At 68.8% G+C, this 57,671-nt stretch carries 51 protein-coding genes and 1 riboswitch (1 of these 52 running past the window's edge); of the genes, 34 read left to right on the forward strand and 17 right to left on the reverse strand.

Annotated elements, in window-relative coordinates; all coding sequences use genetic code 11:
- Positions 1 to 270: 270 nt before the first annotated feature.
- Positions 271 to 2,196, reverse strand: a complete 1,926-nt coding sequence (gene asnB / locus LQD00_RS15970) for an asparagine synthase (glutamine-hydrolyzing) (protein WP_232718150.1) — start codon at positions 2,194 to 2,196, stop codon at positions 271 to 273.
- A gap of 332 nt (positions 2,197 to 2,528) precedes the next feature.
- Between asnB and ctaC the strand changes: the two genes are divergently transcribed.
- Complete coding sequence (ctaC, locus tag LQD00_RS15975) at positions 2,529 to 3,617, forward strand: aa3-type cytochrome oxidase subunit II (RefSeq protein WP_119032663.1); 1,089 nt, start codon at positions 2,529 to 2,531, stop codon at positions 3,615 to 3,617.
- Between the two features lie 2 nt (positions 3,618 to 3,619).
- Positions 3,620 to 4,036, forward strand: a complete 417-nt coding sequence (locus LQD00_RS15980; RefSeq protein ID WP_119032662.1) for a cytochrome c oxidase subunit 4 — start codon at positions 3,620 to 3,622, stop codon at positions 4,034 to 4,036.
- A gap of 92 nt (positions 4,037 to 4,128) precedes the next feature.
- Here LQD00_RS15980 and LQD00_RS15985 read toward each other — a convergent pair whose 3' ends face one another.
- The 5 genes from LQD00_RS15985 to ctaE form a co-directional block, all read right to left on the reverse strand.
- A complete protein-coding gene (locus LQD00_RS15985) occupies positions 4,129 to 5,568 on the reverse strand; it encodes a bifunctional phosphatase PAP2/diacylglycerol kinase family protein (RefSeq protein WP_174718339.1) in 1,440 nt (479 codons plus the stop codon).
- 168 nt (positions 5,569 to 5,736) lie between these two features.
- Positions 5,737 to 7,359 carry a cytochrome bc1 complex cytochrome b subunit gene (gene qcrB / locus LQD00_RS15990; protein ID WP_119032661.1) on the reverse strand — a complete coding sequence of 541 codons (1,623 nt, stop codon included), beginning with the start codon at positions 7,357 to 7,359 and terminating at the stop codon, positions 5,737 to 5,739.
- Positions 7,356 to 8,513 (reverse strand): cytochrome bc1 complex Rieske iron-sulfur subunit, encoded by a 1,158-nt coding sequence (gene qcrA, locus LQD00_RS15995; protein ID WP_119032660.1) that lies wholly within the window; start codon positions 8,511 to 8,513, stop codon positions 7,356 to 7,358. Before qcrA ends, qcrB begins: the two co-directional genes overlap by 4 nt.
- Positions 8,510 to 9,361: a cytochrome bc1 complex diheme cytochrome c subunit gene (gene qcrC / locus LQD00_RS16000; protein ID WP_119032659.1), complete on the reverse strand. Its 852-nt coding sequence runs from the start codon at positions 9,359 to 9,361 to the stop codon at positions 8,510 to 8,512. Before qcrC ends, qcrA begins: the two co-directional genes overlap by 4 nt.
- A 111-nt stretch (positions 9,362 to 9,472) precedes the next feature.
- The gene (gene ctaE / locus LQD00_RS16005; RefSeq protein WP_119032658.1) at positions 9,473 to 10,084 is read right to left on the reverse strand and encodes an aa3-type cytochrome oxidase subunit III; all 612 of its coding nucleotides are present in this window, start codon (positions 10,082 to 10,084) and stop codon (positions 9,473 to 9,475) included.
- A 169-nt stretch (positions 10,085 to 10,253) separates the two neighbouring features.
- On the opposite strand from ctaE, the gene LQD00_RS16010 reads away from it, so the two are divergent.
- Together LQD00_RS16010 and trpD are read left to right on the forward strand one after the other, a co-directional pair.
- Entirely contained in the window at positions 10,254 to 10,751 is a 498-nt protein-coding gene (locus LQD00_RS16010; RefSeq protein ID WP_119032657.1) for a hypothetical protein, read from the forward strand.
- A gap of 11 nt (positions 10,752 to 10,762) precedes the next feature.
- Positions 10,763 to 11,839, forward strand: a complete 1,077-nt coding sequence (gene trpD / locus LQD00_RS16015) for an anthranilate phosphoribosyltransferase (protein WP_232718151.1) — start codon at positions 10,763 to 10,765, stop codon at positions 11,837 to 11,839.
- Here the strand turns inward: trpD and LQD00_RS16020 are convergent.
- Positions 11,836 to 12,114 (reverse strand): Lrp/AsnC family transcriptional regulator, encoded by a 279-nt coding sequence (locus LQD00_RS16020; protein ID WP_005200119.1) that lies wholly within the window; start codon positions 12,112 to 12,114, stop codon positions 11,836 to 11,838. The two genes, trpD and LQD00_RS16020, sit on opposite strands and share 4 nt — an antisense overlap.
- Positions 12,111 to 13,976, reverse strand: coding sequence for a DEDD exonuclease domain-containing protein (locus LQD00_RS16025; protein ID WP_232718152.1), 1,866 nt, complete (start codon positions 13,974 to 13,976; stop codon positions 12,111 to 12,113). Before LQD00_RS16025 ends, LQD00_RS16020 begins: the two co-directional genes overlap by 4 nt.
- A gap of 333 nt (positions 13,977 to 14,309) precedes the next feature.
- Here LQD00_RS16025 and LQD00_RS16030 point away from each other — a divergent pair, with 333 nt between their 5' ends.
- From LQD00_RS16030 to LQD00_RS16050, 5 genes are all read left to right on the forward strand, one after another.
- Complete coding sequence (locus LQD00_RS16030; protein WP_232718153.1) at positions 14,310 to 14,540, forward strand: hypothetical protein; 231 nt, start codon at positions 14,310 to 14,312, stop codon at positions 14,538 to 14,540.
- A 107-nt stretch (positions 14,541 to 14,647) separates the two neighbouring features.
- Positions 14,648 to 14,878, forward strand: a riboswitch (cyclic di-AMP (ydaO/yuaA leader).
- A 17-nt stretch (positions 14,879 to 14,895) separates the two neighbouring features.
- The gene (locus tag LQD00_RS16035; RefSeq protein ID WP_006867824.1) at positions 14,896 to 15,579 is read left to right on the forward strand and encodes a C40 family peptidase; all 684 of its coding nucleotides are present in this window, start codon (positions 14,896 to 14,898) and stop codon (positions 15,577 to 15,579) included.
- A gap of 197 nt (positions 15,580 to 15,776) precedes the next feature.
- Positions 15,777 to 16,796 (forward strand): C40 family peptidase, encoded by a 1,020-nt coding sequence (locus tag LQD00_RS16040; RefSeq protein ID WP_232718198.1) that lies wholly within the window; start codon positions 15,777 to 15,779, stop codon positions 16,794 to 16,796.
- A 9-nt stretch (positions 16,797 to 16,805) separates the two neighbouring features.
- Positions 16,806 to 18,209 carry a gluzincin family metallopeptidase gene (locus LQD00_RS16045; protein WP_232718154.1) on the forward strand — a complete coding sequence of 468 codons (1,404 nt, stop codon included), beginning with the start codon at positions 16,806 to 16,808 and terminating at the stop codon, positions 18,207 to 18,209.
- Positions 18,209 to 19,333 (forward strand): glycosyltransferase family 4 protein, encoded by a 1,125-nt coding sequence (locus tag LQD00_RS16050; RefSeq protein WP_232718155.1) that lies wholly within the window; start codon positions 18,209 to 18,211, stop codon positions 19,331 to 19,333. Before LQD00_RS16045 ends, LQD00_RS16050 begins: the two co-directional genes overlap by 1 nt.
- Before the next feature lie 299 nt (positions 19,334 to 19,632).
- Here LQD00_RS16050 and LQD00_RS16055 read toward each other — a convergent pair whose 3' ends face one another.
- Both LQD00_RS16055 and LQD00_RS16060 read right to left on the reverse strand, forming a co-directional pair.
- Positions 19,633 to 20,580: an NADP-dependent oxidoreductase gene (locus LQD00_RS16055; protein WP_232718156.1), complete on the reverse strand. Its 948-nt coding sequence runs from the start codon at positions 20,578 to 20,580 to the stop codon at positions 19,633 to 19,635.
- 115 nt (positions 20,581 to 20,695) lie between these two features.
- The gene (locus tag LQD00_RS16060) at positions 20,696 to 22,504 is read right to left on the reverse strand and encodes an AMP-dependent synthetase/ligase (protein ID WP_232718157.1); all 1,809 of its coding nucleotides are present in this window, start codon (positions 22,502 to 22,504) and stop codon (positions 20,696 to 20,698) included.
- 107 nt (positions 22,505 to 22,611) lie between these two features.
- Between LQD00_RS16060 and LQD00_RS16065 the strand changes: the two genes are divergently transcribed.
- From LQD00_RS16065 to LQD00_RS16090, 6 genes are all read left to right on the forward strand, one after another.
- Complete coding sequence (locus tag LQD00_RS16065; RefSeq protein ID WP_232718158.1) at positions 22,612 to 23,055, forward strand: hypothetical protein; 444 nt, start codon at positions 22,612 to 22,614, stop codon at positions 23,053 to 23,055.
- On the forward strand, positions 23,055 to 23,492 hold the full coding sequence (locus LQD00_RS16070; protein ID WP_232718159.1) for an SRPBCC family protein: 438 nt from the start codon (positions 23,055 to 23,057) through the stop codon (positions 23,490 to 23,492). The genes LQD00_RS16065 and LQD00_RS16070 overlap by 1 nt, the downstream gene beginning before the upstream one ends.
- 20 nt (positions 23,493 to 23,512) lie before the next feature.
- Positions 23,513 to 24,706, forward strand: a complete 1,194-nt coding sequence (locus LQD00_RS16075) for an ArsA family ATPase (RefSeq protein ID WP_232718160.1) — start codon at positions 23,513 to 23,515, stop codon at positions 24,704 to 24,706.
- A 178-nt stretch (positions 24,707 to 24,884) separates the two neighbouring features.
- Entirely contained in the window at positions 24,885 to 25,319 is a 435-nt protein-coding gene (locus LQD00_RS16080; protein ID WP_232718161.1) for a hypothetical protein, read from the forward strand.
- Positions 25,319 to 26,323: an ROK family protein gene (locus LQD00_RS16085; protein WP_232718162.1), complete on the forward strand. Its 1,005-nt coding sequence runs from the start codon at positions 25,319 to 25,321 to the stop codon at positions 26,321 to 26,323. The genes LQD00_RS16080 and LQD00_RS16085 overlap by 1 nt, the downstream gene beginning before the upstream one ends.
- Positions 26,324 to 26,460: 137 nt before the next feature.
- Positions 26,461 to 27,171: a lysophospholipid acyltransferase family protein gene (locus tag LQD00_RS16090; RefSeq protein ID WP_232718199.1), complete on the forward strand. Its 711-nt coding sequence runs from the start codon at positions 26,461 to 26,463 to the stop codon at positions 27,169 to 27,171.
- Between the two features lie 334 nt (positions 27,172 to 27,505).
- On the opposite strand, the gene LQD00_RS16095 is transcribed toward LQD00_RS16090, so the two are convergent.
- The gene (locus LQD00_RS16095; RefSeq protein ID WP_308195990.1) at positions 27,506 to 29,098 is read right to left on the reverse strand and encodes a glycosyltransferase 87 family protein; all 1,593 of its coding nucleotides are present in this window, start codon (positions 29,096 to 29,098) and stop codon (positions 27,506 to 27,508) included.
- A gap of 136 nt (positions 29,099 to 29,234) precedes the next feature.
- Between LQD00_RS16095 and LQD00_RS16100 the strand changes: the two genes are divergently transcribed.
- Together LQD00_RS16100 and LQD00_RS16105 are read left to right on the forward strand one after the other, a co-directional pair.
- The gene (locus LQD00_RS16100) at positions 29,235 to 29,729 is read left to right on the forward strand and encodes a polyadenylate-specific 3'-exoribonuclease AS (protein ID WP_232718164.1); all 495 of its coding nucleotides are present in this window, start codon (positions 29,235 to 29,237) and stop codon (positions 29,727 to 29,729) included.
- 41 nt (positions 29,730 to 29,770) lie between these two features.
- On the forward strand, positions 29,771 to 31,168 hold the full coding sequence (locus LQD00_RS16105) for a class II 3-deoxy-7-phosphoheptulonate synthase (RefSeq protein ID WP_232718165.1): 1,398 nt from the start codon (positions 29,771 to 29,773) through the stop codon (positions 31,166 to 31,168).
- Positions 31,169 to 31,435: 267 nt separating this feature from the next.
- Here LQD00_RS16105 and LQD00_RS16110 read toward each other — a convergent pair whose 3' ends face one another.
- The gene (locus LQD00_RS16110) at positions 31,436 to 32,680 is read right to left on the reverse strand and encodes a protein kinase domain-containing protein (protein WP_232718166.1); all 1,245 of its coding nucleotides are present in this window, start codon (positions 32,678 to 32,680) and stop codon (positions 31,436 to 31,438) included.
- Positions 32,681 to 32,804: 124 nt separating this feature from the next.
- Here LQD00_RS16110 and LQD00_RS16115 point away from each other — a divergent pair, with 124 nt between their 5' ends.
- The gene (locus tag LQD00_RS16115) at positions 32,805 to 33,170 is read left to right on the forward strand and encodes an Rv2175c family DNA-binding protein (RefSeq protein WP_232718167.1); all 366 of its coding nucleotides are present in this window, start codon (positions 32,805 to 32,807) and stop codon (positions 33,168 to 33,170) included.
- Here LQD00_RS16115 and LQD00_RS16120 read toward each other — a convergent pair.
- Both LQD00_RS16120 and LQD00_RS16125 read right to left on the reverse strand, forming a co-directional pair.
- Positions 33,139 to 34,731 carry an alpha-(1->6)-mannopyranosyltransferase A gene (locus tag LQD00_RS16120; RefSeq protein WP_232718168.1) on the reverse strand — a complete coding sequence of 531 codons (1,593 nt, stop codon included), beginning with the start codon at positions 34,729 to 34,731 and terminating at the stop codon, positions 33,139 to 33,141. The genes LQD00_RS16115 and LQD00_RS16120 overlap by 32 nt on opposite strands.
- Positions 34,728 to 35,879 carry a polyprenyl synthetase family protein gene (locus LQD00_RS16125; RefSeq protein ID WP_232718169.1) on the reverse strand — a complete coding sequence of 384 codons (1,152 nt, stop codon included), beginning with the start codon at positions 35,877 to 35,879 and terminating at the stop codon, positions 34,728 to 34,730. The genes LQD00_RS16120 and LQD00_RS16125 overlap by 4 nt, the downstream gene beginning before the upstream one ends.
- An 11-nt stretch (positions 35,880 to 35,890) precedes the next feature.
- On the opposite strand from LQD00_RS16125, the gene LQD00_RS16130 reads away from it, so the two are divergent.
- A complete protein-coding gene (locus tag LQD00_RS16130; protein ID WP_232718170.1) occupies positions 35,891 to 36,868 on the forward strand; it encodes a methylenetetrahydrofolate reductase in 978 nt (325 codons plus the stop codon).
- 22 nt (positions 36,869 to 36,890) lie between these two features.
- Here the strand turns inward: LQD00_RS16130 and LQD00_RS16135 are convergent, their stop codons facing one another.
- The 3 genes from LQD00_RS16135 to LQD00_RS16145 form a co-directional block, all read right to left on the reverse strand.
- Positions 36,891 to 37,778, reverse strand: coding sequence for an LppM family (lipo)protein (locus tag LQD00_RS16135; RefSeq protein ID WP_232718171.1), 888 nt, complete (start codon positions 37,776 to 37,778; stop codon positions 36,891 to 36,893).
- Between the two features lie 61 nt (positions 37,779 to 37,839).
- The gene (locus LQD00_RS16140; protein WP_232718172.1) at positions 37,840 to 39,462 is read right to left on the reverse strand and encodes a phytoene desaturase family protein; all 1,623 of its coding nucleotides are present in this window, start codon (positions 39,460 to 39,462) and stop codon (positions 37,840 to 37,842) included.
- Positions 39,463 to 39,511: 49 nt separating this feature from the next.
- Positions 39,512 to 40,180, reverse strand: a complete 669-nt coding sequence (locus LQD00_RS16145) for a GNAT family N-acetyltransferase (protein WP_232718173.1) — start codon at positions 40,178 to 40,180, stop codon at positions 39,512 to 39,514.
- A gap of 320 nt (positions 40,181 to 40,500) precedes the next feature.
- Here LQD00_RS16145 and LQD00_RS16150 point away from each other — a divergent pair, with 320 nt between their 5' ends.
- The 15 genes from LQD00_RS16150 to ftsZ form a co-directional block, all read left to right on the forward strand.
- Complete coding sequence (locus LQD00_RS16150) at positions 40,501 to 40,965, forward strand: SAV_6107 family HEPN domain-containing protein (RefSeq protein WP_232718174.1); 465 nt, start codon at positions 40,501 to 40,503, stop codon at positions 40,963 to 40,965.
- 177 nt (positions 40,966 to 41,142) lie between these two features.
- A complete protein-coding gene (locus LQD00_RS16155) occupies positions 41,143 to 41,544 on the forward strand; it encodes a DUF3040 domain-containing protein (RefSeq protein ID WP_232718175.1) in 402 nt (133 codons plus the stop codon).
- Between the two features lie 462 nt (positions 41,545 to 42,006).
- Positions 42,007 to 42,447: a division/cell wall cluster transcriptional repressor MraZ gene (mraZ, locus tag LQD00_RS16160; RefSeq protein ID WP_006434990.1), complete on the forward strand. Its 441-nt coding sequence runs from the start codon at positions 42,007 to 42,009 to the stop codon at positions 42,445 to 42,447.
- Positions 42,448 to 42,690: 243 nt separating this feature from the next.
- A complete protein-coding gene (gene rsmH, locus LQD00_RS16165; RefSeq protein ID WP_232718176.1) occupies positions 42,691 to 43,677 on the forward strand; it encodes a 16S rRNA (cytosine(1402)-N(4))-methyltransferase RsmH in 987 nt (328 codons plus the stop codon).
- 2 nt (positions 43,678 to 43,679) lie between these two features.
- Positions 43,680 to 44,555 (forward strand): hypothetical protein, encoded by an 876-nt coding sequence (locus LQD00_RS16170; protein WP_232718177.1) that lies wholly within the window; start codon positions 43,680 to 43,682, stop codon positions 44,553 to 44,555.
- 103 nt (positions 44,556 to 44,658) lie between these two features.
- Positions 44,659 to 46,593, forward strand: a complete 1,935-nt coding sequence (locus LQD00_RS16175) for a peptidoglycan D,D-transpeptidase FtsI family protein (protein ID WP_232718178.1) — start codon at positions 44,659 to 44,661, stop codon at positions 46,591 to 46,593.
- Positions 46,594 to 46,768: 175 nt separating this feature from the next.
- A complete protein-coding gene (locus LQD00_RS16180) occupies positions 46,769 to 48,451 on the forward strand; it encodes a UDP-N-acetylmuramoyl-L-alanyl-D-glutamate--2,6-diaminopimelate ligase (RefSeq protein WP_232718179.1) in 1,683 nt (560 codons plus the stop codon).
- Positions 48,448 to 48,972: a UDP-N-acetylmuramoyl-tripeptide--D-alanyl-D-alanine ligase gene (locus LQD00_RS16185; protein WP_232718180.1), complete on the forward strand. Its 525-nt coding sequence runs from the start codon at positions 48,448 to 48,450 to the stop codon at positions 48,970 to 48,972. The genes LQD00_RS16180 and LQD00_RS16185 overlap by 4 nt, the downstream gene beginning before the upstream one ends.
- A gap of 94 nt (positions 48,973 to 49,066) precedes the next feature.
- Positions 49,067 to 50,164: a phospho-N-acetylmuramoyl-pentapeptide-transferase gene (gene mraY / locus LQD00_RS16190; protein WP_232718181.1), complete on the forward strand. Its 1,098-nt coding sequence runs from the start codon at positions 49,067 to 49,069 to the stop codon at positions 50,162 to 50,164.
- Positions 50,157 to 51,728, forward strand: a complete 1,572-nt coding sequence (murD, locus tag LQD00_RS16195; protein ID WP_232718182.1) for a UDP-N-acetylmuramoyl-L-alanine--D-glutamate ligase — start codon at positions 50,157 to 50,159, stop codon at positions 51,726 to 51,728. Before mraY ends, murD begins: the two co-directional genes overlap by 8 nt.
- Positions 51,729 to 51,733: 5 nt before the next feature.
- Positions 51,734 to 53,572 carry a putative lipid II flippase FtsW gene (ftsW, locus tag LQD00_RS16200; RefSeq protein WP_406567043.1) on the forward strand — a complete coding sequence of 613 codons (1,839 nt, stop codon included), beginning with the start codon at positions 51,734 to 51,736 and terminating at the stop codon, positions 53,570 to 53,572.
- A gap of 73 nt (positions 53,573 to 53,645) precedes the next feature.
- Positions 53,646 to 54,854: an undecaprenyldiphospho-muramoylpentapeptide beta-N-acetylglucosaminyltransferase gene (gene murG / locus LQD00_RS16205; RefSeq protein ID WP_232718184.1), complete on the forward strand. Its 1,209-nt coding sequence runs from the start codon at positions 53,646 to 53,648 to the stop codon at positions 54,852 to 54,854.
- 71 nt (positions 54,855 to 54,925) lie between these two features.
- On the forward strand, positions 54,926 to 56,530 hold the full coding sequence (murC, locus tag LQD00_RS16210; protein ID WP_232718185.1) for a UDP-N-acetylmuramate--L-alanine ligase: 1,605 nt from the start codon (positions 54,926 to 54,928) through the stop codon (positions 56,528 to 56,530).
- Positions 56,527 to 57,228, forward strand: a complete 702-nt coding sequence (locus tag LQD00_RS16215) for a cell division protein FtsQ/DivIB (RefSeq protein ID WP_232718186.1) — start codon at positions 56,527 to 56,529, stop codon at positions 57,226 to 57,228. Before murC ends, LQD00_RS16215 begins: the two co-directional genes overlap by 4 nt.
- A 294-nt stretch (positions 57,229 to 57,522) precedes the next feature.
- Positions 57,523 to 57,671 carry the start of a cell division protein FtsZ gene (ftsZ, locus tag LQD00_RS16220; protein WP_005198817.1) on the forward strand. 1,027 nt of this gene lie beyond the right edge of the window, so 149 of the gene's 1,176 nt are visible here — the first part of the coding sequence; the start codon lies at positions 57,523 to 57,525; its stop codon lies off the right edge, out of view.

Below are 57,671 nucleotides of genomic sequence, written 5' to 3' on the forward strand. Positions count from 1 at the left end.
CCTGAGCCTGAGCAGTCCCACCCGGCGCGACCCGAGCTCGGATGAAGGCTGTTGGGTACCAACCCGTTTGACCGCTAGGTAGAGCCCGCGCCAGGCACGACCCCGGCCGACCAACCACCACCAGCACCCGCACCCGGACCGCCCAACCAGGCCGCCCGGCAACACCCACACGCCCACACCCCACCACAGGACCCATTGACACAAACCCTCATAGGCTGCTCAGGCAGCGAAGGTTGCGTCGCGTTCGTTCGGATCGGGCAGCGAATGGGACTAGAGCCGGACCGGGTACGTGTGGTCGACGATGTCCGGCACGATCGTGCCCTCGACGAAGATGCCGTGCCAGATCATGAAGATCAGGACCGTCCACAGGCGACGGCTGTTGTCCACCACGCCTTCCCGATGCTCGTTGAGCATCGCGATGACCGCGTTCTTGTCGAAGATGTGGTCGGTCTGGCTCTTGGTGATCGTGTCGTGGGCCCAGTCGTACATCTCGGTGCCGGCCAGCCAGTGGCGGATCGGGACCGGGAAGCCGAGCTTCTTACGGTGCAGGACGTGCGCCGGGACGATCTGCTCGAGCGCCTTGCGCAGGGCGTACTTGGTGGTGCCGTGCGAGATCTTCTCGTCGTGGGGCAGGCGCTCGGCGACCGCGAAGACCTCGGGGTCGAGGAACGGCACGCGCAACTCGAGGGAATTGGCCATCGTGATCTTGTCGGCCTTGACCAGGATGTCGCCGCGCAGCCACGTGAAGAGATCGAGGTGTTGCATGCGGGCAACCGGGTCCCAGCCCTCGCTCATCGCGTAGATGGGCGCGGTGACGTCGGTGTGGGTCCACTCGGGGCGGTAATCACGCAGCACCGCGCGGAGTCGCGCGTCGTCGAAGCTGCGGGCGTTGCCGTAGTAGCGCTCCTCGAGCGTGAGCGAGCCGCGGTGGAGCAGGCTCTTGCCGCGGGTGCCCTCGGGGATGCGGTCGGAGATCTTGCCGGCCGCCCGCCGCAGCGGGCGGGGGAGACGGTCGAAGGCCGCGAGCGACAGCGGCTCCTTGTAGATGGTGTAGCCGCCGAACAGCTCGTCGGCGCCCTCACCAGACAGCACGACCTTGACGTGCTTGCGTGCCTCCGCGGCGACGAAGTAGAGCGGGACCAGGGCGGGATCGGCGACCGGGTCGTCGAGGTACCAGACGATCGACGGCAGCGCCTCGATGAACTCCGACGGTCCGACGACCTTGACGACGTGCTTCGCGCCGATCGCCTCGGCCGATTCGGCGGCGACGTCGACCTCGGAGTAGCCGTCGCGCTCGAAGCCGGTGGTGAAGGTGATCAGGTCGGGGTTGTGGCGGATCGCCAGCGCGGCGATGGCCGTCGAGTCGATGCCGCCGGACAGGAACGAGCCGACGGTCACGTCGGCGCGCATGTGCTTGGCGACCGAGTCCGCGAGGACGTCGGCGATCTCGTCATAACGCTTCTGGCGCGTGGCGTCGGTGACCGGCTTCACGCCGAACTGCGGCGTGAAGTAGCGGCGGATCGACAGCGGGCTGCCGGGGGAGGCGGTCGCGTGGCATCCCGACTCGAGTCGACGGATCGACGCGTGGATGGTCTCGGGTTCGGGGACGTACTGCAGCACGGTGTAGTGCTCGACGGCCCGTGGGTCCAGGTCCTTGGACAGTCCCACACGTTCGATGAGCTCCAGCAGCGACTTCTTCTCGCTGCCGAAGAGCAGTCCGCCCGGCCCCGATGCGACGAACAGCGGCTTGATGCCGAACGGGTCGCGCGCGAGGAACAGCGACCGGTTCTCGGTGTCCCAGATGGCGAAGGCGAACATGCCGCGGAGACGGCGAACGGCGTCGGGACCCCAGTGGTGGAAAGCCGCGACGATCGCCTCGCTGTCACCCTCGGTGCGGAAGACCGCGCCCTCGTTCTCGGCGAGCTCGGCGCGGATCTCCAGGTAGTTGTAGATCTCGCCGTTGAAGACCAGGGCGTAGCGGTCCGGGTTCTCCGGCGGACCCCAGCGCAGCGGCTGGTGGGAGTGCTCGATGTCGATGATCGAGAGCCGGTTGAAACCGAAGACGATGTTCTCGTCGTGCCAGGTGCCCGGCTCGTCGGGCCCGCGATGCCGCATGCAGTGCGAGGCCACCGCCACCGCGTCGACGACCTCGGCGGCCGTCCGGTCGGATGTCAGAAGGCCGAGCAGACCACACACGTTGGCTTCTCCCCAATCTCGTCGCGAGCACAGGTCCCGACGGGCGTCGGGTCGCGTCCGAGTATGCCTGAGCCACCAGCGGGATTCCGACCTGGAGGGCTCGGACACGACCGGATCAAACCCCAATCACGAAAGCTTCTCCCGGTTGGTCTACGCTGCGTAGTACTAGGTGCGAGACTCTCGTCGTGTGTCCACGGCGGGTACTCGCCCTTGCAGGTCATGTGGCATGCACTCACTGCGGCGCGAGGGCGCCGGTGAGCGAGCAGGAAGGCGTGAAATTGGCACACGGTGGACGGCCCCGAGCGCGGCGTGTCTCATCCGCGTCGCAGACGATGAAGCGACTGGGAATCGTCGTCGCTCTCGGACTCGGCGCACTGCTGATGTCGGGATGTGACGCCAATGAGGCGATGCGTTTCGGTTGGCCCGAGGGCATCACGCCCCAGGGTAAGAAGATGGTCGATCTCTGGACCTGGTCCGTCATCGCCGCACTCGTCATGGGCATTCTGGTCTGGGCCCTGATCTTCTGGACGATCACGTTCCATCGTGCGAACGACGCCAAGAAGGGCGTCTTCCCGCGTCAGACGGCGTACAACGTCCCGTTGGAGCTCACCTACACGGCGATCCCGTTCGTCATCATCGCGGTGCTGTTCTACTTCACCGTGATCGTGCAGAACGACGTCGAGGGCAAGAACGACGACTCCAAGGTCGTGGTCGATGTGACCGCGTTCCAGTGGAACTGGAAGTTCGGCTACAACAAGGTCATCTTCAGCGACGGGTCGACCTACGACGGCTTCGAGGCCGCGGGTAACCCGTTCCAGGTCCAGCAGCAGGCCGGCAAGGCCGTCGTCGAGCCCGAGGTCGAGGGTGAGCACGGTGGCGAGCTGCCCGGCCCCGCCGGCGGTCGTGACGACGACATCCGCGACTACCTGAAGTTCGACAAGATCGAGACCGTCGGCTCGTCGACGGAGATCCCCGTCCTCGTGCTCCCGACCGGCAAGCGCATCGAGTTCAACATCGCCTCGGCCGACGTCATCCACTCGTTCTGGGTACCGGAGTTCCTGTACAAGCGCGACGTCATGCCGTTCCCGAAGGAGAACTCGACCGACCCGATCTTCCAGATCGGCTCGATTGACCGGACCGGAGCATTCGTCGGCCGTTGCGCCGAGATGTGCGGTACCTACCACTCGATGATGAACTTCGAGGTCCGCGCGGTCTCGCCGGAGGACTTCGACAGCTACATCAAGTTCCGTCAGTCGAACCCCGAGGCCACCAACGCCGAGGCGCTCGCGTCGATCTGCCAGGCCCCGGAAGCCGTCACCACGGTTCCGTTCGACAGCCGACGCAAGTCCGACGGCTCGGTGACCGCATCCGGCAACCCGGATGACCCGACCCTCGCCAACTGCACCAAGAAGGAGAGCTGACGATGAAGATCGAAGCCCGTCTCTTCGAGATGTTGACAGCCTTCTTCGCGCTGACCGGTGTCGCGTACACCCTGTTCACCGCGTTCACCAGCAAGGGTATCGAGTGGGTCGGCGTCGTCGGCCTGTTCTTCGCCGCGGGCCTGACGCTCATCGCCGGCACGTTCTTCCGGTTCGTGTCGCGTCGCGTCGAGATCCGCCCCGAGGACTACGAGGATGCCGAGATCGAGGACGGCGCCGGCGAGCTGGGCTTCTTCAGCCCGCACTCCTGGTGGCCGATCCTGATCGCCCTGGGCGCCTCCACTTTCGCGGTCGGCTTCGCCACCGGGAACTGGTGGCTCGCGATCTTCGCGGCCGTGGCGATCATGGGCGCCGCCGCCGGACTCGTCTTCGAGTACCACGTCGGACCCGAGAAGCATTGATCGCTCGGTAGAACCAACACAGACGACGCCCCACCTCCACGGTGGGGCGTCGTCTTTTTGTCTGTGTCAGCGGCTGTCCGGGCCTCGGCGTCTCATCGCCGCACGGGGCCGTACACCTTGAGCCTGCGGTAGTCGACGCGGAAATGGGCGTCGGTGAAGCTGTCCTCGACCTCGCCGTCATGGGACACCGCCACGGGGCCGTCGACGGCGGTGAACCGGAACTCGGGGACCTGCATCTCGTGGTAGAGGCGCGAGCGCTCCAACCGGCCGGCGGCCAGCGCGCCCAGCAGGCGGAGGGTGGCCCAGCGGTGTCCGGTCTCCAGGATGCGCACGTCGAGCAGCCCGTCGTCGAGCCGTAGGCGGCGCGTGGGCAGAAAACCCGTGGGTTGGTAGATCGAGTTGCCGATCAGGAACAGGGATACGTCGAGGACCCGTCCGTCGACTTCGATACAGACGTGGGCGTCCTTGCGGATCACCCGGAAGATGGCGGTGGCCGTGGCGAGCGGACGGCTGATGCGATGCCGGAGTCGCTCCCGGATGCGCACGAAATGCGGGTACGCACCGATGCTCGCGGTGTTGAGGATCAGCCGGGAGTCGTTGAGCCACACCGCGTCGACGCGGGACACCGAACCCCTCGCGATGGCGGTGACGGTGTCTTCGACCGTGCTGCAACCGATGTCGCGTGCGAAGTGGTTGAAGGTGCCGGCGGGGAACACGGCGAGCGGCAGGTTCGCGTCGATGGCCACGCGCGCGGCGCCGGCGACTGTGCCGTCTCCGCCGGCGACCCCGACGATCGAAGCGCGAGTCGCGACATCAGCGAATACCGTGGCGACGTCGTCATCTTCGCCGAGCTCGACGATCTCGGCTCCGGGGAGTGACTCCCGGATGTCGTCGAGAACACGACGACCACGCCCGTCCGAGGAGGCCGGGTTCACCACCACGACGAGACCGGTGCCGTCGGGGCGGGGCTCGGCGTCGACGACCGTCGGGTCGGCGAGTGAGATGGACGGCCGGGTGATCGGCGGTACGACGCGAGTCCCCAATGTGGCGACCGTGGCACCGATCCCGAGCCCGACGAGGACATCCCCAGGGTAGTGGGCACCGGTCGCGACGCGGGAGAGTCCGACGAGGCCGGCCAGCGCCGACAGGAGAAGGCCTGCGGGCGGACTGTCAACGGCCACCCCCACCGCGAATGCTGCTGCGCTGGCGGAGTGTCCGGAGGGAAACGAGCTCGACGTCGGTTGCCGGCGTCCGCGGCGGGGGATCGGAATGAGGCCCGTAGACGGACGTGCACGGCGTCGAATCCGTTTGGCGCCCTGGTTGGTCACGAGACTGGTGACGGCCAGGGAGGCCACTCCTCGGGCGGCTCCCCGCTGCAGTGAGGGTCGGCCGGACACGGCCAGTCCGGCAGCGATCGCCATCCAGAGCTTCGAGTGATCGGCGGCATGAGTCAGCACCGGCATCGTCTTGTCCAGTAGCGGGCTCGGCGACCGGGCGATCGTGTCATAGATCTCGGAGTCGAGAGTGCCCATCCCGCGGGTGATCTGGGACAGGCCGGAACCACGATGACGTAACCGGCGCATGGTGTCCACCGTGCCACATCCGGTGGGGTAGGGGAGTGGTGGTGAACGGTGAGCGCACAAAGAAGCGGGCCGTCGTGCACCGGTTGGTGCGCGACGGCCCGCTTCTGTTGTGTGGAACTACTCGCCGAGGGGGTTGCCACCCTTGGCCTGGAGCTCGCGGAGAGCCTTGCGCTCTGCGGCTTCGAGCTCGTGCTCGGCCTCGACGTGACGCAGCTGCTCCTCCGGCGGGTCGGCGGTCAGGATCGAACCCGTACCCGGGGCACCTGCGGAGCCGAGCTTGTTCATTCGCTTCGGCAGTGCGACACCCTCGTAGGGGAGCGGGATCGGGTGACCGTGGCTGTCGACCGGGCCGAGCGGCTGGTGCAGCTCGATGTACTCACCCTGCGGCAGGCGCTTGATGATGCCGGTCTCGATGCCGTGTGCCAGGACCTCACGGTCGCTGCGCTGCAGCGAGATCGCCCAGCGGTAGGCGATGAAGTACACCACCGGCGGCAGGATGATCAGACCGATGCGGCCGATCCACGTCGTCGCGTTCAGCGAGATGTGGAACTTGAACGCGATGATGTCGTTCATGCAGGCCAGCGTGAGCAGGATGTAGAACGAGAACGCCATCGCGCCGATCGCCGTGCGCACCGGGGTGTCACGCGGACGCTGCAGCAGGTTGTGGTGAGCGTCGTCGCCCGTGAGCTTCTTCTCGATCCACGGGTAGGCGAACATCAGACCGAACATGATCGTGATGATCAGGACGACCCAGTTGGACATCACCACGGTGTAGTTGCCCAGGTACAGCTCCCATGCCGGGAACAGACGGATCAGACCGTCGGTCCATTGCATGTAGATGTCCGGCTGCGAACCTGCCGAGACCTGTGCCGGGTTGTACGGGCCGATGTTCCAGACCGGGTTGATCTGGAAGATGCCGGCCATGATGGCGAGCACACCGGTGACGAAGGCGAACATCGCGCCGCCCTTGGCCGCGAACACCGGCATGATCCGGACACCGACGACGTTCTTCTCGGTGCGGCCGGGGCCGGGGAACTGCGTGTGCTTCTGGTACCAGACGAGCGCCAGGTGGGCGCCGATCAGGGCCAGGATGATGCCCGGGAAGAGCAGGATGTGCAGCACGTACAGGCGCGGGATGATGATGTCGCCGGGGAAGTCCCCACCGAACAGCGCCCAGTGAATCCAGGTGCCCACGACCGGGATGCCGAGGACGATGCCACTCATGGCGGCGCGGACGCCGGTGCCCGAGAGCAGGTCGTCGGGGAGCGAGTAGCCGAAGAAGCCCTCGAACATCGCCAGCACCAGCAGGAGGCAGCCGATGATCCAGTTGGCCTCACGCGGGCGACGGAACGCACCGGTGAAGAAGATGCGCGCCATGTGGATGATGATCGACGCCGCGAACAGCAGGGCTGCCCAGTGATGGATCTGGCGGACGAACAGACCGCCGCGCACCTCGAAGGAGAGGTTCAGCGTGGTCTCGTACGCCTTGGTCATCATGACGCCGTTGAGCGGCTGGTAGGCGCCGTCGTAGACGATGTGCGTCATCGACGGATCGAAGAACAGCGAGAGGTAGACGCCCGAGATCAGCAGGATGATGAAGCTGTAGAGCGCGATCTCACCCAGCATGAACGACCAGTGGGTGGGGAACACCTTGTTGATCTGGCGACGCATACCCGCGGCGAGGTGATACCGCGAGTCGACTTCCTCGGCTTGTGCGCCGAGCTTTTCGGCGATGCTCATGACTTACGCTCCCAGAATGCCGGGCCGACGGGCTCGATGAAGTCGCCTGCCGCAACGAGGTAACCCTCATTGTTCACCGTGATCGGCAGCTGTGCGAGAGCGCGGGCGGCCGGTCCGAAGATCGGCTTGGCGTACTCGAGCGCATTGAACTGCGACTGGTGGCAGGGACACAGGATGCGGTTGCTCCGCTGTTCGTACAGCGAGGCGGGGCAACCGAGGTGGCTGCAGACCTTGGTGTAGGCGAAGTAGTCACCGTAGTTGAAGCTCTCCTGACCCTTGCGCTTGATGGCGTTGGCCGCGTCTTCGGGGCGGAGACGGATGAGCATGACGGGGTTGCGGACCTCGTGCAGGCTCTCCATGAGTGCGTGACGGGAGTGCTCGGTTTCGCCGAACCCGTTGGAACGACGCCACGGGAACACGGTCTCCATACCGCCGGCGTCGAGATCCTCGGGGCGGACCAGGGCGACCTGGTACGGGTTGCCCGTGTCGCGACGCAGGTAGATGGTCTCGTTCGGGTCTTCCTTCGAGTTGTAGATCGGCGACCAGCCCGAGTGCCACAGGGGAGCGTTCTCGCGCTCGGCCCACGGGTTCTTGATGAAGCCACCGAGGAAGGCGACGAGTCCGGTCAGCGCGAACGCGCCCAGACCGAAACCGGCCGAACCGATGATCATCTTGCGACGACCCAGGGTCGAGGTGGTCCCGGTGTCCTGGAGGAGTCCGACGATCGTCTTCTTGTCGACCTCGGACGAGCCACCGTCGTGGCGGTCCTGGACGGAGATCTCCGACGGGATGAACTTCTTGGTGAGCAGGATCAGCGCGACGCCGATGGCCAGCACCGACAGACCGAACGTCGCTCCGAGGAGCGGCGTGTTGAACGTGTACCACCAGTAGTTCGGATCGTCCGGAAGGGCGAATTCCCAATGGTTGAACAGGAAGATGCCGAGGCAGGCGAGCGCGGAGATGCCGGCGATCGTGAACCAGATCGCGACCTGGCGCTCGGCGCGCTTCTCGACCTTCGTACCCGGCTCGGCGTACCGCTCGGCCCGATGGATGATCTCGACGCCGTCGAGATTGGTACCGAGTTTGACGAGTTCCTCGGTGCTCATCTGATCCAGTTCGTCCCTCGACGGGACGTCCTTGTCACTGCCGCTCATGCTCGAGATCCCATCCACATGGCGCCTGCGACGATGGCGACGACGCCGACAAACCACATCACCATGCCCTCACTGACCGGCCCGAAGCCGCCCAGTCCGAGTCCGCCGCTGGGCTGAGCCTCGGTCACGTACTTGACGTAGGCGATGATGTCTTTCTTTTCATCCGGATTCAGCTGCCGGTTCGAGAACTTGGGCATGTTCTGCGGTCCGGTCAGCATCGCGGTGTAGATCTGCGCCTCGTCGACGCCGTCGAGCACGGGTGCGTACTTACCCGAGGACAGGGCGCCGCCACGACCGGTGAAGTTGTGGCACGACGCGCAGTTGAGGCGGAACAGCTCACTGCCTCGGCCGATGCTGTCGCCGCGGAGTGAACTCGAGGCGACCTCGCCGTTGGAGTCACGCGGGACCTGCGGTCCGCCGCCCTCGGCCTGGATGAAGGCGCCGAGCTGATCGATCTGCTCGGTGGTGAACTTGGCCGGCTTGCGCTGTGCCTGTGCCTCACCACGTGCGGCCGGCATACGACCGGTCGACACCTGGAAGTACACGGCGGCATCGCCGACGCCGAGCAGTGCGGGACCACGGTCGGGCACACCCTGCAGGTTCGCGCCGTGACAGGTGATGCACGAGGTCTCGTAGAGCTTGCGACCGTCGTTGATCATCGCGGCGTTGCTCTCGTCCGCCACCGCGACCTGGGGGTCCGGGGTCAGAACCGAGGCGAGCACACCGGCCATGACCAGACCGGCCAGGAGCACGATGGTGCCGCTTGCGCGTCGACGGAGCTTGCGTCGGGCCTTGGCGCGGCGGGCGTCGGTGCCGCTATCCGACGGTCGCGGTGGAGATGAACTCATCTGTGACTCTCTACTAAGCGGGACGGACTGTTTGTTAGAGCGATTTACGCTGTGCGTTCGACAGGCGAGGTGTGCTCTGCGGGGCTGGCCGCGCAGAGCGCGGGGTCGCCGTCATCGGATGAAGTAGATCGTGACGAACAGTCCGATCCAGACGATGTCGACGAAGTGCCAGTAGTAGGAGACAACGATTGCGGCGGTTGCCTGCGCCGGGGTGAACTTCGAGAGCTTCGTGCGGATGAGGAGGTAGACGAATGCCACCAGACCGCCGATGACGTGCAGGCCGTGGAAGCCGGTCGTCATGTAGAAGACGGAACCGTATGCACTCGACGACAGCGTCGTGCCCTCGTGCACCAGGTGGTAGTACTCGTACGCCTGGCCGCACACGAAGAACGTGCCCATCGCCAGCGTGATGACGTACCAGCGGCGGAGGCCGAAGACGTCACCTCGCTCGGCGGCGAACACGCCCATCTGGCAGGTCACCGAAGACAGAATCAGGACGGTCGTCACCGGTATGGCGAGACCGAGATTCAGCTCGGTTGGCTCCATGGGCCAGCCGACAGCGGAGTTGGCCCGGGCGACGAAGTACATCGCGAAGAGGCCAGCGAAGAACATGAGCTCACTGGACAGCCAGACGATCGTGCCGACGCTGACCATGTTGGGACGGTTCAGCGAATGGACGCGCGAGGTGATGGCTGTTCCTGAGGTACCTACGGCGCTTGTCACAAGTGAAGTATGACGGTTCGTAGTAAGCGGTGGCCACCCGGGTCGGATATTGGGGGCAGGTTTTTGTCCCGCTGCAGGTCGGGGGCCCTGTGTTGTCGACTCCGGCGTGTCCGCAGTCCCTGTTCGACGGCTCTGTTCGCGTCCTTCTCGCAGTGACTACGGTGAGGTCATGTCGAGTTCGGATTCCTCAGGTCCGCGCGACCTCAACGGGCGGGTCGTCGCCCGGGGTCGCCTGGCGCGCCTGCGATCCCGGTTGCGGGGCGGTGGCGGTGCCGGTCCGTTGGTTCTCACCGACGAGGTCGTGGTCGTCGCGGGTTCAGACGATGACGCGATCGCCTCGTCGACGGCCCTGGAGGCGTCGACGTGGCGACCAGAAGAAGAGGTCATCCTGCGTCACGATCTGGAGGTGCCCGCGGATCGGCTCGCCGACGCCGCCGCGGTGGCCGCGCTCGACGGGTACGAGGTGGTCGACGACGAGCGTTGGGGGTCGCAGCCGCAGGCCGTCGACGACCGGCTCGAGGTGCTCGTCCTGGCGCGTGTCCAGTTGCTCGACGCCATGCATCTGTCCCAGGAACGGTCCCGGATGGCGAGTCTGGGCTCCCGTCACGACGGAATTGCTCGCCGATGGTCTGTACTGCAGCGTCCGCCTGGCGGGGCAGGGCACTAGGCTCTCTGCCTGTGAGTACCGCACAGTCTGCCTTCACCTGGCCGCAGATCCTCGGCAAGATCACCGATCGCATCGACCTGTCCGCCGAAGAAGCCGGCTGGGCGATGAACGAGATCATGACCGACAGCGCCAGTGGCGCCCAGATCGCCGCCTTCGGTGTCGGCGTGAAGATGAAGGGCGCCGCGCCCGGTGAGCTCGTCGGCCTGGCGCAGGCGATGCTCGACCACGCCACTCTCGTCGAGGTGAGTCGTCCGGCGGTCGACGTGGTGGGTACCGGCGGCGACCGGTCGCACACCGTGAACATCTCCACGATGACCTCGATCGTGATCGCGGCCGCCGGTGTCGCGGTCGTCAAGCACGGCAACCGTGCAGCGTCGTCGAAGAGCGGCGGTGCCGACGTGCTCGAGGCGCTCGGGGTGGACATCACCCTGTCGGCTGACGCCGTCGCGCAGTGTGTGGACGAACTCGGCATCGGCTTCTGCTTCGCGCCGGTGTTCCACCCGGCCTTCCGGTTCACCGGGCCGCCGCGCAAGGAGATCGGCATCCCGACCGTGTTCAACGTGCTCGGACCACTCACCAACCCGGCACGCCCCAAGGCCGGCCTCATCGGCTGCGCCTTCTCCGACCTAGCCCCGGTCCTCGCCAGCGCCTTCGCCGACCGTGGCGGTTCGGCTCTGGTGGTACGCGGCGACGACGGCCTCGACGAACTCACCACGACCACGACGTCGACGGTGTGGCAGGTCGTCGGCGGCCAGGTGTCCCAGCTCAGCGTCGATCCGGCCGATCTGGGCATCGCGCGCGTCCAGTTGTCCGCGCTGCAGGGCGGCGATGCGGTGGCCAATGCTGCCATCGCCCGCGAGTTGTTCTCGGGCACAACAGGTCCCGTGCGCGACGCGGTGTTGCTGAACTCCGCCGGAGCGATCGTGGCGTTCGAACAGCAGGGTCCGATGACCTCGGCCGAGCTGACCGAGGCGCTCGGAGCGGCAAAGGATCGCGCCGCCGACGCCATCGACTCCGGGGCGGCGGCGACGCTGCTCGACCGCTGGGCGACGCTGAGCACCCAGCTGGGTTCGGCAGCCCGCGGCTAGTTCTCGCCGATGGAGAAGCCGCCCTCGACGTCCGAGCTGGAGTAGCTGCGGAACGCGATGTGGGTGGCGGACTTGAGCACTCCGGGCAAGCGGTTGATCTGCCCGGTCACCACCGACGCGATGTGCTCGTGGTCACGGACGCGGATCTTCGCGATGAGGTCGACGTCGCCCGCGCAGGAGTACACCTCTTCGACGCCGGCGATGTCGGCCACGGCCTGAGCGGTCTCCGGGATCTGGTGGATGTCGGCCTGGATGAGGACGATGGCAGTGATCATGGCGCAAGCCTAGTGGCCACGAGCTCGCGGATCGGCGAGCGCTGCGCGGCCCGTGGTGTCCGGTGCACCACCGCGCGGGCGTCGGAGCGGGCATCGCGTGCGGATTGCGACCAGCCGCGCCGGCGTTCGGCGCATCCCGCCGGGAGTGCCACCGGGTCGGTGGTGGACACGATCCGGGCCCCGGGCTCGGTCATCCACCGGTAGATCAGCGCCACCTCCTCCGCCGGAGCCCCGCGCAACGGCCCCGGCTCGGGGATGACGGTCTCGGCAGCGGCGACGAGCGCGTCGACGACCGGCATGGGGGAGACGCCTCGCCGGGCACGCCCGGCCGCCGCGAGCCGTCCGTGACGGACGACAGCGAAATGCCAGCCGCGTTCGTCGTCGGGACGGGCGATGACGATCTCGGCGATCGCGCACAACGCGGCCAGCCGCTGACATCGCGCCAGGGCGTCGATGGTCAGCGCGAGCCGGTCGCGGTGGCGGGCCGCGGTCTCGAACATCTGGGCCTCGGAGAGGTCGGCGAGGCGTGCGGTGAGGTCGTCGAGGAGATCGTCGGCCTCCCCGCGCATCAGCCGGCGGGCCGCGGTCACGCGCGGCAGGTAATCCGGGACGGTCTGCGGCTGCGCCGCGGCCGCGTGGCATCCGCCGGGCTGACGGACTCCGTCGGGCGTGGGGCACCAGTGGTATCCGGTGGCGCCGAGGCGTTTGGTGCACGTGCGGAGTCCGGCGGCCGCGGCGATGACGTCGGCCACCGTCGTCGCGTTGTTGCGGTTGCCCACCGGCCCGATGGACTCGTCCGTGGGTGTGCGGCTCACCTTGAGGCGGGGGAAACGCTCCTCGGTGAGCGTCACCCACCATCCCTTGTGGGGCTGTGTCGAACGCCGGTTGTAGGCCGGGGCGTGCGCGGCGAGCAGTCGGAGTTCGCGTACGGCCGCCTCGAGGGCGTGGGAACACTCGACGACGTCGACGCGCTCGGCCAGGAGGACCATCTCGGCGATACGGCGTCGGGGGTCGCTGCCGGAGAAGTAGGAACGGACGCGGCGTCGGAGGTCCACCGCGGTACCGACGTAGAGGACCTCGTTCGACGGCCCGCGGAACAGATAGACGCCCGGACGGGCGGGCACGCGGTCGGCCATCTGACGCTTGGCCCGCAGACGGGGATCGGTGCGCGGCAGATAAGAGGTGAGTTCCCCGACCGTCGAGATGCCCTGGTTCCCGACGCGTTCGAGGAGACGGTGGAAGACCTCGACCGTGGCACGGGCGTCGTCCAGGGCCCGGTGGGTGGGCCGGACGGAGACGTCGAAGAGTTCGGCCAGGGCGCTGAGCTTGACCGTGGGCGCCTCGTCGCGCGGCAGGATGCGCCGCGCCATCGTCACCGTGCAGAGACTCAGGCTGAAGGGCCAGTCCAGGTGGAGGCGGAGGGTGTTCTGTCGTAGGAAACCCATGTCGAAGCGCGCATTGTGGGCGACCAGGATCGAGCCGCGGGCGAACTCGAGGAACGCCGGCAGCACGGATTCGATCCGGGGTGCGTCGGTGACCATCGCAGTCGTGATCCCGGTGAGCGTGACGATCTGCGGAGGGATGGCTCGGCCCGGATCGACGAGGGTGGCGAACTCGCCGATCACCTCGCCGCCGCGGATCTTCACCGCACCGATCTCGGTGATGCGGTCGTCTGTCGGGCTGGAACCCGTCGTCTCGAGGTCGACGACGACGAGGGTGGTGTCGAACAGGGCGCGATCGCTGAACTCGCTCGCGATGGCGTCGCCGTCGGTGGCCTGGTCGGCGGCCTCGAGGTCGGCGAAGGTCAGTTGTCCCGCGGTCACCTGTCCTGTGGCTGCACCGCCACCATCCCTGCGCGTCACGAGGCGAACACTAGTTCGACGCACCGACACGGCGGATGTGACACCCCGATCGATCGTTCCGTTTCGGTTCGAGGGGTGCGGCAGGGGTGTCGGCCGACGTCGCCTGTTACTGGTGTGACGCATGTGTCGAACAGTGTGCGAACGAGTTTGTCGGTGGTGGCCCCTAGTCTCCACCTCGAAGTGAGAGATCGACGCCGACGGCGCCGAATCTGCCCGCCGTGACCCGCCCGATTCGGAGTTCAAACCCCTCCGACGGCCAGATGAGATGGAGATCACACGATGCATGTTGACTGCGCGACCTGTCCGGCCCGCCCCGTCGCCTGTGACGGGTGCATGATGACAGTGCTTTTCGGCGGCCCGAACTGGGACGATGCACCTGGTGAAAGTGGAGCTTCGGTAACGGTGCAGGCCCTCGACGACGATGCGGAACTGGACCTTGCGATCGATGTTCTGCAGTCTGCTGCAATGGTCACCAGTACTGCTGCACGATCTGCAAGAACTGCGAAAACCGCACGTCAGAAGCCATTTCGAGTCATCTCGTCGACCGAGCTCCGCGCGGGCTGAAAATCGGTGGCGAACTGCGTGTCCGTTGCCTAGTGGACACAGCGCCGACGATTTCGTAACCTTTCTGAGACCTTTGCGGAGCGTCCCGCTTCAACAGAAGTGGTCCGCCAAAGTCACCGCTCAATCGCCCGCACGGGCGAACCGGGGAACCACTTACTTCGGGCAGCGTGGTCAGGCGTGTCATCACTGACATGACCTGGCGAAACTGTCCCGATCGGGGTGAATCGCGTCAACGCGCAACAGTGTCCTTCTGGGATACGGCTGTGCCGAAAACGTGTAGGGCCACTCTTCCGGCCCGAACCCGACAGCTAACTCGGTCGGCGGTACAGGGAGAAACTGAAGGAGAACTCGCTTCGTGCCCAAACATCGTTTGGAACAGCCCAATCGTGGGAGCAAGGTTGCCAAGAAGGCGGTGATCGCTGGATCGATCACGCTCGGTTCGCTCGCTGCCGCGGCCGGCCCTGCTCTCGCAGCCCCGGTCGAGACCCCGCTCGGAACCTTCGAGATCCCGGCCCTGCCCGGTGAGAAGAAGGCTCCGGAAGCCGCCCCCGCGCCCAAGCCTGTCGCGAAGAAGTCGCCGGCTGCCACGGTCGAGATCCCCAACGTCGGCCAGTTCACCATCCCGGGTATCGGCCAGAACCAGATCCCGCAGCAGTTCCGTCCGCACGGTGGCGCCCCCCTCGGGCAGCCCCAGCTGACCGCCGGTCAGAAGGCCGTCAAGGCTGCGGAGAGCAAGATCGGCTCGCCCTACTCCTACGGTTCGGCCGGCCCCAACGCCTTCGACTGCTCGGGTCTCGTCTACTGGTCCTACAAGCAGGCCGGCAAGACCATCCCCCGTGACAGCTACGGCCAGCTCGGCGGCGGTCGCGCGGTCTCCTACAGCGAGGCCAAGCCCGGCGACGTGATGATCTTCAACGGTGGCGGCCATGCCGGCATCTACGTCGGAAACGGACAGTTCGTCCACTCCTCGACCTACGGCACGCCCGTGAAGCGTGACGCCGTCAAGGAATGGCAGCTCACCGGTATCCGGCGGTACTGATATCAACTGAACAAGAGCATCAGGAGAGGGCGGGTCGCGAGCTTTGTGCGATCCGCCCGATCCAGTCTCGGGGGCCATCGGGGGATGACAGGGTGGTCCGCGGGGGAGGAACGAAGCGGTAGAGGAGTGACTGAACCGTGCTTTCCGGGGAGGGACTAGTGAACGCGACGCGTCTGCGCGCTCGATCGGGCCCGATGATGCTCGCCGTGTGTCTGCTGGCGGCGATGGTGACGGTGGTCCCGCTGACGACCGGCGGTGTCGGTCAGGCTCAGGCCGCGCCCGCGCGATCGGCCGATCAGCTTCTCGATCGTTACAAGCAGCTCGGCACCGAGGCCGAGAAGACCACCGAGGCGATGCACAACGCCAAGATCGAGTACGACAAGCAGCGCTCCATCGTCGCTCAGGCGAAGCGAGCCGCGGCCGACGCCCAGCGCAAGCTCGACATCAGCCGTGAACAGCTCGCCTCCTACCAGGCCAGGGTCGACTCCATCGTGCGTGCCAGCTACCAGGGCGCCCGTGTCAGCGGGCTCTACGCCGTGATGGTCAGCGACTCGCCGCAGGCGCTGCTCGACCAGATGTCGGGACTCGACATGATCTCGCGGCAGGCCGCTTCCGACCTGACCGCCATCAAGAAGGTCCGCGCCCGCACCGCGGCCGCCAAGAAGGACGCCGACCAGACCGCACTAGCGGCGTCGGAGGCCGTCTCGCGCGCCGAACGTGTCCGCGGAGACCTCCAGACCAAGCAGGCCGACCTGCAGATGCAGGCGATCCAGATCCGCGCGATCTACCAGTCGATGACCGGCAAGCAGCTCGCCGCCCTGCGCGGACCGAAGTTCGACTTCGACCCGCGGATCGTCCCCAAGGGCACCGCCGCCGCGCTCGTCGCCGTGCAGGCCGCTCTCACCCGCATCGGTGATCCGTATGTGTGGGGTGCGACCGGACCGAGCTCGTTCGACTGCTCGGGTCTGATGGTGTGGGCCTACAAGCAGGCCGGCAAGACCATCCCGCGGTCGAGTGAGGCGCAGATGGCCGGCGGTAAGCCGGTGTCCCGCGAGGACCTCAAGGCAGGTGACCTCGTCATCTACTACCCGGACGCCCACCACGTCGGGATGTACGTCGGTGACGGATACGTCATCCACGCCTCGACCTTCGGTGTCCCGGTCAAGGTCGTCCCGCTCGACGAGGCCGGTCCGTTCAACTCCGGCCGTCGGTTCTAGACTCCTCTGGTGGTTTCACTCCGCGGGCGTTGGCGCCCGACGCTCGCGTCCGCGGTGGTGCTGCTCGTCGGTGTGACCACCGGATGCGGCGGTCAGGAGCCGTCCACGGCCGACGGGTCGACCTCCCGTGGCACCTCCACGACGACCTCGACGCCGGCCAACCCTTACGAGCAGCAGCGCGCCGAAGGTGTGACACGCCTGCTCGACGACCTCACCGGGACCATCACGTCCGGGAACGTGCAGAAGATCGGGTCGTTGCTCGACGATGCGGCGACCCCGGCGTTCACGAGCCGGTGGGTCACCGCGGCCGAGAACTTCCGTCCCCGGCAGTTCGCGCGCGGTGACTCCGACGGTCGGTTGAAGTTCGCTCGATTCCGCTACCAGCTGGCCCCCACGGAGGAGGCCGAGACACTGGTACCGGCCGATGTGCAGGGTCTCCTCGACGCGAACGGCAGTTCGGACGCCTGGGTGGCACCGGTGGAGTTGCGGTACGCCCTCGGCGGTGAACGTGCACCCGGTGTCGACGAACCCGAGGTCGTCGTGACGACCCAGTTCGTGGTCGCCCGCTACGGCGACGAGTGGAAGCTCGTCGGCGACACCGCAGCACTCGGCGAGAAGCCGACCCCCACCCAGTTGTGGGAACTGCCTGGACTCTCCGTCTCCGACGTCGCCACCGCCGGTGGGACGTCGGTGATCACCCGCTACCTCCGTACCAGCCCGGCGGCGGCGAACCTGCCCGACCTGCTGCCCGACGCCGTCGACGCGGTGAGCGACTTCTGGGGGGATTCGTGGGATCGGCGCGCCGTACTGGTGACCACCTCGAACGGGGACGAGTTCGCCGATCTCGTCACGCATGACGGCGGCGCGATCGGTGCGGCGGCCGCGGCAACCGTCTACAGCCGGGTGGACTTCGCCCGGCGTACCGCCATCGGTCAGCGTGTGGTCTTCACCCCGGCCGCCGACGACCTGGCCCCGCCGACACTCGACGTCGTGCTGCGCCACGAACTCACCCACGTCGCAGCCCGTTCGCAAACGGCGCTCGACGCCCCGCTCTGGATCACCGAGGGCGTGGCCGAGTACGTCGGCCGCAAGGGCACATACCGTCGTCTCGCCGACGCCGCACCCGATCTGACCGAGGCGGTCCGGGCGGGGAACACGCCGACCGCGCTGCCCGACGATGCGGCCTTCGCGATGGATGGGCAGACCTCGCAGCTCGCTTACCAGAGCGCATGGTCGATGGCCGCCTACATCGCCGACCGTTACGACGAGGCGCGTCTGAAGAGGTTCTATCTCGGGGTCGCGGCGACCGCCGACCCGACTCGCCAGGACGCCGCCATCCGGGCTGCGCTCGGTGTCAGCCGCGACGAGCTCATCACCGGATGGGGTCGATGGCTCGACGGGCAGGTCGGCTGATGGCGCGAACCCTGTTGATCACCAATGACTTTCCGCCCCGACCGGGTGGTATCCAGTCGTACCTGCAGAACCTGGTCGATCTCCTCCCGCCGGAGGACATCGTCGTCTACGCGCCACGGTGGCGCGGCCGATCGCACATCGACTTCGACGCCGAGGTGCCCTACCGGGTGTACCGCCATCGCACGACGCTGATGCTGCCGACCCCGTTCGTCGCCCGGCGTGCAGCGGAAATCGTTCGGCGCGAGCAGATCTCGACCGTCTGGTTCGGCGCGGCCGCACCGCTGGCCGTCCTCGCGCCCGCGATGCGGCGCGCCGGTGCGCAGCGCATCCTCGCGAGTACGCACGGTCACGAGGTCGGCTGGTCGATGCTCCCCGTCGCGCGTCAGGTGCTGGGCCACATCGGCCGCCACACTGACGTGATCACCTTCGTCAGCCGGTACACCCGAGGTCGATTCGCGTCGGCCTTCGGTGCGCACGCGGCACTGGAGTACCTGCCGCCCGGCGTCGACGTCGCCCGCTTCTCGCCCGATCCTGTTCTGCGACAGAAGTTCCGGGACCGCCACGAGCTGGGGGACCGGCCGACGATCCTGTGCCTGTCGCGTCTCGTGCCGCGCAAGGGGCAGGACGTGCTGATCCGGGCGCTGCCGCTGATCCGCCGAACGATGCCCGACGCCGTCCTCGTCATCGTCGGCGGAGGGCCGTACGCGGAGAAGCTGCATGCGCTCGCGGCCCGGATCGGCGTCGAGGACCACGTGATCTTCACCGGATCGGTTCCTGCCGAAGAACTCTCGGCATACCACAACATTGCCGACGTCTTCGCGATGCCGTCCCGCACACGCGGGGGAGGGCTCGACGTCGAAGGCCTCGGGATCGTCTACCTCGAGGCGTCGGCCACGGGTGTGCCGGTGGTCGCCGGCCTGTCGGGCGGAGCGCCAGAGACGGTCGTCGAGGGGGTCACCGGCACGACGGTCGACGGCACCGACGTCGACGCCGTCGCGATGGCGATCCTGTCGATCCTGGGTGACCGAGCAGCCGCCGCCGAGATGGGCGCCGCCGGACGGCGTTTCGTCGTCGGCAACTGGCAATGGAGTCAGATGGCCGCCCGGCTGCGGCAGTTGCTCTGAGTCTCTGAGCGCTTCCGGGCCTGAAATGCGCCCCCGAAATCCACCCCTGAAATGCGCCCCTGCTTTCCGCCCAGCGCAGAAATGCGCCCCGGAAAAGCGCCCTCCTCAGCGCCGCCGGCGACATATCGCTCGCGGTGCTGCGCTGGAGGGTCGTTCCCAGGGGTGCATTTCAGTCCGGGGCGCAAACCAGGGGCGGTTTTCGGGGGCGCTTTTCGGACCGGGGCGCAAACCAGGGGCGGATTGCAGGGGCGCTTTTCAGCGGGGTCGACGCCCCGGCCCGGCGGCCGGGAGTGAGGCGCTTACACCTCGGCCGACACCCGCACGACGATCTTCCCTCGCACGTGCCCGGACTGGCTGCGCTCGTGGGCTGCGGAGGCGTCGGGCAGGTCGAAGACCTCGGCGATCTCCGGCTTCAGGTCGCCGGCGTCGCCGAGCCGGCCGAGTTCGGCGAGATCCGCCGAGTCGGGTCGGACCCAGACGTATTGGCCCCCGAACTCGTCACGCGCCCGTGGGTCGATGATCGAGGCGACCGTGCCGCCGTCGCGGAGGACGTCCGGCACCGAGTCGATGGCGTCACCGCCGACGTAGTCGAGGACGACGTCGACACCGTCGGGCGCGAACTCGCGCACCCGGTCGGCCAGACCGTCGCCGTACGTGGTGGGCTCGGCGCCGAGGCTGCGCAGGTAGTCGTGATTGGTCTCGGAAGCGGTGCCGATGACCCGTGCGCCCAGCGACCGTGCGATCTGGACCGCGAACGATCCGACACCACCGGCGGCGGCATGGACCAGCACGGTGTGCCCCGATTGCACCCCTGCCCGTCGAATGGTCTGGTACGCCGTCAGTCCGGCGAGCGGAACGGCGGCAGCTTCCTCGAACGACCAGCCGGCCGGCTTGTGGGCGAGCGTCCGGACCGGCGCGGAGACGAGATCGGCGAACGTACCGCCGGCTACCTCGCCGCCGACGAGGTCCTTGCGGACGTATCCGAACACCTCGTCGCCGACCTCGAACTCGGGAGTGTCCAGACCGACCTGTTCGACGACGCCCGCGACATCCCAACCCGGGACGACCGGGAACACGGTGTCCAGGACCTCGGCGAGGTGGCCCTCCCGGACCTTCCAGTCCACCGGGTTGACGCTCGATGCGCGCACTCGGACCAGGACGGAGTCGGGTCCGACCTTGGGGGTGGGGAGGTCGGTGATCTCCAGGACTTCAGGGCCGCCGAAGCGGCTGTAGGTGATTGCTCGCATGGTGGCACCAACGGGTGCCCGGACGCATTGATTCCTTGGCCGGCCCGCCGGTGCCGGGAATCGAACGCCCCGACACCCCGTCAGAACGACGCCCCCGGGAGGGCGCCGCCGCGGTTCACCGCTGGTAGATCGCCTCGATGTCGCCGGAGAACTTCTCGACCACCACGTTGCGCTTGACCTTGAGGGTGGGAGTCATCTCACCGGTCTCCTCGGTGAAGTCCGACGGCAGGATGCGGAACTTCTTGATCCCCTCGGCGCTCGAGACGGTCTTGTTGGCCGAGTCGACGGCAGCCTGGACCTCGGCGAGGAGTTCGGCGTCGTCGATGAGGTCGGCGACGGTGGCATCGGCGGGTTTGCCGCTGCGCTCCTTCCACGCGGGGAAGGCCTCCGGGTCGATGGTGATGAGGGCGGCCACGAAGGGCTTCGCGTCGCCGACGACCATCGCCTGCGAGATGAGGGCGTTGGCGCGGATGACGTCCTCGAGGCCGGCGGGGGAGACGTTCTTGCCGCCCGCGGTCACGATGAGTTCCTTCTTGCGGCCGGTGATGGTGATGAAGCCGTCGGCGTCGACGGTGCCGAGATCGCCGGTGTGGAACCAGCCGTCGACGATGGCGGAGGCCGTCGCCTCCGGGTTCTGCCAGTACTCGGAGAACACGACGCCGCCCTTGAGGAGGATCTCGCCGTCCTCGCCGAGCCGGACGGTGTTGCCCGACAACGGCTTTCCGACGGTGCCGATCTTCCACGCCGACGGGGTGTTCACGCTGAACGCGGCGGTGGTCTCGGTGAGGCCGTAGCCCTCGAAGACCGGGATGCCGACGCCGGAGAAGAAGTGGCCCAGGCGCGCACCGAGCGGTCCGCCGCCGGAGATCGCCATGCCGCACTCGCCGCCCAGGGCGGTGCGCAGCTTCTTGTAGACCAGAGCGTCGAACACGGCGTGCTTGGCCTTGAGGACGAGACCGATCTGGCCCTTCTCGCGCGCCTCGGAGTAGGAGATCGCGGTCTCGGCGGCGACGTCGAAGATCTTGCCCTTGCCGTCGTCGTGGGCCTTCTGGCGAGCCGAGTTGTAGACCTTCTCGAACACGCGCGGCACGGAGAGGATGAGCGACGGCTTGAAGACCGCGAACTCGTCGACGAGGGTCTTGATGTCGCTGGTGTGGCCGACCTCGGCACCGGCCTCGATGGCGACGAGGGTGATCGCGCGGGCGAGGACGTGGGCGAGGGGCAGGAACATCAGCAGACGCTTGTGGTCCCGGTTCATGAGGTCGTCGAGAATGTCGCCGGCGAGGATCGCCTTCATCTCCGAGAGCATGTTCGAGTGGGTGAGGATGCACCCCTTCGGCCGGCCCGTGGTGCCCGAGGTGTAGATCAGGGTGGCGGGGTCGGCGGCGCCAAGGGTCGCACGGCGCTTGCCCACCTCGTCGTCGTGGACGTCGGCACCGGCTGCGGTGAGTTCGTCGACGGCGCCCGGCCCGTCGGTGCGGTCGATCTGGAAGACCGTGACCGGCTCGGTGAGCGAGTCGATGGATTCGAAGGCGGCGCGGTGGCCGTCATCCTCGAGGACGATCGCGACGGCGCCGGAATCGCGGAGGATCCACTCGATCTGACTTGCCGAGGACGAATCGTAGATCGGCACCGGGATCGCCCCGGCCGACCAGATGGCGAAGTCGAAGAGGTTCCACTCGAGACGGGTGCGCGAGAGGAGTGCGACGCGGTCACCGGGGTTGATGCCGGAGGCGATCAGGCCCTTGGCGATCGACGAGATGCGTGCTGCGGCATCGGCGGCCGTGATGGGAGCCCACTCATCGCCCTGCTTCTGGCGGAACACGACGTGCTGAGGTGATCGCTGAGCCAGGTTGAAGATGATGTTCGTGCAGTTCTCGTCGTCGGCGATCGAGAACTTCGCTGGCACGCTGTACTCACTCATCGTGGTTACCCTCCAGTAGATGCCGTTCAGCCGATCGTATCCCTGCAGCAAATCGCGACGATCACCCACTGCCGTTCGGGTGCACTACCCTGCGCCGACGCGAGTATGTGAAGCTAGTGGGCGTGACGAGCATCCAGGTGGCCGACGAGGTTTTCGTCGCCGCGGCACCACGTCTGGCCGCTGCTGTGGTCGGCGACCCCGCCAACTGGCGGCGGTGGTGGCCCGACCTTCGTCTGGCGGTCAGTGAAGACCGTGCGGAGCAAGGGGTCCGGTGGCGTGTCGACGGACCGGTGGCCGGGACGATGGAGATCTGGAACGAAGCGGTCCTCGACGGCTTCGTCCTGCACTACTTCCTCCATGCGGAACCGACGCGGGCCCTGCCCGGTGAGCGCGGCGACGACCCGCGTGCCCGTGCAGATGCGCTGGCGGAGGAGAACAAACGGCGTCGGGTCGCGGGCAAGGACATGTCCTTCGAGGTGAAGCAGATTCTGGAGGCGGGCCGGCACGTGGGCGGTCCGGCTGCAGGTGCCGAGACCGCGGAGGCCGTGTGATGGCCGATCACACCGAACGCGACATCGTCATCGGCGCCGACGCCGAGGACATCCTCGCCGTCATCTCCGATTTCGAGCACTACCCGGACTGGGTCACCGCGGCGCGCGAGGTCGAGGTGCTGCGCACCGACGACGCCGGGCGCGCGCTCGAGGTGCGCTTCGTGCTCGACGCCGGTGTCCTGCGGGACACGTATGTGCTTGCCTACGAGTGGGAACCGGACGGGACCTCGGTCTCGTGGCGTCTGGTCTCGAGCGATCTGCAGAAGGATCAGCGTGGTCGGTACAGCCTCACTCAGCAGGTTCCCGGTTCGACCAAGGTCACCTATGAGCTCATGGTCGACCTGCAGGTGCCGATGATCGGACAGCTGAAACGCCGTGCGGAGAAGGCGATCACCGAGGCCGCACTGCACGACCTGAAGAAGAGGGTCGAAGGCTGATCGATCTCACCCCCATACATGTGGTGCTCGGTCCGGGAGGCTCCGGTGTCTCCGCTGTCGCCGCCGCGGCGGCCTCCCAGCGGCCCAGCACGCCTCGGGATTCTCGTCACGCCGTCACCCGGCCGGAGCAGCACACGCTGCTCATCACGGTCGACCGCTGGTCGCCGGTGCACGACTGGGCCCGGGTCTACCGGCAGCCCGGGGAGCCGGTGGCGGTCTCCAAGTTCCTCCACCTGCTGACCCTCGACCGCCTGGATCTGACCGAGCGGACCTGGTCGGCGTTCGTCGACGTCCTCGAGCACACCGCAGGTCGCAGCAAAGCTGTTCTCCCCGGGGTGGGAACGCTCTCCGGCATCGACGCCGCGGAGCTCACCTCGCTCCCGGGCCTCGACGACTTCCTGCTGCTGCGTCGCATCCGCGACGAGGCGACGAGCGGTCGGTGGCAACGGATCATCGTCGACTGCTCGGGATGTGGCGACCCGCTGCAGTTCCTGCGCGGGGGATCGGTGCTGAGCCAGGCGCTCAACCGCTTCTGGCCACGGCATCGGCGCCTCGCAACGGCGTCCGAGCGGCCGGTGATGGCCCCGCTGACCGCCGCCGTCGACGCCATCGATCGCGACTGTGCCGATGTCGCCGAGCTGTTCTCCGACGCGCACGCGGTGGCTGTCCACCTTGTCCTCGGTGCCGACGACCGTGCCCGCCGCCTCGCGGAGCACTATGTCGCCGGTGCCGACGTCATGGGACTGCCGCTGGCGTCGGTCCAGGTGAACCGTGGGGTGGGCGCGGAGTCCCCGGACGAACTCGCCGCACATGTCGAGGGGTTGCTCGACGATCCCGGCGGCAACCGCGGTGTGCGGGTGGCCCTGGTGGACCGGTCCGCGGACACGATCGATCGCATGGCACGGCTGCGCAAGCTCGCGGTCCGGCTGCCCGATCCACACGGCATCGCGCGCGGTTCGGCCGCGTCGGCCGTGGAGACCGTGCCCGGCACGGAGACCGCATTCCGGTTGTCGTGGCCGCAGCGCCTGCCCGAACCCGATTCGCTGGCCCTCGGACGCAGTGGCGACGACCTCCTGGTGACGATCTCCGGCTTCCGCCACCCGGTGCGCCTGCCGTCGGTGTTGCGCCGGTGCACCGTTGTCGACGCGGAGTGGGAGGACGGGCGGCTGATCGTCGGCTTCGTACCCGACCCCGCCGTCTGGCCGCGCCGGTAATCGGCCTCGCGCGGCCACCGGGTACGTTCGAAGACCGCCCGGCTCGTGGAGACCACGGACTCGTGGATCACACGGTCGGCGGCCACACGGTACGGTGCTGGGACGCCCGTCCACCTATGGTGGCGGGAGCCAGCGGCATGAGGCCTCCGGGTATCAGCGGCGAGGGGAGAGAACGCGAATGGGCACGGACGAGGGGACGTCACAGGGTGACGGGCCCGGTCGTGACGACCGCGGTGCTGCGCAGGGCGACCCGGTCCGGGACCTGCTGCTCGGACTGGCCAATCAGATCGACGCGCTGGCGGCCCTCTTCGCAGGTGGCCGGCAGGAAGCGACCGCCGCGGCCTCCGGCTATGCCGCCGCGTTCGGCACCGACGGCCCCGTCGGCCACGCACTGGCGGGCGCATCGGGCGAGATCAGTTCGCTGCTGAGCGAGATCGGCGACCTCGTCGCCCGGCTCCTCGCAGCGGTCATCGCCGTCCTCGAGGCCATCGCCGAGGCGTTGCGGTCCGCGCCCAGCACGGTTTCCGAACCCCGGCACTACGAGCCGATCGCGGTCCGGATCAACAGTTCCCGACGCTCCGACGCACACACCGGGTCCGACGAGGAGCAGTGATGGGTGAGCTGACGATCGGCATCGACATCGGCGGCACGAGCGTGCGGGCATCGGTGGTCGACGACCGCGGCACGATGCTCGACACCCTGCGCGCCCAGACCCCGTCGACCGTCGAGGCCCTCGAACACTGTCTGGACCGCCTCGTCGGCGAACTGACCTCGCGCTGGGACGCGAAGGCCGTCGGGCTCGCGATCGCCGGCTTCCTCACCACCGACCGCAGCATCGTCCGGTTCGCACCTCATCTGCCGTGGCGTGAGGCCCCGGTGGCCGAGGACATGACCCGACGCGTCGGAATCCCGGTGTTCGCCGAACACGACGCCAACGCGGCCGCAGTCGCGGAGGTCCGGTTCGGAGCCGCCGCCCGCGGACACAACACGGTGGTGCTGGCCATCGGGACCGGCATCGGCGCGGGCTTTGTCATCGACGGCGAGATCTACCGCGGGAGCTACGGCGTCGCGCCGGAACTCGGGCACCTCACGATCGTCCCCAACGGGCGCGCCTGCGCCTGCGGGAAACGCGGCTGCTGGGAACGCTATTGCAGCGGAACGGCATTGGTCGACACCGTGGTCGAATTGCTGGCCGACGGTGCACCCCTCAACGGCGACTGGGGACGCAGTCAGCTCGCCGCCGACGTGGCCGCCGACCCCGGTTCGCTCACCGGACGCCGGGTCGCCGGTGCGGCCGCCGACGGTGACGCCGTGGCCCTGGCGGCGTTCGCCCGGTTCGCGACGTCCCTGGGGCAGGGGCTGGCGATGATCGCCGACATCTTCGACCCCGACCTGATCGTCCTGGCCGGTGGCGTCGGCGCGGCGTCGGGCCTGTTCCTCGACGAGGCCCGCGAACACTACGCCCGACAGGTCACCGGTGCCGGCCACCGCCAGCTGGCCCGCATCCGCGGCACCCAGCTCGGCGAGACGGCCGGTGTCGTCGGAGCGGCCGAGGTTGCGCGCCAAGGGCTTCGGGCCGCGGCGAGTCAGTCATCGCCGCCGTCGGTCGCCCGCTGACGAAACCGGGACATTCGGTACGGTCCGACGCAGGTATGGTCTTGATGTCGGGGCCGAGAGGTGAGTGGTTCCGGCAGTGGGGGTCCGATGTCGACAGCGACATCGGGTCGAGTAAGTGGCGCGGCGAGGAGAGTCTCATGTGGTACTGGGCGTTCAAGTACATCTTCCTGGGACCGTTCCTCCGCGTCCTCGGGCGCCCGACCATCGAAGGTCATGAGAACATCCCGACCGACGGGCCCGCGATCCTCGCCAGCAACCACCTGGCCGTCATGGACAGCTTCTTCCTGCCGCTGATGGTCGACCGCCGCATCTACTTCCTCGCCAAGAGCGAGTACTTCACCGGCACCGGACTCAAGGGCGCCTTCCAGCGCTGGTTCTTCACAGCTGTCGGACAGATCCCCATCGACCGATCGGGCGCTGCCGCCGCCGAGGGCGCTTTGACCGCTGCCCGCCGCCAGCTCGACAACGGCAAACTGATGGGCATGTACCCGGAGGGCACCCGCTCACCCGACGGCCGCCTGTACAAGGGCAAGACCGGTCTCGCGCGCCTGGCGATGGACACCGGTGTGCCGGTCATCCCGGTCGCCATGATCGACACCCACAAGTTCAACCCGCCCGGGTCGATCCTCCCGCGCCCAACCAAGGTCACCGTCCGCATCGGCAAGCCCCTCGACTTCTCCCGCTACGAGGGCATGGAGGGCAACCGCTACATCGAGCGTGCCGTCACCGACGAGATCATGTACGAGCTCATGCAGCTCTCCGGCCAGCAGTACGTCGACGTCTACGCCGCAAGCCTCAAGAACAAGGCTCCCGAGGTCGAGTCGCCGGCGACCGACGCTGCTGCTTGATTCGCCGAACGACACCTGACTACCGGTCGACATCAACCCGACCCGCAGACTTCGATCGACGTCTACCGGTCGAGTTGAGGTTCGGCAGTCGGGATCTGGGCGCTTCTCAGGGAGCGGACCCGTTCGACCCTCACGACGGCCGGTTCACCGGCCGCGGGTACTTCGGGTGCGAGTGAAGCCAGGCTCTGCTCCCTGAGGGGCGAGCGAAGCGAGCCACGAAGGGATGGCGACGCAGCTCACCAGGACTTCGTGGCTCGTCGCTTGCGCTCCTCGCACCTCAGCCAGCAGTGGGGACCTCGGCAGCAATGAACCCGAGCCCGGCGCCGGAGAAGCTCTAACCCGCTTCGCCGACCCTCGCCTCGTCGAGGATGATGCACAGTTCGGGAATCCAGTCGCGATCGGCGGGGACGACGTCGTCGAGGTCCAGGCTCCGGAGGTCGTCGGCGGTGAACCACTGCAGATCGAGGTGTTCCAGTGCGGCCGGGGTACCGGCGCGGAGACGTGCGCGGTAGGCGTGCAGGACGAGACCGTTGGGCAGCGTCACCGGCTTGCCCACGGCGTCGCTCGCCTCCACCTCGGCGCCGAGTTCCTCACGGATCTCCCGGACGAGTGCGGCGGCATGGGTTTCGCCGGCTTCGACCCGTCCGCCGGGGAGTTCCCACTTGCCGGCGAGTTCGACCGGATGGGCGCGCTGGGCGAGCAGCACCCGGCCGGCGTCGACGACGGCCGCGGCGACGACGTCCTTCGGGCGGTCGTCGGGCACATCGGCGCCGCGCGCGGAGCGGGTGGCGATCATCCAGCCCATCGTCGCGAAGGTGGCGATCGTCCAGGCCGCGCCGAGCACGGCCTCGACGGCGGCAGGGGGCACGGGGCCGTACTCGATGAGGACGCGCAGGACCCATGGGATGCCGAGCCCGGCGACCACGAGCCACATACCGAGGATCGCGCGGGCGCCGGGGCGTCGTGCGCCGGCCCCGTGGACCAGCCAGACACCCAGCGGGACGACCCAGACCCAGTGGTGGACCCAGGAGATCGGCGAGATCAGCAGCCCGAAGAACTGCACGACGAGCAAGACGCCCAGTGCGTCGGAGACCGCGCGCCAGGTGAACACGACGACGACGGTGGAGACCACGACGCCGACGAACCAGATCCAGCCGGTGCCGACGTCGAAGCCGACGAACCGCGACAGTGTTCCGCGCAGACTCTGGTTGATGACCGCCTCCACGGGACCGATTCGTTCCGCGTCGCCGAAGAGGGTCCCGTAGTAGGTCCGGGTGACCTCCGGGAAGAGCAGCAGGCAGCCAAGGACTGTGAGGACGAAGGCGAACGCCGCCGACAGCGCGCCCCAGGGTTTGCGGACAGCGAGGTACCAGAGGCCGGTGATGGCCGGGGTGAGCTTGATGCCGGCCATCAGACCGATTAGCGCGCCGCCCGCGAGCACGCCGCGTTCGTTCGGCGACCCGTCGGCGCGGCGGGCCCACGAGATCGCCAGCAGGGTGCCCAACATGAGGAAGACGTTGATCTGGCCGTAGTCCAGGGTCACCCGGACCGGTTCGCACCAGATCGCCGGTGCGGTCCACAGCGCGGCGAGCGCGTGAACGTCGGTGGTGCGGCCGCACAGCCGCAGCGAAAGGACCACACACGCGTAGAGCGCGGCGAAGGTCGCGAGCTGCCAGCCGATCGCCACGACGTCCCACGGGATCAGCGACAGAGGATAGAGGACCACCGCCGCGAACGGCGGATAGGTGAAGGGGAGCGCGAAGTCGGTCTCACCGGAATAGGTGAACAAATAGAGCGACCCGTCGGCGAGACCCGCCGAACCGTCGCGGTAAACGTGCAGGTCCACGAAGTTCCTGCCGTTCACGGTCAGCGTGTCCCAGACGAGCCGCGCGATGATCGACGCCGCCAGGAAAGCGGTCGCCAGCACAGACCTGGAGCGCACGAATTACCAGGGTAGCCAGCAAAGGACGGCAATGGCCAAACGTGCGTCACCCCGGCGCGTGGGCGGAACGGGTCGAGGGAGTCCGGGGAGTGCGCGATCGGCGTATGTGAATACTGTCCCCATGCGGTTCTTCTACGACTCGGAGTTCATCGAGGACGGAAACACCATCGAGCTGGTCTCGATCGGGGTCGTCGGCGAGGACGGCCGTGAGTTCTATGCGGTGTCCACCGAGTTCGACCCCGGCCGCGCCGGTGACTGGGTCCGGGCCAACGTGTTGCCCAAGCTGCCGTCGCCGTCGTCGCCGGTCTGGAAGGACCGTCGCCGGATCCGCGAGGACCTCCTCGAGTTCCTCACCGCGGACGGGACCGACATCGAGCTGTGGGCGTGGATCGGCGCGTACGACCACGTGGTCATGTGCCAGATGTGGGGTCCGATGACCGCGCTGCCCCGTCCGATCCCGCGTTTCACCCGGGAACTCCGCCAGCACTGGGAGGCCGCCGGGCGTCCCCCGCTCCCGCCGGCGCCGTCCGACGCCCACGACGCACTGAGCGATGCACGGCACAACCTGCGCCGGTGGGAGGCGATCGAGAAGGCCCGTCTGGACTCGCGTGGCTGACCCGGCGTAAGTCGCGGGGGAGTCTGCTTTACGCTGGACCAGTGGTGAACTGGACCGTAGACGTTCCTATCGACGAACTCCCCGAACTGCCGCCGCTGCCCGGTGGGCTCCAGGAGCGTTTCGACGACGCGATGAGCCGCCCCGCGCTGCAACAGCCGAGCTGGCCCGCCGAGGAAGCACGCAAGATCCGCACCGTCCTGGAGTCGGTGCCACCGATCTGCATGCCCGCCGAGGTGCAGTCGCTGTCGGCGCAGCTGGCCGACGTGGCCGAGGGCCGCGCCTTCCTGCTGCAGGGCGGTGACTGCGCGGAGACCTTCGCCGACAACACCGAACCCCACATCAAGGCGAACATCCGCACCCTGCTGCAGATGGCCGTCGTCCTCACCTACGGCGCGAGCATGCCGGTGGTCAAGGTCGCACGTATCGCCGGTCAGTACGCGAAGCCGCGGTCGTCGAATGTCGACGCCCTCGGTCTGCCGTCGTACCGCGGTGACATGGTCAACGGTTTCCCGGCCGACGAGGCCGTGCGTCAGCACGATCCGTCGCGTCTGGTGCGCGCATACGCGAACGCCGCCGCCGCCATGAACCTGGTCCGGGCGCTGACCCAGGCCGAGGCCGACCTGCACCGCGTCCACGACTGGAACCGCGAGTTCGTGCGGACGTCGCCTGCGGGCGCCCGCTACGAGGCCCTGGCCTCCGAGATCGACCGCGGCCTACGGTTCATGGACGCCTGCGGCGTCACCGACTCGAGTCTTCACTCGGCGTCGATCTTCGCCTCGCACGAAGCGCTCGTCCTCGACTACGAGCGCGCCATGCTGCGTCTCGCCGACGCCCCGGACAAGGAGTCGCAGGAGAAGGTCCTCTACGACCTGTCCGCGCACTTCCTGTGGATCGGTGAGCGCACCCGTCAGCTCGACGGCGCGCACATCGCCTTCGCCGAACTGATCAGCAACCCGATCGGTGTGAAGATCGGCCCGACGACGACGCCCGAGCAGGCCGTCGAATACGTCGAGCGTCTCGACCCGCACAACGTTCCCGGCCGGCTGACCCTCGTCGCCCGCATGGGCAACGGCAAGGTACGCGAGGTGCTCCCGGCGATCGTCGCCGCCGTCGAGGCGACCGGCCACAAGGTCATCTGGCAATGCGACCCCATGCACGGCAACACCCACGAGGCGTCGACCGGCTTCAAGACGCGTCACTTCGACCGCATCGTCGACGAGGTGCAGGGCTTCTTCGAGGTCCACCGCGCACTCGGCAGCCATCCCGGTGGCGTGCACGTCGAGCTGACCGGTGAAGACGTCACTGAATGTCTCGGTGGCGCACAGGAGATCTCGGACCTCGACCTCGCCGGCCGCTACGAGACCGCCTGCGACCCGCGCCTCAACACCCAGCAGTCGCTGGAGCTGGCGTTCCTCGTGGCGGAGATGCTGCGCGGCTGACGGTTCGGCCTGGCGGCGAGGTGGTTTCGATACGCCTCGTCGCAGGCTCCTCGGCTACTCAACCAGCGATGGGGGTCGCCTCGTCGCAGGCTCCTCGGCTACTCAACCAGCGATGGGGGTCGCCTCGTCGCAGGCTCCTCGGCTACTCGACCAGCGATGGGGTGCGCCTCGTCGCAGGCTCCTCGGTTACTCGACCAGCGATGGGGTGCGCCTCGTCGCAGGCTCCTCGGTTACTCGACCAGCAGCGCTCTGCCGTCCGTGTCGAGGTCAGCCGATCGTGAGATAGGTGCTGCCGACCCAGAACCCGGCAGCGCCGAGACCCACGGCGATCACCAGCACCAACAGAATCCACACGACCGCGCCGAGGCGCCCGCCCCCGATGAGTTCGGGTTCGAGCGGGTCCTGGTCGTGCGCATCGACGGCGTCTCGGCGACGGGGAACCGGTCGGTCCTCGCGCCCGCGTGCCGCCGCGCGACCGTCCGCGTCACCGGCCCCGGCGACCGGGCGGATCGGTGCCGCGGGGGAATCCGGCGTCGACGATCCCGGTTCGTACGGTCCCGGTGCCGACTGGACGCGGGTGTCGTGGCCGACCGGCCCGGCTGCGCGGTAGCGCGACTTCATCTCTCGCTCCCGGGACCGCTTCGGTGCGGGCACCGTGAACGGCGGGAGGTCGAGGTCGTCGGCGACCGCGAGCAGCGCGTGCTGCATCTCGAAGCCGTCGGCGAATCGGTCGGCCGGATTGCGTTCGGTCGCGCGCAGCACGATCTCGTCGAACTCCGTAGGGACACCGGCGATCACGTCGCCCGGCGCGGGAACGTCGTAGGTGAGCCGCTGGTAGGCCAGCGACAGCGGTGAGTCGCCGTGGAAAGGTGTTCGGCCGGTGAGCAATTCGAACATCATCACGCCCATGGAGTAGACGTCGCTGCGGGCGTCGGCGTGGGTGGACTCGACCTGCTCGGGGGAGAGGTAGGCGGCGGTACCGAGGATGACGCTGGCCGAGGTGACCCCGGCCTCGGCGACGGCGCGTACGAGTCCGAAGTCGGCGACCTTGACCTCCCCGGCGTCGGAGATCAGCACGTTCTCGGGTTTGACGTCGCGGTGGACCAGGCCTGCCGCGTGCGCGGTCCCGAGGCCGCCGAGCACGGGTTCGGCGACGGCAACCACCGCGTGGGGCGGCATCGGGCCCCGTTCGCGGAGGAGTTCACGCAGGCTGCCGCCGTCGACGAGTTCCATGACCAGGAAGGCGATGCCGTTGTCGATGCCCTGGTCGTAGACCGCGACGAGACCGGGGTGCTTGAGGCCGGCGACCGCCCGCGCCTCGAACTCGAAGCGGCGCAGGAACTGCGGGTCACCCGAGTACCGGGAGTCCATCACCTTGACCGCGACCTCGCGCCCGAGCCGGAGGTCGACACCGAGGTAGACCGCCGACATGCCACCCCTCGCGATGGGTGCGTCGATGCGGTACCGGTCCTCGAGGACGGTCCCGAGCATCGGGTCGACGGGGGCGTTCACCCCGCTGAATCTACCTGCAGGACCACGCCGTCGGGGTCATCGGCGCGTGTGACCCGCCCCCGGTGTCGGGCGCGCGGAGATCGGCGGTTTCATCGTGCCCGCCTCTACCGCTACGCTTCTTTCCGTGGGTTCCATTCCGTTGTCGCCTGACACCCTGTCCGCTGATGTCGAGATGCTGTCGGTCGACGAGGTCGCCGACCGGCTCGCGGTGTCCACCAACCGGGTGCGCACACTCATCCGCGACCACAATCTGCTCGCCGTCTCCCGCGGTGGGCATCCGGTCATCCCGGCGGTCTTCTTCGACGACGAGGGCGTGGTCAAACACTTCTACGGTCTGGTCGGGGTCCTGCTCGACGGCGGTTACACCCGCGACGAGGCGATGATCTGGTTGTTCACCGTGCAGGAAGACCTCGACCTCCACCCGGCCGCGGCGCTGCACACCGACTCCGCCCGCGAGGTCATCCGCCGGGCGCAGGCTCAGGCTTTCTGACCTCGTCCTCGCCGGCCGCCGGGTGCTCCGGTGTGCCCGTACGTTCCGAGGCCCAGGCCCATCGTCCGAAGCGGCCGAGCCGCAACGGGTCCGGACGTAGCAGCGACCAGGCGGCGAGTCCCGCGAGCAGGAACGCCAGCGTGAGCTCGACGGGCTTGTAGAAGACGATCGCATCGTCGGGCTGGAAGACGATGAGCATGAACGTCGACGCCCCGACCACGGTCGCGCGCGCCCACGGCGGAAGAGTGAACGCCACCGCGATCGCCAGCGCCCACGTGTAGTACCAGGGGAGCGTGGACGGTTCGAGCAGGAGCACGGCCAGCATCGCCCACGCCATCCCGGCAACCGCATCCCTCTCGTCGCGCCGGTGACGCCACCACAGCGCGACAAGCGTGACCGCGAGGACCACCGACCCGATCGCACGCGTGATCTCCAGCACCGGTTGCAGATTCAGAGCGGCGAACGGTGCGGCGACCAGCGTGACGACATGGGCGACGAAGGTCGGGATCGTGAACCAGTTGATGATCACGTCGGCCCAGCCCAGTCCCGTCAGCCAGCCGAACCCGAGGCCCACCAGCAGGGTCCACAGTCCGAACACCGCGACCGAGATGCCGACGATCGCGGCGAAGACGCCGACGACATCGCGGGCGGTCACCGGCCGGCGGGACCGTATGTGGGACAGCCAGATCCACAGCACGAACGGAACGGCTATCCCGGCGGTGATCTTGATCGACACCGCGAGCGCGAGGACCGCGGTGCCGGCGACCTGACGTCCGGTCACGACCAGGACGACACCGGTGGTCAGCACGCCGGCCATCAGGAGTTCGACGTGGGGTCCCGCGACGAGGTGGATGAGGACCATCGGGTTGAACAGCGCCAGCCACAGTCCCGCCTGCGGTGAGGCGCCGAAATGCCGTGCGAGCCGTGGGATCGCCCACAAGGACAAGAAGAGTCCGGGTAGGAGGACGAGTCGTACGGCGAGGATGCCCGCGACGGCGTGGTCGCCGGTGACCTCGGTGACGACCCGCAGCAGACCCATGGTGAACGGCCCGTACGGCGCGGTGGTGGTGGCCCAGACCGTCGCCATGCTGTCGACGAGCGGACCCGGGTGGTGGGCCGGGCCGTCGGCGTAGGGGTTGAACCCGGCGCCGAAAACCGCCCCCTGCGCGAGGTAGGCGTAGACGTCGCGGCTGTAGACCGGCACCGCCACGAGCAGCGGTGCCGCCCAGACGAGCAGCCACCGCTGCAGGGTCCGGACGGACGGGGAGCCCGTGGCACCCCGGGCGATCCGACGCCCGAGTCGGACCCAGGCGAACACCATGGAGAAGACGCCGAGCCAGAAGAAGATGCCGAAGAGGTTCTTGCCGTGACCGTAGGTGATCCAGCTGAGTCCCAGGTCGGCGAGTGTCGTGGTGTTGCGGGGCGGGTCGCCGACGCCGAAACTGCCCACGCAGACCAGGATCGCGCCGATCGCGCCGATGATCAGATCGCCGCGTGCGGTCCGGTCACGGACGCCCGTGTGTGCGGGCGTCGGGGTCGATGCCTTCACGCCGGAGTTCACGCCTCGCGATGAGCGGTCCGGTGGGCGACCGCAGTGAGTTCGCTGCGGATGTCGTCGCCGATGTCGGCGGTGTCGAGTGCACCGAGAGCGGCGCCGAGGAGATCGTCGATCTGCTCCTCCATCTCGGCGACCGCTCCCACGTCGACGAGAAGCCCTCGCGCGGAGCCCAGTTCGTTCTCGTCGAGTGGGCGTCCGATGAAGTCCCGCAAACGGTTCCCGAGAGCGGGGTCGGAGTCGTCGGCGCGACGCAGGGCGGTGGCCAGCAGGGCGGTGCGCTTACCCGAGACCAGGTCGTCACCCGAGGGTTTACCCGTCCGCTCGGGGTTGCCGAAGACGCCGAGCTGGTCGTCGCGCAGCTGGAACGCGATACCGAGGTCGTGCCCGATCTTCCGCAGCGTCGCGACCAGATCCTCCGACGCACCTGCGAGACGTGCGCCGAGCTCGAGCGGGCGGGCCACCGTGTAGGCGGCGGTCTTGAACTCCATCACGCGATACGCGGCGGCGGCCGAGTCGTCGCCGCTCGCCTCGTTGACGATGTCGAGGAACTGGCCGCCGAGCACCTCGGTGCGCATCGCCGCCCAGGTCGCGCCGACGGCGGGCGGGAGCGCCCGGTACTCGACGGTGCCCGCCGTAACCCCCGGCCGATGATCGTGCACGAGGTCGTCGGCCCACGCGAGCGCGAGGTCGCCGGCCAGGATCGCGGCGGCCACCCCGTGGTCGGCGGCGTCGCCGGCCCAGGAGGCGGCGGCATGGCGCGACTGGAAGACACGATGCAGCGTCGGGTGCCCGCGCCGGGTGTCGGACTGATCGATGATGTCGTCGTGGATGAGGGCGCACGCCTGCACGAGTTCGAGGGCCGCGCCCACCCGCAGCGCGTCGCGGGCCTCACGACCGACGTTCGACGCCGGATCGGCCTCGGCGCGACCCGATTCGGTCATGCCGCACCGCCATCCGGCGAAGGCGAAGACCGGCCGGATGCGCTTGCCGCCCTGCAGGACGAAGTCCCGGACCAGTTCGGCCGCGGTGCCGACAACCGGGGCGATCTCGGTCGCGGCGGGCACCGCGACGTCGAAGAAACTGCGCAATTCGGTCTCGACGGCCGCCGGGACCGCATCGAGCGAGGTCGGCGTGGGGGAGGCGGAGGTCACCCTGCCAGGCTATGCGAATCGCTCTCTACACTGTTCGGGTGACCCCAATCGCTCCGGCACCCTCGATCGTCGAACGCCTGTCCGCCCCGCACCGTGGACCGGTGCCGTTCTCTGTCGAGTTCATGCCGCCGCGCGACGCCGAAGGCGAGGCCCGCCTGTGGCGCGCGGTGCGGATCTTCGAGCGGTTGTCCCCGGCCTTCGTGTCGATGACCTACGGCGCAGGCGGTTCGACGCGCGACCGCACGGTCCGCATCACCGGCGAACTCGCCGCCCAGACCACGCTGCTCCCGGTGGCGCACCTGACCGCGGTCAACCACAGCATCGCCGAGCTGCGGGCGCTCGTCGGCGCGTACGCCGATCAGGGCATCGCCAACATCCTCGCGCTGCGCGGCGACCCGCCGGGCGATCCGCTCGGGGAGTGGATCGCCCATCCCGAGGGCGTCGAGTACGCCGAGGAGCTGGTCCACCTGATCGACACCCTCGGCGACTTCCACGTCGGCGTGGCGTCGTTCCCGGAGGGCCACCACCGTGCCCCCGACCTCGAGCACGACACCCGCAACCTGGTGAACAAGCTGCGCGCGGGCGCCGAGTACTCGATCACCCAGATGTTCTTCGACGTCGAGGACTACCTCCGACTCCGCGACCGGGTGCAGGCCGCCGACCCCGAGCAGGGTGCCAAGCCGATCATCCCGGGCATCATGCCGGTGACCTCGCTGGCCAGCATCAAGCGCATGGCCGAACTGTCCGGTTCGGTGATCCCGCCCACGGTGATCGAGCGGTTCACCAAGGCCGCCGGTGACGGTCCCGAGGAGGATCGTGCGTCGGTTCGCGCCGTCGGCATCGACTTCGCCACCGAGACCGCGGAACGGCTCATCGCCGAGGGCGCACCGTGCCTGCATTTCTGCAGCCTCAACTTCGCCAAGGCGACCTCAGAGGTGCTCGGCCGCCTCGGTGTGGACGTCGACGCCGCGCTGCACGTCCCCGCCTGACGCGCCGGTCGGTCGCGGCTTCCTAACTGTTCTCGGTCGCCTTCGCGGCCTTCGGGTCGGCGGCCGCCGAGAGGCCCTCACCCGACAGGGTCGACGGCGCGGTGTTGGTGGCGACCGGTCGTCCCGGGCGCGGGCCGCGGTACCGCTTCGCGTAGGCGATCCGCGCGATGACCAGCACCGCGATCAGGCACACGATGGCGACGAACCAGGACCAGCTGCTGACCGCGGCGGTCGCGGGGTCCGGGTAGGTGGCGTCGGCGGTGAAGTCCGACGGCTCGCCCGGAGCCGGGGTCCAGGTGACCGTCGACTCGCCGACCTGGTCACCGTTGGTCGCCGTCACCGGCCCGCCGAAGGTGACCGTCAGCTGGACGAAGTCGCGACCCGGGATGAGCTCGGACAGGTCGGTGTCACCGCGGAATCGGACCACCTCGCCGCTGCGCTTGGCGGTGAGGTCCATCGTCAGCGAGGTCTCGCCGTAGGCGTCGGCGATGATGTCGCCGAGCTGGCCGAACTGGCCAGCGGTGAGATCGGAGAAACTCGCGCGGCTGCCCACGCGGGTGACGGCCTCCTCGGGCTTGTCGCCCCCGGCACCCTTGTCGTCACCGTCGGCGGAGTCCGACTCCTCCTCGGGCGTCTCCTTGTACTCGGTCACCGAGACCTGCCCCATCATCGACTCGGGGAGATCCAGCTGCGGGGCGCCACGGGGATTGTCCGGGGACGTCGCGACGATGACACTGCCCGAATACCGATCGCCCACCGTCGTCGAACGCTCCAGACAGCCGGCCATCAGCGGCGACAGGAGGAGAGCCACGATAGCCACCGCCACCGGCATCAGCCGGCGGTGTCGGGACTGACCGCGGGAGGACTTCGGTGCACCCTGCTCGGGATTCGACAATCGCACGCTGCTCATCGTGCCAGACACTCAGCCGAACACCTGTCTCCGACGCTCAGCGAACACACGTCTCCGACGCTCAGCCGAACAGACGTCTCCCACGTAGGGCAGCGTGGCCCGCGATGTAACCGCTCGCGCCCGTCACCCCGCCGCCCGGATGCGTCGACGCCCCGGCCAGGAACAGCCCCTCGGCGCCGGGGACGCGATGACCGGCCAGATCCGGGGTCGGTCGCCACATGAACATCTGGTCGATCGACATCTCGACATGCATGATGTTGCCGCCGATCAGCCCGAGTTCGGACTCGAGGTCCTCGGGGGTCTGGATGTACCGGTGGGCGATGGACTCCGCGAAACCCGGTGCATGGCGGTCGACCTCGTCGCACACCGCTGCGGCTGCCTGCGCACCCAGCGTCGACCAGTCGCCCCCGGCGGCGGTTGCGAGCCGGTACGGATGCCACTGCGCCCACAGGTTGATGGCGTGTCTGCCCTCCGGGGCGAGGCTGGGGTCGATCGCCGAGAAGCTCATCGCCACGACGGCGGGCCGCGGAGGCAGTGAACCCACCGCCGCGGCGGCGTGCGCGCGGACCAGGTGTGCACGGTCGGTCACCAGCAGACCGAGGGCGGAGTGGACGCCGTGGGCGGGCAGGTCGTCGGGGAGGTCGCGGTAGGCGGGTAGTGCGGTCGTGCCGAGGCGTACCGCCATCCCGATCCCGCTGCCGACGACGATGTCGCGCCGCCAGCGGTCGATGGCCCCGGCGTCGAAACCGCCCGCCGCCAACAGATCCAGGGTCGCCAGGACGTGGCAGGCGTTGATCACCGTGGGCGTACACCGACGCTCGCCGGATTCGGTCTGCACCCGCCAGTGGTCACCGCACCGGGTGATCGAGACGGCCGGGTCCCCGCACACGATCCGGCCGTCGTCGGCGCCGATGCGGTGGACGAGCGCATCGGTCAGCGCACCGCTGCCGCCGATCGCGCGGCCGGGTGGGATGAGATGCATCAGGGCGGCGAACCCGACCATCGGCGCGGTGCCGGGCGCATTCATCGGCGGTCCCGACTGCGCGCCGAACCAGGCGAGCCCGGCCTTGAGCTGTTCGGAGTCGAAGTAGCGGTCGAGGAGCGAGTCGCCGGACGTCATGAGTTCGGCGGTGAGGTTCATCATCGCGCCGCTGCGGCGTCCGATCAGGCCGGTGCGTTCGGTGGTGGCCGTCGACCCGAGACCGCCGAACGCCCGCCCGAACTGTCCCATCGACGCAGGTCGGTAGAAGGCGTCCATGACGGCCCGCGCCCGCGGCGTCCAGGTCTCGACGAACTGCCGGTACGCCGCGGCATCCTTTGCGCCGCATGCCCGTTCGATGGAGGCGCAGGTCGCGTCGAGGTCGGTCCGGAAGACGATCGCCGGCGCCGTGTCGGTCGCCGGCACGAAGGCCCAGGGGTCGCAGTCGACGTAGCGGAGTCCGTGCGAGGCGAGGTCGAGGTCGTCGAGAACAGGGGAGTGCCGGATCATCAGGTGCGCCGAGGAACCGCGATCGATGCGGTACCCGGGGAAACGTTCGACGGTCGACACCGCACCGCCGGGGATCTCGTCGCGCTCGAAGACCTCGACGTCGCGTCCGGCCTTCGCGAGGTAGGCCGCGGCGATGAGGCCGTTGTGGCCGCCGCCGACGACAACCGCGTCGCGCCGCTCCCCGTGCCCGCTCATGCGTGTTCCGTGTCGTGCGCTGTCGTCGTTGTCTGTGCCACGCCCTCCATCATCCAGATTGTGGCGGACCGGGGGGCGGCGGTTGCAGGTTCAGCGGCAGCGGACGGCCGAGGAACGCGAACGGACGGGGGTCGCCGGTGAAGGTGAAATGCCGGAGCACATCCGAGAAACCCATCCGCCGATACAGCGACCAGGCCCGGTTCTGCTCGGCGGGGATCTCCGGCGTCGACAGCAGCACATGGCGTTCGGGTCGCTCGGCGAGCAGCCGCGCCAGCAGCAACTGCCCGATGCCGCGCCCCTGTGCGGTGGGGTGGACGTGGAGCTCGGTCAGCTCGAAGTAGTCCCGGGCGATCATCTCGATGTCCGCGGGGGAGCGTCCCGTCTGCCGCAGCCCGAGCCGGAGTTGCTGGTTCCACCACTGCCCGGTCGCGCCGGTGTAGCCGTAGGCGATGCCGACCAGGACGTCGTCGGGGCACGTACCCACCGGCGGTCCGACCCGGCGCCGGGACGTCGGCATCGACTGTGCCTCGTGCGGGGGCAGGGTGGCGACCGCGCCGACCGCGCGCCAGCCCGGCCGGGCGATGTGTTCACGCCACAGCGACGCCCGGTGCACCTCGGTCCCGCGGGGATACCCCATCGCGGTCACATAGACGTCGAGAGCGGGCTCCAGCCACACGCGGGAGTCCTGACCACCGAGGTTCACCAGACGGATCGTCAACGTCGGATCGCCTCCGGGCTCATCGAGCGGGCCCGCACCGTCCCGGCCATGCGCTCTCCGACCATCTGGTGTGACTGTCCTCTCGGTGTGGCGGGCTCCGCGGAATCGGGTCGCGGGAGTCGGTGTTGAAGAAGGATGCGGGCGCGGCCTCACGCCTTGAAGAGACGCGCACCGCTAGCTATATTGAACGTGTCGAACGGGTGTTCGATGAATGTGCCTCCGCAAGCTGTTCGCGTTCATCCCGACGACATGACGGTCCGGTGGCGGACGAGGGAAGCGTCTGCCACCGGACACCGTCGCCAGCGAGTGAGGAGGATGCCATGCCCGGACGGCCCACATCCCGCCGGTCCGCGCCCGTCGACCCGGTGATGGTCGGACGTGCGCGCGATCTCCTCCAGCGTGCCCACCTCCTCCTCGACAACGCCGACGGTGTCACCGACGACGCCGAACGCTTCCGGCAGTTCTATCTCGTCGCCCTCCGTGCGGCCGGTGCCGCGATCGCGATCGGCGAGCCGGCCGGACCCGCCCGCCGCAAGACGTCGAACGCCTGGACCCGTATCGGTGTGGTCGCTCCCGACCTCGCCCCGCTGGCCGCGCGGTTCGCCACGCTGTCGCCCGTCCGGATGAAAATCGAGTCGGGGATCATCCGAACACTCGACCCCGACAGTGTCGCCGGCATGCGACTCCTCGTCCTCGACTTCCTCCGGCAGGTCGAGACCTTGGTCATCGCTTACGAGCAAGGCAAATTCGGGACAGAGGACCCCCAAATCGGGCGAACTGCGTGAGGCCGGACACACTTTCGGCGTTCCGTTGTCGTTCCGGTATGTGCATCCGGGCCCACAACACCGAGTAATGGTGGTCGCGGCTGATTTCACCTCGTATCATGGGAGAATAAGGCGCAGACGCCTCACCGGTCGCGGTTGACCGTCGTCGGCGTCGCGGATCAGGGAGAAGGAGGGTCGGTGCCACTTTCGGAGCACGAGCAACGCATGCTCGAACAGATCGAGAGCGCTCTGTACGCGGAAGACCCCAAGTTTGCGTCCAGTGTCAAGCGTCGTCGGCTGGGTAAGTCGAGTGGCCGTCGTCGCCTACAGGCGGTGGCGGTCTTCGTCGTCGGCCTCGTGATGCTCGTCGGCGGTCTCATCGTCAAGATCGACATCGGGGGCTTCCCGATCGTCAGCCTCCTCGGCTTCCTGGTGATGTTCGGCGCCGGCCTCTTCGCCCTCTGGGGTGACGACCTCGCCGACTCCGCGACCGCCGCGCCGCGCGCGGGAGGCAAGAAGCAATCCGGGTCTTCCGGCTCCAAGCGCAAGCTGTCGGAGCGGATGGAAGAACGATTCAACCGTCGGTTCGAACAGGAGTAGATCTCCGGTCGGTCTGACGGCCACGACCCTCGAGAGCCGCGCACCCATGTGGGTGCGCGGCTCTTTTGCTGTGCACGACCCGGCTTCTCACGTGCGATTCGGCGCGCTGTCGACCATGTCCCCACCGTCACCCACTCCCGGCCCCCACCTGCCCCCACCGGCGTTCCCCACCTTCCCCCACCCGAGTTCCCCACTTTGCCCCACCTGGGAAGAAGCACTGGTCGCATGGGCATCTGAAGCCTCAGAAAGCCCGTCTGTCACACGATCGATGGACAAGGCGACACGCGTTCACGCACGGGACACGCACGAAGTGTCAGAAGTTTCACCTGCTTGAACTGGGGATTTGCTGGATAGTGGAGGTCGAGTGGGCTTCTGGGGTGGAAAGTGGAGGAAAGTGGGGTACTGTGGCAGCACTGGGTGAGGCGATCCGGAGCGCGGAACCCAGGGGCAGGAGGTGTCGACATGTCTGTGCGATTCGTCGGCACCTACACGCCCAAATTGGACGACAAAGGGCGACTCACGTTGCCCGCCAAGTTCCGCGATGCACTGGCAGGAGGGGTAGTGGTCACCAAAGGCCAAGACCACAGCTTGTCGGTGTATCGGACCGAAGAGTTCGATGCGATCGCGGCGAGGATCGTCGAGGCGTCACGCAACGACCCTGACCTGCGTGCGTTTCAGCGGACCTTCTTCGCCGGTTCGGAAGAACAGCGACCGGACGGCCAGGGCAGGATCAGCCTGTCCTCCGACCATCGCGTCTACGCGGGACTGTCCAAGGAGTGCGTGGTGTTCGGCAGCTTCGATCACCTCGAGATCTGGGATTCGGCCGCATGGGACGAGTACCAGTCGCAGCACGAGGAGAACTTCTCGGCAGCCAACTCGGCCGCGTTGAACGCGGTCTTGTAGCCGAGAGGGGACGAGGCGAAGCGGTACTCGGGCTTCGGGTGGCACGAGGCCCCGATCCGGTCCGACCCTGGCGTACTTCCCCAACGCCAGGTACGGAATCGGATCGGGACCTCGCTCCATCCGGGGCGCGGCCCGACGGTGATGAACCGTCCGCCCGCGACATGAAACTCCTCCGACAAGTCCTTCGCACCGAAACGCCGACTCTGCCGACCGACATGGCCGACACGCCGATGGGGGCCCTCCGTGGATGACACTGGTGACGACACTCGCCGCTCCGGCGAGTTCGGCCACATCCCGGTCATGGGCCGGCGCATCGTCGAATTGCTCACCCCGGCACTGGAATCAGAAGACCGGCGGGTCTTCCTGGATGCGACGCTCGGTGCCGGTGGGCACAGCGAACTCATCCTGAACACATTCCCCAACGTGCACCTCGTCGGTATCGACCGCGATGCCTCCGCCCTGGACATCGCGCGGCGCCGACTCGAACCGCACGCGGACCGGATCTCCCTGCACCAGGACACTTTCCACGAGATCGCCGACGTCCTCGACGACGCCGGTGAGGAAACCATCGACGCCGCCCTGTTCGACCTCGGTGTCTCGTCGATGCAGCTCGACCAGGCCGGCCGGGGTTTCGCCTACTCGGTCGACGCGCCCCTGGACATGCGGATGAACTCCGACGACCCGCTCACCGCGGCGGACGTCCTCAACACCTACGGTCACGGCGAACTGGCCCGTGTGCTCTCCGAGTACGGGGAGGAGCGCTTCGCAGGCAAGATCGCCTCGGCGGTCCTGCGGGAGCGCGAGAAAGAACCGTTCACGACGAGTGCACGTCTCGTCGAACTGCTCTACGCCACCATCCCGGCGGCGACCCGGCGGACCGGTGGCCACCCGGCCAAGCGCACCTTCCAGGCCCTGCGTATCGAGGTCAACCACGAACTCGACGTCCTCCGCGAGGCGTTGCCGACCGCGCTGTCGGCGCTCACCGTCGGCGGCCGTGTCGCGGTGATGAGCTACCAGTCGCTCGAGGACCGGATCGTCAAGCGGGAGTTCGCGGCCCGCACGACCTCGACCTCGCCGCCTGGCCTGCCCGTCGAGTTGCCCGGCACCGCCGCGGAGTTCCGCCTCGTGACCCGCGGCGCCGAGCGTCCCGACGACGAGGAACTGACCATCAATCCGCGATCGGCACCGGTTCGAGTCCGGGCGGTCGAACGAGTCGAGAAGAAGGGCTGATCATGACGATCCTGCACGACGCCCCTCGTCGCTCCGGCTCCGGCCGTTCCGACGACAAGCGTTCCGGCGCTGGACGTTCCGCCACCGAACAGAACAGTCGTCGGTCGCGGCGCGCCCGCATCGAGTCCGAGCGCGCGACCCGTTCGCGGGCGGCCCAACGCGCGCTGGATCGCCGTCACAAGCGAATGGCCACCGGCGCGGTCGCACCGCGTGCGGCCCGCGGCGGGCTGTCGATGTCCGGTGTCTCGCTTCGAGAACGGTTGCAGCACACACCTTTCGTGGTCCCGGTCATCGCATTGCTGGTCCTGGGCCTCGGTCTGAGCCTGTGGCTGTCCACCAAATCGGCCCAGGACTCCTACAAGCTCGGCATCGAGCGGACGGAGAACCAGTCGCTCATCGACCAGCGGGATGCGCTCAAGCGGACCTACGAATCCGGCAACTCTGCTCCGGAACTGTCCCGGGAGGCAACCCGACTCGGCATGATCCCGTCGGACAACCCGGCACGGATGATCGTCGACGACCCGCGCCGGCCCCGCATCGTCGGGAAACCCGCACCGGCGTCGGGGAAGCCGATGGCCGACCTCAACCCCGAACTGAAGCCCGACCCCACCGAGACCATCGACCCGCGCAAGGTGGACGACTCGATCGGACTCGGCGGCGGCGCCGTCGGCGCACCCAACCCACCGGCCCAGCAGACCCCGGGTCAGCAGACCCCGGCCCCGTCGACCCCGGGACAGTCCGGGCCCACGCCGTCGCCGCAACCCGTTCCGGCGCAACCCGATCCGGCCCCCGGGCAGGGGGAGGCCTCGCCGCCGGCCGAGTCGGGGCCCGCGCCCTCGAGCCCGATCCCGGCGCCGAACGTCGTGCCCCGGACGTGAGGTGGCCGCGGGTCGTAAGGGCTGTCACAGTGCGCCCACCGATCTGCAACCCGCCGACGCCAAATCCCTGTCACGACCTTGAAGCGGTGAACAATTGACGACCATGACACGTGCGACCTTCGAGCGACTCGGCCACGCGCCGTCTCGCCCGGGACGTCGCCCGGGCCAGGGATCCCGCGCGACCGCAGGCGGCCCGGGTGGCCGCGGACCGGGAAAGGGCGGTCCCCGAAACAGCGGGGGACTGCACAGTTTCGGATTCCGGACCAAGGTGTTCGGAGTCGTCGTGCTGCTCGTGGTCCTCGCGGTCGCAGGGAAGATGATCGTCGTCCACACCATCCAGGCCGGGTCCATCTCGGCCGAGGCCGCCCAGCAGCGCGAGTACACGCAGGTCCTGACGGCCAAGCGTGGTTCCATCCTCGACCGCAACGGTCGCCCGCTGGCCTACACCGACGAGGCCCGGTCACTGACGTTCCTGCCCAAGGCGGTTCGCAAGTCGATCGATGAGGAGCACCGCAAGAACGACGAACTGCCCGGCGTCGACGAGCGCCTCAAGGAGATCGCCAAGGGCGTCTCGGTGGCACTCGGCGGCTCGATCAGCGAAGAGGACCTCCTCGCGAAGATCACCGGCGACGAGCCCTTCGTCTACCTCGCACGGTCGGTGAGCCCCGACGTCGCCAAGCGCATCACAGAGGAGTTCCCCGAGGTGGGCGCCGACCCGGAGAGCATCCGGCTCTATCCCGGTGGTTCGCTGGCGGCCAACGTCATCGGCGACGTCAACTACGACGGCAACGGTCTCATCGGCCTCGAGGCCTCCCTCGACGCGATCCTGTCCGGCACCGACGGTTCCCGTACCTACGACCGCGGATCGGACGGCGCGATCATCCCGGGCAGCACCCGCAACGTGCACCCGGCCATCAACGGTTCCACCGTCCGCCTGACCCTGGATTCCGACACCCAGTGGTTCGTCCAGAGTCAGGTCATGAAGGCCAAGCAGGCGTCCGGAGCGAAGGGTGCCTCGGCGGTCGTGCTCGATGCCAGGACCGGCGAGGTGCTGGCGATGGCGAACGACGGCACCTTCAACGCCTCGCTCCCGCTGTCGGACCAGCCGAAGGCCGAACTCGGCAACCCGTCGGTCACCTCCCCGTTCGAGCCCGGCTCGGTCAACAAGCTCGTCGCGGCCGCCGCCGCCATCGAGTACGGCCTCACCCGGCCGGACACGGTCCACCAGGTGCCCGGCAGCATCCAGATGTCCGGCGTCACCGTCCGCGACGCCTGGGAGCACGGCGTCGAGCCGTACACGACCACCGGCATCTTCGGTAAGTCGTCGAACGTGGGCACGCTGATGCTCGCCAAGCGCATCGGTGAGGAACGCTTCGCCGACATGCTCAAGCGATTCGGGCTCGGCCAGCGCACCGGCGTCGGCCTCCCGGCCGAGAGCGCCGGCGAGGTCCCCGCACTGAGCCAGTGGTCGGGCGGTTCCTTCGCCAACCTGCCCATCGGGCAGGGTCTGTCGATGACGCTGCTGCAGATGACCGCGATGTACCAGGCGATCGCCAATGACGGCCTGCGCATCCCGCCGCGGATTCTCGCCGGCGAGGAGCGCGACGGCGACACCACGGAGGGGCATGCTCGTCCCGAACCGGTCCGCGTCGTCAGCGAGGAGACCGCCCGGACGGTCCGCGACATGTTCCGCTCGGTGGTGCAGGACGATCCGATGGGCGTGCAGATGGGTACCGGCACCAAGGCGGCCGTCAGCGGCTACCAGGTCTCCGGCAAGACCGGTACCGCCCAGCAGGTCGATCCGTCGTGCGGCTGCTACTCGAACTCGCGCTACAACATCACGTTCGCCGGGATCGCCCCGGCCGACAACCCGCGCTACGTCATCGGGATCATGCTCGACAACCCGCGCCGCAGCTCCGACGGCACCGGGGGACAGTCCGCCGGACCGCTCTTCTCGACCATCGCGTCGTGGATGCTGCAGCGCGCCCAGGTCCCGCTCTCTCCGCCGACCCCGAGGCTGACCCTCACCGCGAAGTGACCCCCACCCCGTTGGTCGGCGCACCGCGTCCCGGACGCCGATCCCGGGGTCGGTATCGTGAGTGCAATTCTGCGCCGAACACGAATGGGCCCGCGGTGATCGGACCGCGAACACCCCGACCACCAGCACCCCGACCACCAGCACACCGACCGAGAACAACCGAGGAGGCGAACACATGACGTCTCGTGGTTCCTCGCACAAGGGATCGGCCGGCAGACGCAAGGGCAACAAGAAGGTCCCCGGTCGTCCGCGCGAGGTCGCGCCCACGGCCGTGACGGTCCTGTCGACGGCCACCGGCGCCCGGCTCGACCTCGTCGGCGGCGCCGACCGCGACACCAGCGTGCAGGGCGTGACCCTGCGCGCCCAGGACGTCCAGCCCGGCGATCTGTTCGCGGCCCTCCCCGGTGCGGCCACCCACGGCGCGCGGTTCGCCGACCAGGCGGTCGCCGCCGGGGCGACCGCGATCCTGACCGATCCGGCCGGCCGCGCCGAACTGAGCCGCGTCCTGCCGCCCGAGACCGCCGTCGCGGTCCTCATCCACCCCAGCCCGCGGACCGTGCTGGGCAGCGTCAGCGCCCGTGTCTACGGAAACCCGTCGCAGCGACTGAAACTGATCGGGATCACCGGCACGTCGGGCAAGACCACCACGTCGTATCTCGTCGAGGCGGCCCTGCTCGCCGCCGGGCACTCGGTGGGACTCATCGGAACCGTCGAGACCCGCGTCAACGGCGTCGCGCAGCCCAGCTCGCTGACGACTCCGGAGGCCCCGACCCTGCAGGCGTTGCTGGCGTCGATGCTCGAGGACGGTGTCGACGTCGTCGTCATGGAGGTGTCCAGCCACGCGCTGTCCCTGGGCCGCGTCGACGGCGCGCACTTCGCGATCGGGGCCTTCACCAACCTCTCGCAGGATCATCTGGACTTCCATCACACGATGCGCGCCTACTTCGACGCCAAGGCGCAGTTGTTCGTGCCGTCGTCACCGAACCACGCGGTACGCGCCGTGGTGTGCGTCGACGACGAGTGGGGCCAGCGGATGGCCGATCTCGCCCGTCGCCCCGGCGAGGCGGCGCACCTGCAGCCGGTGACGGTGTCGACCGGTCCGACGCCCGCTCACTGGCATGCGGGCCCGTCGGACCTCGCCGGCGACGGCACCTCCCACACCCCGATCACCGAACCCGACGGCGACCACGTCCTGGTCATGCCGCTCCCGGGCCGCTACAACGTGGCCAACGGACTGCTGGCCGTCGCGGTGGCCCACGCGGCGGGTGTGCCGATCTCCACCGCGCTCGACGCGGTCGCGTCGGTGAGCGTGCCGGGACGTCTGCAGCGGGTCGATCGCGGTCAGCCGTTCCTCGCTCTGGTCGACTACGCGCACAAACCCGGAGCCGTCGAGGCCGTCCTGGCGACCCTGCGGGGTCAGCTCGGGGAGGGACCCGGCCGCGTGGCCATCGTGGTCGGTGCCGGCGGCGACCGTGACGCGGGCAAGCGGCCGCTGATGGGTGAGGCCGCGGCGCGCGGTGCCGAACTCGTCATCGTCACCGACGACAACCCGAGGTCGGAGGAACCGGCCGCCATCCGGTCCGAGGTTCTCGCCGGCGCCCGGGGCGTCGACGCCGCCGACCGCCCGGCCGGTGCCGAACCGGTACGCGAGGTCGGGGATCGTGCAGCGGCGATCGCCGAGGCCATCGCCTGGGCGCGGCCCGGCGACATCGTGCTGGTCGCGGGCAAGGGGCATGAGGCAGGGCAGGAGATCAACGGCGTGAAGCATCCGTTCGACGACCGCGAGGTCGTCGCACAAGCGCTGGACGAATTGCCGAACGCGACCACCGACCCGGTGGGCGCGGAGGGTGATCGATGACCGGACCGTTCGTCACGGTGATCCGCGGGGATGCGCCGGTGACGGTCGACGACGCACGTCTGCTCATCCGCCGACTCGCCGAGCACGCCGGCGCGTTGCGCGGCAGCACCGTGGCGGATCGACCGCGAACCTGGGCGATCATCGGCGAGGTCGCCAGCTCCGACGGGACCGCCGAGAACCAGCGCGTCGTCGAGCACGATCTCCTCGGACGTCTGGCCGTCCGGCTGGCCGTCGACAAGACTCTCTGCGTGGGCGACTCCCGATCGGTTCACGCCCTGCATCAGGGCGCCGTCATGGAGGGGTCGTGGGGCGACGAGGCGCGCATCGTCGACACGGTCGAGGCCGCCGCGGCACTCGTCGACACCGACCCGGACTGGCGGCCCGCCGCCGGTGATGTCATCCTCCTCGCGGCGGCGAGCGCCGACCTCGACTCGGTGGTCACGGCGTGGGGTGCGAGCTGCGGATGGCAGATCCGCGAGGATACTGACTCCGGTCCCGGCGACGAGGGGACCGCATCATGAGGGCACGCGATGAGGCGCGCCTGCCGAGAACACTGAACAGAGTCGGAGAGAAGAGCGTGGCGGGGAACGGACGAGCGAACACGAGGGCAGCACGGTGACCCAGATCCTCCTCGCGGGTGCGATCGCGATCGCGGTGTCGATCCTGCTGACCCCCGTGCTCATCAAGGTGTTCTCCAAGCAGGGCTTCGGCCAGGAGATCCGGGTCGAGGGCCCCCAGAGCCACCAGACCAAGCGTGGCACTCCGTCGATGGGCGGCGTCGCGATCCTCGCCGCACTGTGGGCGGGCTACTTCGGTTCGCACCTCGTCGGCCTGTTCACCGACGCCGGCAACGGACCGACCGCGTCGGGCCTGCTCGTGCTGGGCCTCGCGACCGCGCTCGGCATCGTCGGCTTCCTCGACGACATCATCAAGATCCGCAAGCACCGCAACCTGGGACTGAACAAGACCGCGAAGTCGATCGGTCAGTTCATCGCCGCGATCCTGTTCGGCATCCTCGTGCTGCAGTTCCGCAACGACTACGGCCTCAGCCCGGCCAGCACCCACCTCAGCTATGTGCGCGACATCGACGCCATCGGCCTCGGCGCGGTGGTCTTCGTGGTGTTCTGCTGGCTCGTGGTCGCCGCGTGGTCCAACGCGGTGAACTTCACCGACGGACTCGACGGTCTGGCCGCCGGTTCGATGGCGATGGTCCTCGGTTCCTACGTCCTGGTGACCTTCTTCCAGTTCGTCAACGCCTGCGCCGGCGGTGCCAAGCCGCCCAGCGACATCCCGACCGGGTGCTACCAGGTTCGCGACCCCCTCGACCTCGCGATCATCGCGGTGGCCGGCGGCGGTGCCTGCCTCGGCTTCCTGTGGTGGAACGCCGCACCGGCGAAGATCTTCATGGGTGACACCGGCTCGCTGGCGCTCGGCGGCATGCTGGCCGGCCTGTCCATCACGACCCGGACCGAACTCCTCGCGGTCGTCATCGGTGCGCTGTTCGTCGCCGAGATCATGTCGGTGGTCATCCAGATCGCATTCTTCCGGACCACCGGCCGCCGTGTGTTCCGAATGGCGCCGTTCCATCACCACTTCGAACTGGGCGGGTGGGCCGAGACGACGGTGATCATCAGGTTCTGGCTGCTCACAGCCATAGCCTGTGCGCTCGGCCTGTCGCTCTTCTACGGCGAGTTCCTGGCCACCAATGGCTGATCCGCGCGACGAGAACTCCGCGTCTCCCGGCGACCCACTGGGGTTGACCGGCAAGACCGTGGTGATCGGCGGCGCGGGAACCGCCGGCATGTCGGCGGCCCGGTACCTGGTCACCAGGGATGTCCGCATCCTGCTCGCCGACGATCGGTTCGCCGCACGTGACGCCGACGCCGCCGACCGGGATGCGGCGGTCGCCGCCGTCCCCGGGGTCGCGGACCTGATCGGGCAGGGCGTCGAGGCCGTCGCGATCTCCGATCTGCTGGCCGACCCCTCGTGGACCGCCGACACCGCGGTCGTGATCGTCTCGCCCGGATTCGCACCCACCCACGGCCTCGTCGTGCAGGCCGCGGCGGACGGTGTGCCGGTGTGGGGCGAGGTCGAGTTGGCCTGGCGGGTCGACGCCGCGGGTCTGCTCGGGGAGCCGCGCACCTGGCTGGTGGTCACCGGCACCAACGGCAAGACCACCACCACCTCGATGCTCGCCGACATCGTCGAGCGCTCCGGGCGTGGCGGCGCGGCGTGCGGCAACATCGGCCTGCCGGTTCTCGATGCGATGCGCGCGACGCCCCGCGTCGACGTGCTGTGTGCCGAGCTGTCGTCGTTCCAGCTGCACTGGGCACCGTCGGTCGCCCCGGCTGCCGGGGTGGTGCTCAACGTCGCCGACGATCATCTCGACTGGCACGGCACCTTCGACGCCTATGCATTGGCCAAGGCCGGTGCGCTGCGCGGCGACATCGCGGTCGTCGGTCTCGACGACGCAGTTGCATCAGGTCTGCCGGGCGCTGGACGCCGGGTCGGCTTCACGCTCAACCCGCCGCAGGACGGCCAGCTCGGCGTCGAGGACGGGCAACTCGTCGACCGTGCCTTCGGTGCGGGTCGTCTACTGCCGGCCGGCGCCGTGCATCCGGCCGGTCCGTCGGGCGTCGCCGACGCCCTCGCCGCCGCCGCACTCGCCCTCTCGATCGGTGTCGAGCGCAACGCCGTCGAGGCCGCGCTCACCGATTTCCGGCCTGCCGCCCACCGCGGCGAGGTCGTGGCGACGCGCGGCGGCATCCGCTTCGTCGACGATTCCAAGGCCACCAACCCGCATGCCGCCCAGGCTGCGGTCGCCGCATATGACCGCGTGGTGCTGATCGCGGGCGGCCTGCTCAAGGGCGCGTCGATGGACGCCATGCTCTCCGCCGTCGGCGATCGGCTCGCCGGGGTGGTCGCCATCGGCCGGGATCGTGAGCTGGTCGTCGAAGCGATCGCGCGACACGCCCCAGAAGTCCCAACAGTCACAGTATTCACAGGGGACGATGGCACGGTGAACGTGCATCGCCAGGGTCAGACCGCACCCGTCCTCTCGTCGACCGAAACCTCGGGATCAGACGCCGCCGTTGCCGTGATGGACCGGGCGGTCGCCGAGGCATGGGAGCTCGCCGCGGCGAGCGACCCGAAGCCCGACGCGGTGCTCCTCGCACCCGCCGCGGCATCGCTGGACATGTTCGCCGGCTACAGCCGGCGCGGTGACGCGTTCGCGCGCGCCGCACAGGACATCGCCGGCACCCCCACCTCGCGGTGAGTGGCGTGCGCACCGACAAGACCGCGGTCGACGCCGCGGACGACGAGAGCACCTTCGACGACGGGGACACGTTCGACGACGGAACGGACGAGACCACGGACGAGAGCCGGACCGCCACCGTGCGGCGGAAGGCGTCGAAGCCGGTGGCCGAGGTCTCCGCGGCGGCCTCGACCGCGGCGTCGGTGACGGCCTCGTTGCCGGCCATGCTCGTCGAAGGCGTGCGCAACCTCCTGGCGCGGCCGCTGGCCTCCTACCAGCTGGTCCTCACGATGGCGTTCATGCTGACAGCCTTCGGCCTGGTGATGGTGCTGTCGGCGTCGTCGGTCGAGGGGTACTCGCAAGAAGGATCGGCCTACGGACTGTTCACGACGCAGGTCATCTTCGCCGGACTCGGCCTCGTCGTCTTCTACCTGATGCTGCGGGTCCCCGTCCGTCTGCTGCGGCGCTTCGCCGCGCCGTCGATGGCCATCGCCATCCTGCTGCTCGGGCTGGTGCTGATCCCCGGCATCGGCACGCTCAGCCAGGGCGCCCGACGCTGGTTCGTCATCTCCGGTGTGTCGGTGCAGCCCTCGGAGCTGGTCAAGGTGGCGCTGTGCATCTGGGGTGCGCACCTGCTCGCCTCCCGGCGCCGGGACAACGCCTCGATCAAAGAGCTCCTGATCCCGCTGGTCCCGGTCGCGATGCTGGTCTGCGTGCTGATCATCCTCGAGCCGAACCTCTCGACGACGATCACCATCGCGATCATTGTCGGCGCGATGCTCTGGTTCGCCGGGCTGCCGATCAAGGTCTTCTCGGCCTTCGCCGTCTCCGGTGTGGTCCTCGCGGTGATCCTCGCGCTCGTCGAGGGTTACCGCTCGCAGCGTGTGATGAGCTTCCTCGGCGGTATCGACGACCCGCAAGGTGCCGGCTACCAGGCCCGCCAGGCGACCTACGCGCTGGCCAACGGCGGCGTCTTCGGTGTGGGCCTCGGGCAGTCGAGCGCCAAGTGGAACTACCTGCCCAACGCGCACAACGACTTCATCTTCGCCATCATCGGCGAGGAACTCGGCCTCCTCGGTGGCCTGCTGGTGGTGTTCCTGTTCGTGCTGCTGGGTTACATCGGCTTCCGCATCGCACACCGCTCGACCGATCCGTTCCTGCGCCTGATGACCGCGACCATCACCGTGCTGATCCTCGCGCAGGCGTTCATCAACATCGGCTACGTCATCGGCCTGCTGCCGGTCACCGGTATCCAGCTGCCACTCATCTCGGCGGGCGGTACGTCGACGCTGACCGTGCTCGCGATGCTCGGCCTCCTGGCCAACGCGGCGCGACACGAACCCGAGGCCGTCGCGACCCTCACCGCCGGATCGCAGGGCCGTCTGGCCCGGATCCTGCGGCTCCCGACGCCCGTGGCCTACCGGCAGACGCGGGCCGAGACCCTGCGAGATCGGCTCGACCAGCGTCGCTCGGCGAGCGGACGGCCCGCGGGCCGCACCGCGGGACGGGGTGCACCGGGACGGGTCGGGACATCCGGGCGGGCGGGAGCGTCGACCCGTCGCGGACGACCGGCCGAACCGGCTCCGGGCCAGGGCCGGTTCACCATGCCGTGGAAGCGGACGAAGACTGCCGAACCGGCACCCGCACGGGGTGCATCCGCACGACGTCCGGCAACGGCCGGTCGCACCCGACCTGCGCCGTCGGCACGAGCGGGCGTCGACTACCGTGGCGGGTATCCCGGCGCCGGCAGTGCACGTCGCTCGGCGTCACCGGGATGGCGGGCGGGCGCGCATCAGCCGCGGACGCCGAGGTCCGCCGACCCCGGGCGCGATCGGCCGACACACGGCCGCGCGGGACGCCGCTGACGGCTCCCGCGACAGGCGATGCCGCTGCGTGGGACAGACGTGCACAGTGGCTGGAGATGGAGTGACAGAGCCGGTGAGTTCGGGTGCAGCACAATCTGATACGACCGGAGGCCCGGGCGGGCGGCCGCTGTCGGTGGTGGTCGCGGGCGGCGGGACCGCCGGACACATCGAACCCGCGCTCGCCGTGGCCGACGCGATCACCCGCATCGACCCGACGGCCCGCGTCACCGCACTCGGGACCAACCGTGGCCTCGAGGTCGACCTGGTGCCCGAGCGCGGATACGACCTCCGGCTGATCCCGCCGGTCCCGCTGCCGCGCAAGCCGGGGATGGACCTGGCCAAGACCCCCGGGCGCCTGGTGTCCTCGGTCGCCGCGACCCGCAAGGTGCTCGCCGACGTGGACGCCGACGTCGTCGTCGGCTTCGGCGGATACGTGTCGGTGCCCGCCTACCTCGCCGCGCAGATGCATCTACGCGGACGCAATCGCATCCCGATCGTCATCCACGAGGCGAACGCCTCGGCGGGTATCGCCAACAAGGTGGGCGCCCGGTTCGCCGACCGTGTCCTGGCCGCCGTCGACGGCTCCGGGCTCGACGCGACCGTCGTCGGCATGCCGGTCCGCGGTGTCCTCACCGAATTGGACCGGCCGGCCCTGCGGGCCAAGGCGCGCCACTACTTCGGACTCGACGAGGATGCCCCGACCCTGCTCGTCTTCGGTGGTTCGCAAGGCGCGCAACGCATCAACGCCGCGGTCTCGGGCGCGGCCGAAGCCCTCGCGAAGGCAGGCATCGGTGTCCTGCACGCCTACGGACCCAAGAACTCGATCGACCCGGTGATCGTCGAGGGTGCCCCGCCGTACCGCGGAGTCGGCTACCTCAAGCGGATGGACCTCGCCTACGCCGCCGCCGATCTGGTGATGTGCCGGTCCGGCGCGATGACCGTCGCCGAGGTGTCGGCCACCGGTCTGCCCGCCGTCTACATCCCGCTGCCGCACGGCAACGGCGAACAGCGCCTCAACGCACTACCGGTCGTCGAGGCCGGTGGCGGACTCATCGTCGAGGACTCGGCGGTCAGCGCGGAGTGGGTGGCACGCGAGGTCCCGGCCCTGCTGCAGGACACCGAACGACTGCAGAAGATGTCCGCGGCGGCCGCGGGCACGGGCCATCGCGACGCCGCCGCGGCCGTCGCCGACGCCGCCCTCGAACTGGCTCGCGGGTTCCGCGCGGGCCGGGGACCGTCCCGTAAGGCGTTTCGTTCGCGCCGATCGGCCGGCGAACAGTGACAATTGGACGGGACCGGGTCGGAGGGACCAGGGACGGCGAGACGACCGGACCCGGAGCGGGAGGTGACGACATGAGCGAGGGGACGACTGTGGGACCCGGAGGACTGCCGCCGCAGCTGGCCCGCGTGCACATGGTCGGCATCGGCGGCGCCGGCATGTCCGGGCTCGCGCGCATCCTGCTCGCCCGCGGCGGCCAGGTGTCCGGATCGGATGCCAAGAACAGCCGGGGCATCCTCGAACTCCGCACCCGTGGCGCCCGTGTCCAGGTCGGACACGATCCGTCCGCACTCGACCAGATCCCGGGCGGCCCGTCGGTCGTGGTCACCACCCACGCCGCCATCCCCAAGACCAATCCCGAGCTGGTGGCCGCACGCTCGCGGGGAATCCCGATCCTGCTGCGCCCGCGCGTGCTCGCCCAGCTCATGGAGGGTGACCGGACGCTGCTGCTGGCCGGTACCCACGGCAAGACCTCGACCACGTCCATGGCCGTCGTCGCACTCCAGCACGCCGGCAGCGACCCGTCGTTCGCGATCGGCGGCGAGCTCAACGAATCCGGCACCAACGCCCATCACGGCGGCGACCCGGTCTTCGTGGCCGAGGCCGACGAGAGCGACGGTTCGCTGCTGGAGTACACGCCCGACGTCGTCGCCGTCACCAACATCGACGCCGACCACCTCGACTTCTTCGGCTCGATCGAGGCCTACGTCGAGGTGTTCGACAAGTTCACCCAACGCATCCGGGCCGGCGGCACACTCGTGGTCTGCCTCGACGATCCCGGATCGGCGGCCCTCGCCGGACGTGTCCGCGGCGATCTCGCCGAACGCGGGGTGGAGGTCCTCGGCTACGGCCGCGGCACCCACGCGGTCCTCGCGCCCGGCGTGCCCAACGTGGCGACCCTGCTGTCGTGGGAACCGCGCGCCGCCGGGGGAGCGGCACGGGTCCGTTTCACCGCGCCGGTGACCGGCCCCGCCGACGAGACCGGCACGGTCGTCGAACGTGAACTCATCCTCCCGCTGCCGGGAGAACACATGGCGCTCAACGCGATCGCCGCGGTCATCGGTGCCGTGCGCGTCAACGCCGCAGCGACCGCCGACGCCGCGGGTGCCCTCGACGGCATCCTCGCGGGGATCGGCGCGTTCGGCGGGGTCCATCGTCGCTTCGAGTTCCGCGGGCGCCGCGGCGGCGTCGAGGTCATCGACGACTACGCCCACCATCCCACCGAGGTGCGCTCGGTGCTGTCCGCGGCGCAGTCCATGATGGCCGCGCGGGTCGGCCCGGACGCGCCACGCGGTCGCGTCATCGCGGTCTTCCAGCCCCACCTGTACTCGCGCACGGTCGAATTCGCCGACGAGTTCGCGGCCGCTCTCGACCTCGCCGACACCGTGGTCGTCGCCGACGTCTACGGCGCCCGTGAGGCACCGATCCCGGGTGTCAGCGGCCGGACCATCACCGACAAGCTGACGCGGCCATCGATGTTCGCGCCGGATCTGTCGCGGCTGGCCGGTCAGGTCGCCGGCCTGGCCCGGCCCGGAGACGTCGTGCTGACCCTGGGCGCGGGCGACATCACCATGCAGGGTCCCGAGATCCTGGCCGCACTCGGTGCGGACACCGCGACCGAGGACGCGACGACCGGTGAGGGCCCCGGCGACGGGGGCCTCACAGGAGGGGTCTCGTGATCCGCTGGCCGACCCGCCGCCGGTCCCGCCTGATCCTCGGCACCCTGATGGTCGTCGCCGCGGGGGTCGGGCTGGTCCTGATCGCCTACCTCACCCCGCTGATGGCCGTGCGCGGCACCGACATCCAAGACAACGGTTCGATCCCGGCCGACGAGATCCTGCGCGTCGCGGCCGTCCCGCAGGGGACACCTCTCCTCCAGGTGGACACCCGCGCCGTCGCGCAGCGCGTCGCCGGCATCCCATCCGTCGAATCCGCCCGCGTCCAACGGTCCTATCCGTCGACGCTCACCATCACCGTCGTCGAGCGGGTGCCGGTGGTGATCGTGACGAGTGGGGACGAGGTCCACGTCCTCGACCGGTCCGGGGTGTCCTTCCTCCACTACGTCCGCGCCCAGGGCGTGCCGCCGGAGGTGCTCAAGCTCCCGGTCCTCGAGACCCCGAACCCGGGCCCGGCCGATCCCACCACCCGGGAGGCGATCACCGCGGTCGCCGGATTGCCGGAATCGCTGGCGCGACAGGTCAAACGGGTGTCGGCGAGCTCTCCGGTCGACATCGAGTTCATCCTCACCGAGAGTCGCCGGGTCATCTGGGGCGACAGCGATCGGGGAGCGGAGAAGGCGCGAACCCTCACGTACCTGTTGAGCCGGGACGCCAAGATGTACAACGTCTCGAGCCCCGAGTTCCCGGCCTACAAGTGATCGAGGCGGCCTCGAGTCGCCCGCACGCGCCGGGAATCGCGTCAGATTCGTTGAAGATCCGAGAAATTCACCGAAATTCGGGAGCGACTTCCCGACACGCCGGGCGCTGTTGTGGATACCGGGGCCCGGGATGCCTAGCGTCATCTCCACAACGAACTACTTGACATAACTCTAAATCTATGGTTCAGGTTTAGGGTTTTGCCAGCACTTAGCCGCTGAGACCTCAGCACCGGAACACGCTGAGAGATCAGCAACGGAACATCGAGCACGACCCATTACGAGGAAGGCGAGCGCATGACGCCACCGCACAACTACCTGGCCGTCATCAAGGTCGTCGGCATCGGCGGCGGCGGCGTGAATGCCGTCAACCGCATGATCGAGCAGGGGCTCAAGGGAGTCGAGTTCATCGCGATCAACACCGACGCGCAGGCCCTGCTGATGAG

The organism is Gordonia metallireducens (assembly GCF_021245825.1).
Lineage (GTDB): Bacteria > Actinomycetota > Actinomycetes > Mycobacteriales > Mycobacteriaceae > Gordonia > Gordonia namibiensis.

Excerpts from the sequence above, each read along its gene's own strand:
- LQD00_RS16070 (WP_232718159.1), top strand. The coding sequence starts at position 23,055 with ATGGCCGATCACACCGAACGCGACATCGTCATCGGCGCCGACGCCGAG.
- LQD00_RS16150 (WP_232718174.1), top strand. The coding sequence starts at position 40,501 with ATGCCCGGACGGCCCACATCCCGCCGGTCCGCGCCCGTCGACCCGGTG.
- mraZ (WP_006434990.1), top strand. The coding sequence starts at position 42,007 with ATGTCTGTGCGATTCGTCGGCACCTACACGCCCAAATTGGACGACAAA.
- LQD00_RS16090 (WP_232718199.1), top strand. The coding sequence starts at position 26,461 with ATGTGGTACTGGGCGTTCAAGTACATCTTCCTGGGACCGTTCCTCCGC.
- qcrA (WP_119032660.1), bottom strand. The coding sequence starts at position 8,513 with ATGAGCGGCAGTGACAAGGACGTCCCGTCGAGGGACGAACTGGATCAG.
- LQD00_RS15985 (WP_174718339.1), bottom strand. The coding sequence starts at position 5,568 with ATGGGCACTCTCGACTCCGAGATCTATGACACGATCGCCCGGTCGCCG.
- LQD00_RS16185 (WP_232718180.1), top strand. The coding sequence starts at position 48,448 with ATGACCGGACCGTTCGTCACGGTGATCCGCGGGGATGCGCCGGTGACG.
- LQD00_RS16180 (WP_232718179.1), top strand. The coding sequence starts at position 46,769 with ATGACGTCTCGTGGTTCCTCGCACAAGGGATCGGCCGGCAGACGCAAG.
- qcrB (WP_119032661.1), bottom strand. The coding sequence starts at position 7,359 with ATGAGCATCGCCGAAAAGCTCGGCGCACAAGCCGAGGAAGTCGACTCG.
- LQD00_RS16060 (WP_232718157.1), bottom strand. The coding sequence starts at position 22,504 with ATGAGTGAGTACAGCGTGCCAGCGAAGTTCTCGATCGCCGACGACGAG.
- LQD00_RS16020 (WP_005200119.1), bottom strand. The coding sequence starts at position 12,114 with ATGATCACTGCCATCGTCCTCATCCAGGCCGACATCCACCAGATCCCG.
- murD (WP_232718182.1), top strand. The coding sequence starts at position 50,157 with ATGGCTGATCCGCGCGACGAGAACTCCGCGTCTCCCGGCGACCCACTG.
- LQD00_RS16140 (WP_232718172.1), bottom strand. The coding sequence starts at position 39,462 with ATGAGCGGGCACGGGGAGCGGCGCGACGCGGTTGTCGTCGGCGGCGGC.
- LQD00_RS16040 (WP_232718198.1), top strand. The coding sequence starts at position 15,777 with ATGCTCGCCGTGTGTCTGCTGGCGGCGATGGTGACGGTGGTCCCGCTG.
- LQD00_RS16135 (WP_232718171.1), bottom strand. The coding sequence starts at position 37,778 with ATGAGCAGCGTGCGATTGTCGAATCCCGAGCAGGGTGCACCGAAGTCC.
- LQD00_RS16100 (WP_232718164.1), top strand. The coding sequence starts at position 29,235 with ATGCGGTTCTTCTACGACTCGGAGTTCATCGAGGACGGAAACACCATC.
- LQD00_RS16080 (WP_232718161.1), top strand. The coding sequence starts at position 24,885 with ATGGGCACGGACGAGGGGACGTCACAGGGTGACGGGCCCGGTCGTGAC.
- murC (WP_232718185.1), top strand. The coding sequence starts at position 54,926 with ATGAGCGAGGGGACGACTGTGGGACCCGGAGGACTGCCGCCGCAGCTG.
- LQD00_RS16030 (WP_232718153.1), top strand. The coding sequence starts at position 14,310 with ATGATGACAGTGCTTTTCGGCGGCCCGAACTGGGACGATGCACCTGGT.
- LQD00_RS15980 (WP_119032662.1), top strand. The coding sequence starts at position 3,620 with ATGAAGATCGAAGCCCGTCTCTTCGAGATGTTGACAGCCTTCTTCGCG.
- qcrC (WP_119032659.1), bottom strand. The coding sequence starts at position 9,361 with ATGAGTTCATCTCCACCGCGACCGTCGGATAGCGGCACCGACGCCCGC.
- LQD00_RS16085 (WP_232718162.1), top strand. The coding sequence starts at position 25,319 with ATGGGTGAGCTGACGATCGGCATCGACATCGGCGGCACGAGCGTGCGG.
- LQD00_RS16175 (WP_232718178.1), top strand. The coding sequence starts at position 44,659 with ATGACACGTGCGACCTTCGAGCGACTCGGCCACGCGCCGTCTCGCCCG.
- LQD00_RS16050 (WP_232718155.1), top strand. The coding sequence starts at position 18,209 with ATGGCGCGAACCCTGTTGATCACCAATGACTTTCCGCCCCGACCGGGT.
- LQD00_RS16010 (WP_119032657.1), top strand. The coding sequence starts at position 10,254 with ATGTCGAGTTCGGATTCCTCAGGTCCGCGCGACCTCAACGGGCGGGTC.
- LQD00_RS16130 (WP_232718170.1), top strand. The coding sequence starts at position 35,891 with ATGCGAATCGCTCTCTACACTGTTCGGGTGACCCCAATCGCTCCGGCA.
- LQD00_RS16055 (WP_232718156.1), bottom strand. The coding sequence starts at position 20,580 with ATGCGAGCAATCACCTACAGCCGCTTCGGCGGCCCTGAAGTCCTGGAG.
- ctaC (WP_119032663.1), top strand. The coding sequence starts at position 2,529 with ATGAAGCGACTGGGAATCGTCGTCGCTCTCGGACTCGGCGCACTGCTG.
- LQD00_RS16170 (WP_232718177.1), top strand. The coding sequence starts at position 43,680 with ATGACGATCCTGCACGACGCCCCTCGTCGCTCCGGCTCCGGCCGTTCC.